The following is a 55733-nucleotide window of genomic DNA, read 5'->3' as shown; positions in this document are numbered from 1 at the left end:
CGATCGATGGAGACCAATACACTGGCAAAAATGTGACCGTTGAACCCGAACAGGCCGATGATCTCCTGGTCACGCTTACCGTGTCCGATCAAACCGGAAACAATGTTACCACAGAACGACGGTACGATGTCGAGTCGGCTGCGTCTGTTGAGTTGTACACGAGTCAGCAACTCGGTGGTCGAATACTCCAGGGAGACACCGAATTGAATGAATTCCCGTACGACCAAACGGAGATTACTTGGGACCTCAACGGAGATGGCCAGTACGAGTCTTTCGGTGGATTCAGGGCATCGGTCCCAGTGAATCAAACCGGAAGCTACGAGATCGGTGTCAGGGCTGAAGGACCAAATGGGACGGTTGATACCGATCGAAAAACTGTCGAAATAGATGATATTCGGACGGATATCGGATTCGAATGGGTGACAGAGCGGAGCGAAAACGGTACAGAGTCATCTGGCCCATCAACTGATGGAGAGCGGGTATACACTGCATTTAGTGCTGAAGAAGAAGACCCACAGAACGCAACCGGTGTCGTTGAGGCTCGATCGGCTGAAAACGGTTCGACGGTATGGCGTGTCGAAACCCAGGGGCCTGTATACGAGACGGAATTGATCGACGATGTGTTGTATGCGTCTGGTCAGGGTGTTGTTGCGATCGATCCTTCAAGTGGCGATGTCTTGTGGACTTTGCCAAGAGAAGAGTATAGCACGATCGAGCATGCAGGCGATGCTCTCGTGATTGAATCGTCTGAGACGATGATGGCGGTCGACCTCAAAACAGGAGAACGTCACTGGAACGTTTCAACGCCAGGCTATGTTAGCGAGGTGGATACAGTCGATGAGAGAGTGGTCTACCAGGTGTACAACGAATCGAGCAGACAGGACGAAATTGTCGCCCGTGACAGCGTGACTGGCGATCGCCTCTGGATCAAAAACGATTCTCGAAACACAGAGATTCACGACGTATCTGAGACTGCGATTGTCTACGAGAGGAACAGCTATTTGACTGATGGCGACGTGATCGCTATTGAACCTGAGTCTGGGCAGGAACGCTGGAATGCATCTTCCTCAGCACTCAGTCCCGCTGAAGACGGCAGAATCGACGCCGCAGTGGTGAGCGATGAGTACACGTATTTCGTAGGTACCGACGTTAATGGCACGTTCGTCACGTCAGTCGACGACAATGGCTCCGAACGATGGAGTATATGGCCTGAGTGGAACCAACAAACCTCATCGCAGGAGATTGTCATCCGTGGAAAAGCGGTCTATGTCGCCAGTGAAGAATACCTCTCGCGTCTCAATGCGACCACCGGTCTTTCGGTCTGGACATCAGAAACCTCGTCTGGATACGACCCCGATATCCGATTTGTCGAATCTGAAGTGGTTGTGGGTTCGTACGACGGCGCCAGTGTCGTCGATCCAGATACTGGTGATAAGCAGGGTAGCCTCTCGATGGACGAACTTGAGTCGGGGGTATACAACGACGGAACCGTGTTCGTCTCGTCTAACGGGCGAGTCTTTGCTATCGATATCTCGTCGTTCGGAAACACTGAGCCGTAGAACGAGGAGATCGTAGGGACTGATGAGTCCATGCTGAGGAGGTACTAGCAGTGGATGGGTTGGGCTTTACTCAGCCCACAATATCATACTACCCTGCGGATATCGGATACTCCAAACGCACCAGTCATCAATCCGAATGTCGTATATTTCTCTGTACGTGACCCCCAAATATTTAGCTGCTTTTTCGGAAATATTCCGTCATACAATTTATCTCGGGTTTTCTGATTTGTTTCACAAATTTTATTTTGTATTTGCATATTTCATTGACGGAAATTTATTGAGTTGTGATCAGAACACGTGGACGCACCGATCGTTCAAACCAGTTGTATTATCAGTCTCATATTGTATAATTTAACCTAATCTTCTTTTCATCAGCTTTGGACCTCAATTTCCCTGAATTAGGCCTGCAATCATTCACCAATATCTTATCTGATAACCGATGTAATTCTATTATTCATTTGAAAAACAACATTTTGACTGACAAACGGTGTTGATGTCTACTGTGCGATTTTCATAATAGAGAATTAACGACCTTCAGTGAACCAGTAAAAAACTTGTCAAAACTATAGATTTATATTAGTCCATGAATATATTCAAATCGAGAATGAGTGTGGCTAGTCTTGATGGGGACTCCTCTCAAAGAGTCGATCGTATTGCTGACGATGAGCTCTTTGACGTCCTTGCTAACCGGCGGCGGCGGTATACCCTTCACGCCCTTAAGCAACTCGATGGGCCAACTGAACTCGGTCCGCTAGCCGAGCAGATTGCCGCATGGGAGAATGATGTCTCTGTTCGAGAGATTACAGGCGCTCAGCGCAAGCGTGTGTACACTGCACTACAGCAGTCACACCTCCCGAAGATGGACGATGCTGGAATCGTGGAGTTCGACAAGAATCGCGGTGTGGTGGACCCCGAACCGATCGTCGACGATATCGACATTTATATTGACGTCGTTCGGGGCAACGAGATCCCCTGGAGCGTGTACTACCTTGGATTGGCCGGCGTCTTTACCGCGTTAACCCTCGCGGTGTGGGTCGAAGCCTGGCCATTTTCATTGATTCCCATGATTAGTTGGATGGCGTTCATGACTGTTGCGCTCGCAACGTCTGCGGGTGCGCACGTGTACCACGCAAAGGCAAACCAGCTCGGCCGGCAAGACGAGCCAGCCGAGGCACGACGGATTCGTGAGGCCAAGACCGCACGGAGTGATAGCGAGCCAGCGGCCGGGACCGACGCGATCGGTGCCGAGATGGATGCAACTGATAGCGATGATGGCGAGCCAATTCTCGCCGAGAAGTGATACCTATGGGACGAAAACGACGACGCGATCGGACGACCGCAAACCGACCAATGAGCCGTCGCGCCCTTTTGAGCACGGCAGGAATGGTCGGGTTTGGCAGTGTCGCTGCAATGACCGGGACCGGCGCGTTTTCGTCCGCGAGGGCCGATCGAGGACTGGAAGTGAGTGTTGCCGATGATGCGAATGCGTATATAAAAATCGAAGCGCCTGATACCTCGAAAGCGAATGTTGGCGAGAAAGTCGATCTGCTTGAGATCACAAATCATTGGAAAGCGGAACTTGAGATAGATCGCGTAGAATTTGTCGGAGAACAATCGACTCTAGAAGACATAAGCGCCGAAAATACACCGCTTTCTGAGATTGATGATCGAACTGCGATTTGTGCGAAGTGTGCAGAAGTTGGCAACGCAGAAGGAGAGCTCGAATTTATCGTTTCTACAAATAACGCAACAGCTTCGATTGTCAGGCCTTTTTCAGTGACTTGTCATCCAGTTATTGATCCAGTTATTGATTTCCGCGGAAACCCCAACGATCAATCGGCGCAAGTTTTCCTCTGTGCCGACAGTGATCGGGAGATTGAGGTAATCGTACGTGGGGAGTCAGACGCGAGCGATAACAGCGAGGATGACGAGAAGACTGTTAACGTTACTCCGTCTGATGGGGTGAATCTCAACAAAGAAGCTGGAGTTAATATTATAACAGAAATAGAAATAAACAACGAAATATACACAGAGTCAACTGGCGAATGTAAGGGGGCTAGCGGCAACAAATCATCCAATAATTGACGTATTCCGCTCAATTACCAGTCGATTTTTGCTCGTTGCTATTTTACGTTGGTATACAGGTATGAGTGACAGTTACACGATCGACCACCGCCTCTCAGCAGCAGACACAAACATTCACAGCGCGTGGGACAACAGCCTCGAACCAGCGCTCACGATCGACCCCGGAGAGGTCGTCCGGTTCGACTGTCGAGACGCCCTCGACGGCCAACTCGACATTGACTCGACCGCTGAGGACCTCGCAAATGCAAGCTTCGACCCTGTTCACCCGCTAACTGGCCCAGTCTATGTCGAGGGGGTCGAACCCGGTGACGTACTTGAAATCGAATTACTCGACTTCCAACACAAAGGCTGGGGATACACCGGGTTCATGCCCGGCGAGATGGGACTGGGACTGCTCCCGGAGGATTTCGAGGAGGCCGGCCTGCACATCTGGGATCTCGACGGCGACGTCGGACAGTTCGTCGACGGGATCGAGATCCCGCTGGACCCGTTCCCGGGGACGATCGGCGTCGCCCCTGCCGCCGAGGGCGCACACGACACCCTTCCGCCGCGGGATGTTGGCGGTAACATGGACGTCAAACACATGACCGAGGGATCGACAGTCTACCTCCCAGTCGAGGTCGAGGGCGGCCTGTTTTCGACTGGCGACTGCCACGCTGCACAGGGTGACGGCGAGGTCTGTGTGACGGGTATCGAGTGTCCGATGTTCGTGACCGCTCGGATCGACGTCCGCAAAGACATGGACATCCACCAGCCACAACTGGAGACCACGGGGCCGTTCACCCCCACTGGTCAGGACGAGCCGATGTACGGTACCACTGGCATCTCCGACGATCTGATGGATGCAACAAAAAAGGCCGTCAGGCACATGATCGATCATCTGGAAGCCGAACGGGGGTTGACCCGTGGGGAGGCGTACATCCTCTGCTCTGCGATCGTCGATCTCAAAGTGAGCGAGGTCGTTGACGCCCCGAACTGGATCGTCACCGCCTATCTTCCTGAGAGCATCTTCCCGGAGGAAACGTAGTTGCGACCGAACTGAACGCGACACCAACCGTCACACCGCGGCGTCGGGCGAGACGCCTTTGCTGACCCAAAACAGCGACCCGACGAGCAACAGCACGGCGATCGGCAGCAACCACTGAAATAGCGCCATGAGCCCAGCAGTTGCCTGAATACCGACGATCAACAGCAACACGGGGCCACAACAGACCGTCCCAGACAACAGCGCAGGCAGGCTGGCCAACAGCCCAGCTGAAGAGGATCGCCCGCGATCGATCCCACACGCCTTCGGCGCCCGCCAGGAGACGTACGCGATTGCGAGGTTCGCCGCAACGAGGGCGGCCAATCCGAGGCCGATCGCCGCAGTCACTGGCGCGAAGAGATAATCAACCGCGTAGAGCTGGAAAAACGCGATCGGCTCGTACTGAAACGGTCCTGTCGACCGAAATGCCAACGCGAGTGGATCGTCGACGACGTTGATCCCAACCGTGCCGGGATCGATCGCCCGAGCGAGGTTCTGGACCGCGGCCTCGTAGACGAGAAAGTAGCCGATGAGCCCCACAACGAAGGCAATGCGGCCGTCCCGACGTCTGAGTGTCCCGCGGAGGGCGATCGAGAGGCGCGAGAGGTGTGTGCGGACGACGTCAGGCTCTTCAGTTGTTTCAGTTGACATATGTAGCGTCTGGGTAGTAGCCGTACCACGCGAAGAACATCGCGTCGTAGGCGATCGTTCGATCGAGCGGAAGCGATTCTGGCTGTACCGTTTCGCCGTCAACGAGGTAGCCGTCGCCGTCAGGTTCGATCGTCGCGCCGTCTGGATCGTGGTACACGTAGCCCGTCTGCAAGCCGGGGTCGGCGACCGCAACGTAGCGCTCGTTCCCGATTGTTCCCGAGAGAATTCGCTCCTCGAGCAGCCGTTCTTTGTCGACGGCGATCGCCCCTGTGGGTGTCCGAGCCCCGATCACGACAGACTTTGGATGGGCCGCATCGGACTCAGCCAGTGGTTCGAACATCGTTCGGTCTGTCTCATAATACCCAGATTGGGGCGTATACCCACCGTAGGGATCGTCGCCATATCGCCGCTGGTAGCCCGTGTCGTTGGTAATGATCTCACTGTCGGGGTAGCGATCACGCCAACGGCCGACTGTCGTCCACACGAGCCGAAACTCCGAGAGCTGTTTGCCGAGCAGGGGTCCCTCAATTCCCTGTGCGAGCATCTGCGGCCACAGCGTTCCGGTGCCGCGGTCGAACATGAGGAGGTTGCTATTGATGAGTTGCCCGGAGACACCGAAGGTGGTCTCACCCCGATCGAACCCCTGTGCGGTCCCGGTGAGCGGGCAGTACGTCACTGTGATCGGATCGCCGGCGATCTCATCGTTAACGATCTCGTGCCAGACGAGCACCTGCTGGGAGTACGCCTTCGCTTCCCCGTCGCGGACGACCCCAAAAACTGGTTTGTCGGCCCCGAGATTGGAGTCCGCGATCGGCTCAAACTGTGGGTTATCCACCGCTGGTATTCCGTCGACGCCCGGGCCACCGCTCAAGGCGGCCTCCCTGAGATCGTCGACTGCGTGTGCCATGTGGAGGGCCTCACCGGTCACGATGGGCGCATCGCCGTTTGGATCCTTCGTGATCCCATTAATATCCAACTCAGTGGTATCCGACGGTGGCCCAGACTCGGGCTCGTCCGCCTGCGCAGAATTGTCGGCACCGGACGCGTTGTCTGGCCGTACAGCCTCCTCAGCGCGTCCGAGACAGCCGGCCAACGAGAGTGCACCGATCGCCGCGAGCGCGCGTCTTCGATCGATAGGTTGTGAACTGTTCATACCTAATTATTATCCGCAGCGGTATAAACGGTATCACGGTCGTGCGTACCGACCGCACATGATACGGTGCCGTCACAGGACCCTTCGAAAGCTGGGCCTCAAACCCGATCAGGAGGTCCGGTTGTCAGCGCCCTCGGCCAACCGATCGGCGATCGCTTGGCCAACCGTCCGTGGATCCGCCTCAACGATTTCCACCCGACCGCCAACCGCGATCGGTCCGGGCTCAATCACGTCGGCACAGATGCCGCCACGCCCCTCACTGAGCGCCCGGGCAACGCCATCCTCGTTTGCAACCGACTCGACGTGTGCACACGGCGGCCGTGGCCGTGTCCCACGAAAGACTGCGTCGCCGATCCGGAACGTCGTCTCTAAAAGCTCCTTGAGGTCGACTTCCGAGACGACGATGTTCCGACGGTGGCGGCCGTCCGAGAGGTCGATATCATACCGCGTGCGGACCGTTTCAATCGCCCCCTGTGAAATGAACGTCACCTCACAGATGTCGAACGGGCTGTAGTGTCCGGTACCGCGCTGGTACCGATCGCCCGCCAGGCCGCCCTCGACGACGCCGATCGATTCGTGGCGGTTCATCGGTTCGCTCGCAGCTTCGGCGGTGAATATCGCCTTGACGCGTGTCATGTAGTTGCGTATGAGCTACAGACGAATTAACGTGCGTCAGAAGCACAAAATGGAAGATCTCAGGCGCTAGCGATCGATCGAACGACGAGGTAGTAGCGGTGGCCAAGGTACGCAATCGAAATCGGGGCAAACACGAGCGAAGCGATCGCGTAGAGCCAGATCGATCGGCCGATCTCAATTTCGTCCACTGCCAGCGCGCGGCTGTCTTGTAACAGCGCCGCAGCGACGAGCGGCGCACAGATCAGGGTGTAGCCGATCCGAACCGTCGCCCAGAGGAACGTTCCTTCGACGAGCAAGGTCCTGTCGAGTGCGACGAGGAGTATCCACCCACAGAGCGCTATGGCGAGTATCGAGAGCCACGGGCCATCCTCGTCGGGTTCGGGTCGATCGTCTGGATGGAGCACTGGATCGCGATCGAACACGTCGTACCCTACGGTGTGGGCGGTAAAAAGTTCGCTGACGAGAACGCAGCGATAGCTCTCTCTGCTGTTCGGTGAGTACTTGTACGACCGCCCGGCAATCGTCACTATGACCAGAGTAACAGTTTGGAACGAGTATCGACACGAACGCGAGAGCGACGTGGTCGCGGACGTCTACCCCGATGGCATTCATGCGGTCCTCGCAGACGTCTTCGAGGAAGCCGGCTTCGAGGTCGAAACTGCGACACTCGATGAGCCAGAACACGGGCTGAGCGAGGACGTGCTCGATCGTACGGACGTCCTCACGTGGTGGGGCCACGCGGCCCACGGTGAGGTCGACGACCGGATCGTCGATCGCGTCCAAGAACGTGTTCTTGACGGCATGGGCCTGTTGGTCTTGCACTCAGCGCACTACTCGAAGATCTTCAAACGACTCATGGGAACGACGTGTTCGTTGAAATGGCGCGAAGCCGCAGAAACCGAGCGGCTGTGGGTCGTCGAACCGGGTCACCCGATCGCCGATGGGGTCGACGAGTACATCGAACTCGACGAAGCCGAAATGTACGGCGAGCGCTTCGACATTCCCGCGCCGGAGACGCTCGTTTTCACATCGTGGTTCGAGGGTGGGGAAGTATTCCGGTCGGGCTGTTGCTATCGCCGCGGCAACGGGCGCGTGTTCTACTTCCGACCAGGTCACGAGACGTATCCCGTCTACCATGACGAGGCGGTTCAGCAGGTGCTCGTCAACGGTGTTCGATGGGCCGCAGCAGACGACGGCCCGACGCCAACGTTTGGGAACGCCGACCCGATCGAGCCGATCGACATGAGTGACGATCGGACTGTCCACTGAGTGACGTAGACGACGAGTAGACGGACTCCCCGAGCGGGTCTGAACGATCGGTAGGTGCGTTCACCGCGAGGTCTTTGTCGATCGATCACGTACCAGTGATATGCCTGATGAGGTGGACGCGAGTCAGTCGGCCGGATTGGGATTGATGGTCGTGCTGTTCGGGGTTGCAATTTTCATCTTCTTGCTTGGAATTGCGGTCATTTGGATGCTGAGCACGGGAATGTAATTGTGACGAGACGACCGCGGAGATCAATGGTGACGCCAAGCGTCACCAATTAACCGATCGAGACCCTCGGTTTGCGTATGTGTGGCCGTTACTCACTTTTTACACCCGAATCAGCACTCGTCGATCGATTCGGCGCAACTCCAGAAACGCCGCTGTCGGCGCGCTATAACTGTGCCCCCGGCCAGTCGCTACCCGTGATCAAAAACGAGGATCCCGAGATGATGCACCGTCTCACGTGGGGACTCACACCGAGTTGGGCTGACGAGTCTTTCGATCTAATCAACGCCCGGGCAGAGTCGATCCGCCAAAAACGAAGCTTCTCTGATGCCTACGAGTCTCGGCGATGTCTGGTCCTCGCAGACGGATTCTACGAGTGGGTCGATCGCGACGGGAGCAAACAGCCCTACCGGGTCGCCTTCGAGGACGATCGGCCCTTCGCGATGGCCGGCATTTATGAGCGGTGGCGACCACCGACCACCCAGACTGGGCTCGGCGATTTTACTGACGGAAGCGCAGAGACCGACGACGTGGTCGAATCGTTTGCCATTGTGACGACTGAACCGAACGACCTCATCGTGGACCTCCACCACCGGATGGCGGTTATCCTCGATCCGGATGAAGAAGACGAGTGGCTCCACGCAGACCCTAACGCTGCGGCGTCGATTCTTGACCCATATCCCGACGACGAACTCCGCGCGTACCCAGTTTCGACTCGCGTCAACAGTCCGGCCAACGATGATCCGACCCTGATTGACCCAGTTTGCGAATGACTCTCACGATCTCTTGATTTTATTGGAAAAAAGCGGTATTTTGAAGCCATATGAGGCGAATATCTGACTATGCCCCAGCTACAAGCCCGCGGTCGGGATCTGCTCACCTGTCGAAATTGCGGCGCAACGTTCCCTGAAGGACAGGCGACCCGCGACGGATGGCACTACGAGTGTCCCAAAGATGGCTGTACCGCCAGCGGGATCGGCGAGGGACTCCGACGCCTCGATTAACGCGGTCGACTGTTGGCACGTTGTCAACGACAACAACACATCTCCATCCTTTTTACTCTCCCACGCCGCAGGAATGAACAATGAGTACGTCCGAGCACGATTACGAGTCGCTCGGTTTGGTCGCGGGGCTCGAGATCCACCAGCAACTCGACACTGAGACCAAGCTGTTTTGCGATTCGCCGACAACGCTCCGTGAGCCAGACGAAGCCGAGCGAACGCTGCGGCGATTCCTTCACCCAACAAAGAGTGAGCTTGGAGAGCTCGATGAGGCTGCGCTCGAAGAGAGCCGGGTCGATCGCGAGTTCGAGTACCTGGCGTACGACACAACCTGTCTCGTCGAAGAAGACGACGAACCACCGACTGAGGTCGACGCCGAAGCCCTTGCGGTCGCAATGCAGATCGCCGCCCTGCTGGATATGCGCGTCGTTGATCAGGTCCACGTTATGCGAAAGCTCGTGATCGACGGCTCGAACACCTCGGGATTCCAGCGGACGATGCTGCTCGGCCAAGAGGGCGAGATCGAAACGAGCGACGGACCTGTCTCGATCGTCGACCTCATGCTCGAAGAAGAAAGCGCCCAGCGCGTCGAAGAGCGCGAAGACGGCGTGTTGTACAGCCTCGATCGTCTCGGCATCCCGCTGGTCGAGATTGGGACCGGCCCGGACATCCGAAGCCCACAACAGGCCAAGGAGGCTGCCCAGCGAATCGGGATGTTACTCCGATCGACCGGCAAAGTCAAACGCGGGCTCGGTACCATCCGCCAAGACGTGAACGTCTCTATCGCGGAGGGCGCGCGCGTCGAGATCAAAGGCGTGCAGGATCTCGCGACGATCGACGAACTCGTCGAATACGAAGTCGGTCGGCAGGCAGAATTAGTCGAAATCGCCGAAGAACTCCGCGATCGCGACGCGTCAGTCGGCGAGACGACCGATGTGACCGCCGTGTTCGAGGAAACTGACTCCGGCGTGATCGGCGGTGCGCTCGCTTCGGGCGGACGGGTGACGGCGGTTCCACTTTACGGTTTCGACGGCCTCGTCGGCCGGGAACTCCAGCCCGATCGCCGTCTCGGAACCGAACTCTCCGATCACGCAAAGCGCCACGGCGCGGGTGGAATCTTCCACACCGACGAGCTACCGGCCTACGGGGTGACCGACGAGGAGGTAGCTGCACTGCGCGATACGGTTGATGCAGGTGAGAACGACGCGGTTGCGATCGTCGCCGCTGCTCCCGAGACAGCCGAACTGGCGATCGACGCGGTCGCCGGCCGGGCCGAGACGGCGATCGAGGGCGTCCCGGAAGAAACTCGCGGCGCGAACGAGGACGGGACGACCCGGTACCTCCGGCCGCTGCCGGGCGCAGCGCGAATGTATCCCGAAACCGACGTCCCGCCTGTCGAGCCGGATCCAAGCGAGGTCGAGACGCCGGAGCTTTTGACCGAGAAGGTCGATCGCTACGAGGCGGAACTAGGCCTTGACGCCGGGCTGGCCGAGCAGGTCGCCTACGGCCGTCGGATGCCGCTGTTTGAGGAGGCGATCGCTGCCGGAATCGATCCCACGCTGGCGGCAACGACGCTCGAAAGCACGCTCACGGAGCTGCGCCGCGATGATATCCCTGTCGAGAATCTGTCTGAGGAGCAGCTCCTGTCTGTGTTGTTCCTCGTCGACGGTGGCGACCTCGCCCGGGAAGGACTCACCGAGGTACTCTCCGAACTTGCCGAGAATCCGTCGTTGAGCGCTGAGGAGGCGATCGAGGCAGCAGGACTGGGTGGCGTCGACGAAAGCGAGGTTCGAGAAATTATCGCCGGCGTGGTCGAACGCAATGCCGATCAGGTCGCCGAGGAGGGAATGGCCGCCTTCTCGGGGCTCATGGGCGAGTGTATGGCCGAACTTCGCGGAAAGGCCGACGGCGAGACGGTGAGTTCGATTCTCCGCGAGGAGATCGGCAAGCGATCGTGAGCGATTGTCACCGAGCGTGAGTGCACGGTAAACGAACCCAGGGGCTTTTTTTGCGAGGGATCGATCGGATCAGTATGGTTCGATATTTTTCTGATCTCACTGAGGGTGAGACAGCGTCCTACGGCCACTACGACGTGACCGAATCCGAGATACGATCCTTTGCCGAACGGTACGACCCGCAGTGGTTTCACACCGATCGAGAGCGCGCAACCGAGGAGTCCATATATGGCGGCCTCATCGCGAGCGGCTGGCATACCGCCGCAATGACCATGCGACTGCTCGTCGAGGGTGTCCTCGACGAGATCGCGTCGGTCGGTGCAAAGGGCGTCGACGAACTCCGGTGGCGACGTCCCGTCAGGCCGGGTGACACGCTGTCGATTCGAAACGAGATCCAAATGAAAACCGTCGAAACCGATACACGCGGACTTGTCCGATCAAAAACAGAGACGATCAATCAAGACAACGAGGTCGTCTTCTCAATGGTCGGACTCGTCATGGTCGCACGGCGGACGGGCGACAGTCCTGCTGACGGAGGCGGAGACGAAACCGCCCAATAGCGCCGTGGTGACGGCTCACACACCCCCGTCGGTTTGAAAGCGCTTTTATGGGGTCACGCCGAACGTCGGTGTACAGCCTGTTCGGGGTTGATGATGCTTCGCGTCACAAGGGACCGAACCATTGGCGCGAACGTGCGAGCCCACGAACGGGAGTAGGTGAACAACCATGCCAGTTTACGTAGATTACGACATCCCAGCCGACCTCGCAGAGCGAGCCCTCGAGGCCCTCGAGGTCGCTCGAGACACAGGTAGTGTAAAGAAAGGAACCAACGAGACGACGAAAGCCGTCGAGCGCGGCAACGCGCAGCTCGTCTTCGTCGCCGAAGACGTCTCACCCGAAGAGATCGTGATGCACCTTCCAGAAATTTCCGAAGAGAAGGGCATCCCAGTTGTCTTCGTCGAGACCCAAGACGATGTCGGCCACGCCGCCGGCCTCGAGGTCGGCAGTGCGGCTGCGGCGATCGTCGACGCCGGCGAGGCCTCCTCGGACGTCGAGGACATCGCCGCGAAGGTCGAGGAACTCCGGTAACCACCTATGAGCGCCGAGGACAACAACGGCGATTCGACGGCCGCAGAGGTCATCGAGATCGTCGGCAAGACCGGGATGCACGGCGAGGCCATGCAGGTCAAATGCCGCATCCGCGAGGGCTCAAACCAGGGCCGGATCATCACACGAAACGTGCTTGGGCCTGTCCGAGAGGGAGACGTGCTCCAGCTCAGAGAGACCCAACGAGACGCCGATTCGATCGGAGGCCGATAATCCATGGTCAACACGCGAACCTGCGATTACACGGGCGAAGAGATCGAGCCCGGTACGGGCACGATGTACGTCAGAACGGACGGAACAATCCTGCACTTCAAAGACTCGAAAGCCGAAAAGAACTACCTACTCGGCCGTGAGGCGCGAGATCTTGAGTGGACCGAGGCGGGCCGCCGCCAGCGCGGAAAGGGTGAGGACGAATGAGCCACCACGACGAGCGAACCTTCGTGATGGTCAAACCCGACGGCGTTCAGCGCGGCCTCATCGGCGACATCGTCTCTCGCTTCGAGGACCGTGGCCTGAAGCTCGTCGGTGCGAAGTTCATGCAGATCGACGAGGATCTCGCCCACGAACACTACGGCGAGCACAAGGACAAGCCGTTCTTCGACGGCCTCGTCGAGTTCATCACCTCCGGACCCGTCTTCGCGATGGTCTGGGAGGGTGCGGACGCGACGCGGCAGGTCCGCAAGATGATGGGCGAGACCGATCCCGCCGACTCTGCGCCGGGGACGATCCGCGGCGACTTCGGCCTCGATCTGGGCCACAACGTCATCCACGGCTCCGATCACGAGGATGAGGGCGCAAACGAGCGCGAGATCGAGCTCTTCTTCGACGAGGAGGAGCTCATCGACTACGATCACACGGCCGCGACGTGGATCTACGAAGAAGAAGACCACTAACCGGACGCGATCGCCATCGGACCACCCCCAGATGACCACTCGCGGGGTGTTTCCCCGCGTTTATTCTGTCGTCATTTATTGTACTCCCAACCGAGCGTCTGCTATGGATCGTGAGTCGACACGGCGGGCACTGCTTGCGTCGATCGTCGGTGGCGTCGCCGCTGGCGGGGTGCTCTCTCCGGTACGGACGTACCTCGAGGGATTCGCGCCGTTATCAGGCGGAGTGTGGGACGGCGCGCGGCCCGATCGAACAACGCGTTCGAGTCCCTACGGGGAGGCGATTGTCAGACAGGACGAGTACGGCGTCCCGCACGTCGAGGCCGAAACTGAGGACGCGGCGTACTACGCGATCGGGTACCTCCAGGCGGCCGATCGACTCTTTCAGCTTGATCTGCAGCGCCGGCAGATGCGCGGGCAGCTCTCAGCGGTCGTCGGTGCGGCCACGCTCGACTCTGATGAGTTTCATATCAGGATGGCTTTCGACGACGCGGCCGAGGCCACGTGGGAACGGGTGCAGGGAACGCCGGCCGGCGATCGAATCGAAGCGTACGCAGACGGCGTGAACGCCCGAATTTCGGCGGGAACGCTCCCACTGGAGTTCGATCTCCTTGGATTTGAACCGGATCCGTGGACGCCTGCTGACACGCTATTGACCGAAAAACAGATCTCGTGGACGCTGACAGGGTCATTTCGGACACTACGAAAGAACGCGATCGCCGACGAACTCGGTGCAGACGCGACCGACGAACTGTATCCAGATCGCTACGATCATGACAGCCCGATCCTGCGTGAGGGAACTGACGGGCCGGCGGGTGATCGTGCCGCAATCAAACAGTCCTCAGAGCAGGGTCGTCCAGGCGATGCTACCCGATCGATCGACCCGGGGTTCGTCGATCATCTCTCACAGTTCGAGTCTCCTCCGGGAATCGGCTCGAATAGCTGGATCGTCTCTGGAGAACACACAGATAGCGGCGAGCCGATCCTTGCGAACGATCCGCATCTCTTGTTGCAGGCACCCGCGATCTGGTACGAACAGCGCGTCGAGACACCGGCTGCTGACGTGCGGGGAGTGACGTTCCCCGGCGTTCCGTTCGTGATTATTGGCAGGAGCGATCGTGCCTCATGGGGGTTTACAAACGCCGGTGCGGACGTGATCGACTTCTATACGTACGAGACTGACGAATCAGGCGATCGGTACCGATATGAGGGCGAATGGCATGAGTACGAAACCGAGGAACGTCAGATTCGAGTCACAGGCGATGAGGACCGGACGATCGTCCGTCGGCGGACGGTCCACGGGCCTATCATCCAACGACACGGCAGCGAAGTGGCGGTCGCGTGGACGGGACACGGCGGCACCCGAACGACAGAAGCGATCTATCAGTATCCACGGACGGCGGATTTCGACGAATTTCTCGAGGCAACCCAACTGTTTGACCTCCCAACGCAGTGTCTTGTCTACGCAGACGACGACGGCCGGATCGCACACTACGTCACCGGTCAAGTCCCCATCCGTCGAACAGACGGCCAGGCTGTCCCGGGCAATCAGGTCTTCGACGGCTCCGCCGGTGAGGGCGAGTGGGCCGGATTCGAACCGTTCGGCGAGCCCGAGTGGGACGGCGACGGCTTTATTTCGTTCGAGGAAATGCCCCACGCAATCGACCCAGACGCCCTCGGAACCGCGAACCAGCGAATCATCGACGACGATCGCTACCCGTATTACTTTGCGGAGTCGTACGGAGCGCCGTATCGTGGCCAACGGCTGTACGATCTCCTCGACGATCGCCTCGCATCCACAGAACCCGTTACGCCAGAGTTCGTCCGTAAGATGCAGCGCGATACCCTCGACGGGCGGGCCGAACAGTTCGTTCCGTTGTTTGCCGCGGCGGTTCGTGAGGAGTCGTCTAATCGTACGCTTGCAGATGCGATCGCCACGCTCGAATCGTGGGACGGCGGCATGGATCGAGAGAGCGAGGCAGCACTCATCTTTGTGCATGCGCTTCAAACGTATCGCGAGTTGGTGTTCGACGATCTGCTCGATGAGATTGGCTTTGCCGGCCAGTATCCAAGTGACTGGGTCCTCGCGGATCTCGACCCGGAGAGCCGATGGTTCGGTGATCGCGATCGGGATGCGCTGCTCCGGGAAGCGCTCACGAGCGCGCTCGAAGAAATCGACGACGCCGGGTTCGACGTGTACGGCGACGAGAACACTACGGGTGCGATTACCCATCCGTTCGGACTCGAGTTTCTGAACTTTCCATCGTATCCGACCGACGGCTCCCCGACGACACTCAGGAACTACCGAGTCAACGGCGTCGCGGGAAGCAGTTGGCGGATGCTCTGGTCACCTGACGGCACGAGCGAGGCGATTCTGCCCGGTGGAAACTCTGGGCGGTACTTTTCGCCGAACTACGTCGATCAGCTCCGCCTGTGGGCTGACGGAGAGTACAAGCCGCTGTCGCTGTCGCATCCAGATACGGTTCGCTACGAGTTCGGAGGGAGCCAATGAGCCTGAGGAAATCGGACCGGCTTGATCGAGCAATCGCTGCCGGACTCCTCATTGTCGCCGGATTGGGGATGGCCGCAGCCCACTGGCTCGGCGTACTCGTCGGGGCAGCGCTGCTTTCGCAGTTGGCCCGAAGCGTCCGCGGTGGAATCGCATATGGTGCGACGTTTGGCCTGCTCACAGTCGGCGTATTTTTCATAGAGATTGTCGCGTACGGACAGCTCGATCGAACGATCGCAATGGGTGAATTAGCCGTCTTGCCGATCGCAATCGGGGTTGGACTTGGGATTGTCGGGGGGCTCACGCGCGGGCTTCGGTGATCGATCGACCAACGATCGGTGCTCACCAGATCGGGCTCCCTGTTTTATATATCCGGGCTTCGAAAAGCATGGGCATGACGGGAATCACCTACGAGGACTTTCTCGACCTGTCGTACGACCCCGCAGAGACCGATCTCGTCTGTTGGTTCGCAATCGAACCAGCCGCTGACATGGCCATGGAGTCTGCAGCGAGTCGGGTCGCCTCCGAGAGTTCGAACGGCACATGGGCCGCGTTGACTGTCGGCGACGATTTTACCGACCTCGCGGCCACGGCCTTCTCGATCGACGACAACGAGATCGGCGTTGCCTATCCCGCAGGGCTCTTCGAGCCGGGGAATATGCCCCAGATCCTCTCGTGTATCGCAGGCAACATCATGGGGATGAAAGCCGTCGAGACAATTCGACTCCTCGACTGTGAGTGGCCAGAATCGATCGTCTCGACGTTCGAAGGCCCGACGTTCGGCACCGCGGTCCGCGAAGAGATATTTGATGCCGGCGATCGGCCGATCACCGCAACCGTCCCAAAGCCGAAAGTCGGACTCTCGACGAAACGACACGCCGAAGTCGGCTACGAGGCATGGACCGGCGGGATCGACCTGCTAAAAGACGACGAAAACCTCACCGATCAGGCGTTCAATCCCTTCGAGGACCGCTTGACCGAGAGCTTTGCCGCTCGCGATCGCGCCGAAGATGAGACCGGCGAGACGAAGTCGTATCTTATCAACGTCACCGCAGACACGAACACGATGCTCGAACGGGTCGACGCGATCGCCGAGCAGGGCGGCGAGTACGTGATGATCGACGTGATCACGACCGGCTGGGGAGCCGTCCAGACGGTGAGCGATCGCTGTCAGGAACTCGGGCTGGCGATTCACGCCCATCGCGCGATGCACGCCGCCTTCGATCGGCTCCCAAACCACGGCGTGTCGATGCGCGTCCTCGCACAAATCAGCCGGCTCTGTGGGGTCGATCAACTCCATACCGGCACCGCCGATTTGGGCAAACTCGCAAACGAGGACACTGTCGGCATCAACGAGTGGCTGTACTCGGATCTCTACGGACTCAACGATGTCCTGCCGATGGCCTCCGGCGGCCTGCATCCGGGATTGGTCCCGGAGCTGATCGATCGCATTGGCACCAACATCGGAATCCAGGCCGGCGGCGGCATCCACGGTCACCCAGATGGAACCCACGCCGGCGCAAAAGCACTCAGACAGGCCGTCGACGCGTCGGTTGGGGGTATTGGTCTGGAGACGTATGCCGAGGATCATCCAGAACTGGGGGTTGCGATCGACAAGTGGGGAACCGAAACGCCACGGTGAGGTCATTGCGATCTCAGCGTCTGGGTCCGGTAGAGACGTTTTTATCTAATTGATCCGTACGCTAGTGTATGCGCTGTACAACTATTCCCAGCGGGTTACCGGAAGGAGGACGGTCAACTCGTTACAGCGATGCCGATCGTGCCTGAGAACCAGACTGCGCACGACATCTTTGCTGGACCGTGGTCGGAACTGAACGTAACAACGTTGCTGGAAACACTGCCGATTGGCGTTGTGGTTCTTGACGCAGACGGTTCGATCGTCGACGCAAATCCTCGGGCGGAAACAGTACTCGGACTCACTCACTCCGAAATTACGACTCGAGTGTATGATGATCCAACCTGGAAAATCGTTGACGCCGACGGCGACCCAATCGCTGCGACTGGGCTTCCGTTCGCCCGCGTCACTGCGACCGGCGAAGCGATTTTCGAGTGCGAACACGGGATACAGTGGCCAGACGGCTCCGAGCGGTGGCTATCTATCAACGCTGCACCGTTTCGCTCTGAGAACATCGATGGCGTGGTGGCGATTATTACGGATCTCACTGATCGGCAGGCACACGCCGAGGCGATCGAACGACAAAACGAACAGTTGGCCGCGTTCGCCTCGATCGTCAGCCACGACCTTCGGAACCCGCTTTCGGTCGCGAGCGGTCACCTCGAACTCCTCCGTGCGGAGAGTCAATCCGAGCGGATCGACCCGATCTCCCGCGCACTCGAACGGATGGATGCACTGATCAGTGATTTGCTTTCGCTGGCTCGAAGCGGCGCTGCGATCGGCGAACTTGAGGCCGTTGACCTCACAACACTCGTTACCACGTGTTGGTCTGTCGTCTCGACAGTCGATGCAACGCTTGAGATACAGACGACGCGATCGGTTCACGCGGATCGAACCAGACTCGAACAACTCGTTGAGAACCTCTTTCGGAATGCGATCGAACACGGCGGCAACGACGTATCGGTGATCGTTGAGGAACTCCCAGATGGATTTGCTATCTCCGACGATGGCCCCGGGATACCCGAACAGCAGCGTGAGACGCTGTTCGATCTACGGGACTCGATCGATGAGGATGATGTTCGATTTGGGCTTCGTATCGTCAAACAAATCGCTGATGCTCATAGATGGGACGTATCTGTGACCAACAGCGATCGCGGCGGTGCCCGGTTCGAACTTACTGGCGTCACGTTCGGTGCAACGCAGTAGTTGTGACAGATGCACCTAATCTGTGATCTGCCACAATCAGACTACTACTGGGAGGATTCGATCGGCGAAATCCCCGACAACGCCTCGATCGACGCTGGCGATAGCGGAACCCGTGCGGTCGATTCGGTTGCGGTGAGCGCGCCGCAGGCGTTGGCGACGATCAGTGCTCGCTCGTATTTATCGGGGCGATTGCGAATCATCTCGCCTGAGGACAGAACCGTCGCGAGAAACCCTGCGGCAAAGCCGTCACCCGAGCCAGTCGTGTCGACGACATCGACACTGAATCCCGAGTGTGAGACTTCGCCGCTCGAGGTCCGGACCACTGCGCCGTCTCCGCCGCGTTTGACGACCAGAACCGTCTCCGGCGTGTCGCGATCGGCGTGCGTTCTCCCAATGGCCGCGGCCTCATGACGGTTGAGGAATAGAATGTCGGTCGCATCGATTGCGGCTGAGAAGTCTCGATCGCCGACCCGCCGCCCCGGATCAAAGCTCACGGTGACGCCAGCCTCGTGAGCCAGTTCTGCGAGCGATTGGGCCGTCTCGGGGTGCTGGCTCGTGAGGTGGAGATGCTCAATCTGTTCGAACATCGACGGATCGATCGCGCTGGCGGAGAAGCCCTCGTTCGCGCCCTCGTTGGCCAATACCATGACCTGTCCCGTCTCATCGACAATGAGATATTTGACAGAGGTCTGTTGTTCGGGATCGATCAGCACACAGCCAGTCTCGACACCAGCGCGATCGAGCGCTCTCAGCGCCATTGCACCGGCCTCGTCGCCGCCAACGCTGCCATAGACAGCCGCAGGGGTCTGTAGGCTAACGAGTCCGACCGCGACGTTTGCGGCGCTGCCGCCGCCAGACTGTATCAACTGATCAATGTGAACTTCCCCGTCAGGATCCGGCAGTGACTGCACGTGCATCGTCACGTCCCAGTTGATGTGACCCGCACAGAGCACTCGCGGGTTCGATCGTGGCGTCTCGTTCATGGCTCCTCGCGGTGGCCATCTGAGGCAGTGTCCGAATCGTGGACTGTACGATCGCCATTGAGGCCAGGGTCGTCGTCTGCCCACGGCTCCGCAACGCCGTCACCGAACAGCTCACGCATAAGAACAACGATGCTCTCTGGCGGAAACTGGCCGCGTTCGGTGACAATCGCGTCGACGTACCGCGGCGGGGTCACATCAAATGCCGGATTCCGAACCTCGATGTCGCCGATCGACTGGCGAGTCTCTGTCTCAATCAGCTCTGTCTCCTCGCGCTGTTCAATCTCGACGGTGTGGCCGGTCATCGTTGCGGGATGTAGCTTCAGGGTTTGAGCGGCGACCATGATCGGCGTGCCGCGATCGCGCGCAGAGACAGCGAGTCCGCTCGTGCCGATTTTGTTGATAACACTGCCGTCGGCCGCAATGCTGTCTGCGCCCACGAGGACGTGATCAACGTCATTGAGGTATCGACGAGCCGCACTATCCACAATGAGCGTCACGTCGACACCGATCTCGACGAGTTCTCGGGCGGTGATGTGGCCCTGATTCCGCGGACGAGTCTCTTTGACGATCGCTGAAAGTGTCTTGCCCTGCTCGACGGCGGTCTGGATACAGGCGATCGCGTCCGTTGAGTGACAATGTGTCATTACTGTGTCGCCATCTCGCAGGCGGTTCGCACCGACTGCCCCGAGATCCGCCTGTGCCCGATCGAGCCGTGTAGTAAACGACTCAACGCTGTCGAGGACGCTCGATCGAAGCGTCTCAACGCGATTGCCCTCCATCCGCCGGAGGACGTATCGCAGCGCGTTCGGCAGGCTCACGGCTGTCGGTCTGGTCTCATAGAGGTGGCGAGCAGCCGTCCGCATGGCAGCTTCGAAGGCCGCAGGATCGGCTGCGTCGGTCCGTCGGGCCTGCTCGCCGAGCGCACGGGCAGCGGCTGCGGCGATCGTCGCAGCCCCACGAATCTCCATCGAAGAAATATCCGAGGCCGTCTCGCGGACGGGCTCACAGGGCGACACCGATGTCATACCCCGTCGATACTCCCTCAAACTACAAGCCCCTTGGGGTCGAGGCGGTGTCGGGGCAGTGTCTGTGCCGCCTCTTGGCTGTGATATAGATCTTAGTCCGCCAGTGGAACGGGCTCGTCCAGATCGATCTCACCGGCGTCGAGTTCGGCTTCGATCTCGCGGGCGGCAGTCACCATGTTCTGCATCTTTTCGTAGGCGACCTCCCGCGGCAGCAGCTTCACGCCACAGTCCGGCGAGACCGTCAATCGCTCTGGCGGAACAATGCGAAGCCCCTGTCGAATGTTCGCTTTGATTTCCTCGACAGATTCGACCTCGGCGGTGTGAACATCAACGACGCCCAGCGCGAGATCGGGAACGAACTCGGGATCGGCGAAGACGTCGATCTGTTCGTAGCCATCGTTGCACAGTTCGACATCGAACTCGTCGATCGGATAGTCGTTGATCTCGGGGTAGATCCGCGAGTAGTCGCCATAACAGACGTGCAGGCCGATGCGAACGTCCTCGTCGATGTTCTCAACAATCCGGTCGAGACACGCGCCGACGATCGCGTGGTCGTCGGGTGTTGTAGCGAGCGCGGGCTCGTCGATCTGGATGTACTTCGCGCCAGCCTCGACCAGCCGTTCGATCTCGATGTTGACCAGATCAGCCAGGTCGTATGCGAGTTCCTCCTCTGTGTCGTAGGCCTCGTTGAACGCCCAGTTCGCCAGGGTGTACGGCCCGGTAATTGGCACTTTCACGGGCTTTTCGGCGACGTTACTCGTGAACTCGAACTCGTCGACGAGCCACGGCTCGTCGTATGTGACAGGCTCGGTCACCGAGGGCTTGTCGAAGTAGTTGTGACCCCACACCTTGACCGGCCCGTTGAACTCGTAGCCGTCGATTCGCTCGGCGAAGAACTCGACCATCTCGTTGCGGCGCATCTCTCCGTCAACGACGGTGTCCAGTCCGGCGCGTTCGTGTTCCCGGGTGATCACCCGACACGCGTCGTCATGGGCCTCTTCGAGATGCTCGTGGGTGAACTTCGATTCCTCGTCGTCCGCAAGATCGTTGACCCGGTTGAGCCACTTCGGTTTCGGATAGCTCCCTACGACTGTGGTCAAAAGGAAGTGATCGGTCTCGTGATCCCGCGGACGGAACTGCTCGCGGTTGTCGGCGGGTCGGCTCATGCTGTCACCTCCTCGGTTTCAATATCGGCTGCCTCGGCGATCGCCGACAGCTTTGCCTCGTGTTTGTTCACCGGTAGATAGAACGGCTCGGTGTTCGTCGAGAGGTAGAGGCGATCGAACTCCTGGGTCGGCAGCTTTGCGTCGACCCACGTCACCCGCTCGTCCAGCGTTTCGGGGGATTCGACGAGCGTGTTCTGCCCGTCGGAGATCCCGAGCGCCGCGCTGTCTTTCGTGCCGTACTCGCTGATGTTGTACAACGTCTGATCGCGATCGCCGGCGACAATGTCGAACCCAAGCGCCGAAACGTCAGCGTCCATCAGGTGTGCGTACACCTTCTCTTCGAGCGCACCGAAATAGGTGTGGACGACGACGTCGGCGTCGGTTGCGGCGGCAACTGTATCGATCGCCTCGCTCGCCCGTGCGTCCTCTCCGTCAGCGGGCGGATTCTCGACGAGCGAGGGCTCTAACAAAAAGAGCGTCTCGTGTTCGGGGAACGCGTCAACTTCGCCGGCGAGAAAGTCGCCGATCGCGTCGAGAAACGCCGCGTCGTCGCCGTAGTGCTCGTCAGTCGCGAGATCGAAAAGCGAGTACGGTCCGGGGAGCGTCGCCTGCAGCCCGGCGTCGGCGTCACGATCCTCGAGAATCTCGGTCGCAGCCTCAAGTTCGGAGGCGACATCGCCAGAGAACGTCAATTCGTCGGTGACTTGTGGATCGCGGTAGAAATTATTGTTGTCGTAGTAGCGCACGATCCCGCCGGTCTCGACGTTTTCGTGCACTGCAAGCGGGTGCGCGAGCATGTCGTCCCACCGGAGCTGGCCCTCGACGATCCGATCGAGGCCGGCTGCGAGCTGTTCGTCAATTACGTCTGCACGGTACGTTTCATAGGAGGAGGCGATCTGTTCGGACTCGCTACCAGAGATCAGATCGCCTTTCTGGTGGCCCTTGAGGTCCGAAAGCTGCTGTTTTGCCGGATCGGGAAGGGGGAACAATCCCGGCGTTGTCGCGACTCGTTCTGTCATCGTATGCGCGTTAGCGATGACGGCCTTTAATATTTGCTAATGTAAAATATGTCCTGTGGTAATTAGCCGTATTCACTCACCGTTCGTCGTTGGTGGGCATCTCGGTGGGCGTCAGTTCGAGAACAAACAGCGTCTCGAAGGGATAAGACTCCTCACGGACGGGTTCAGTTTGCAGTCCGGCTTCGGCGGCGATCGAGACAACCTCCTCGTAGCCGGTGAAACTGCTGATGAGGAGATACCCCCGGCCGTTCGCCGCAAGGACGCGGCGGAGATTTGAGAGAAACGGGACGATGAGTCGCCGCCCGTCCGGTCCGCCTGACAGGGCGTGTTCCATCCAGTCGTCCCACTCCTCGTCGGGATCCGTCGGCAGGTATGGCGGATTAAAACAGACGACGTCGAACGATCGTCTGGCGAAGGGATCGAGCATGTTTGCCCGGACTGCCGTCACGCCCCGGTCACGCGCGGCTGTACACGCGAACGGATTGATGTCGCTCGCGTACACCGAGGCTTTGGTTTCGCGTTCCAGCCGTTCGGCGACCCATCCCGATCCAGTCCCGACTTCGAGCACGCGATCGCCGGACTCAACCACGTCGACAACAACGTCGGCCAATAGCGCCGAGTCTTCGGCTGGCTGGTAGACACGAGTCTCTTGGCCGCGACGATCGGCTAACCGTCGCTTGCTGTCGTTGGTCATTCGTCAGCTGCAGCGATCATTCATTTCCCCCATCCGTTGACACATCGGCACCAGCCGTCTGCTGTCGGCTGTCAGCCTCACGAGGGCTGCGCTCGTCGAGTCGGAAGCCGCCGGTTTCTGCTCTGGCCATGAGTTCGCGCTGCGGGAACGGGATCTTGATTTCCTCGGCCTCGAAGGCCGAGACGACGGCTTCGATCACCGCGGTCTGGGTCTTCCACCGCCGCCGAGCCGATGGATTGTCGATCCAAAAGCGAACGCCAAGCACGATCGCCGAATCGCCGACACGCTTGTGAACAACCTTTGGCTCAGGGCGATCGAGAACCTGATCGACGCGCTCGACCGCCTGCTGGGCGACTGCCGCGGCCGACTCGAGATCGCTTCCGTAGTCGACACCAACCTCGACTTCGATCCGGAGTCGCCCGTTTTCGGTTCGGTTCGTGACTGCCGTCCCGCTGACCGTGTCGTTTGGGATTACCACGAGTTCGCCGTCGAAGGTCCGGATTCGGGTATTCATGATCGTGATCTCCGTGACGCGACCCTCGTTTTCGCCAACGACGATCCAATCGCCGACGGTGAATGGTCGTGAGAACATGATGACGAACCCCGCGAGAACCGCGCCAAGCGTCTGTCGGGCCGCCATCCCAACGACAAGTCCCAGAAAGCCTGCCCCAACAAAAAGCCCTTCCACGTTGTCGGTGAACAGCCCCAGTACGACCAAAATCGCAACTGCGTAGATTCCAACCTGCGTCGATCGGTACAACACCTCTTTTTCGTGGTCACCGATCGCATCCTGGTCTGCAGCAAGTGTCTTGAGCACTTGTCCGATGAAGTCACTGAGGCCATAAGCCCCGCCGAGAATGATAATCGAGAGCATCACGTTCGGCAGCTGTGCACCCAGATCTAAGCTCTGATAGGCGTCGACGAGTGCGCCCGAAAGCCCCCAGATAGCAATAATTGCAAATGCTCCACTGGCAGTCAGGGCTGCGATCACCGTCGAGATTGCGAGGTTCGTCAGCGGAGCAATCTCGCCCGCTCGATGACGACGGAATCGCCCGAGCAGATGTGTCCCGACGATGATCACAAAGAGGACACCAAGCGTGACCGCGACCCGTTCGGGCGTCACCGTAATATCTCCGGGCGACGATTGACCGAGGAGACGAGACAGGATCGCGTCGACGCTCACAAAGTCAGCCATTGGCTCATCCTCCGTCACCATCCTGGCGGCCCTCGTCGAACCCGTGCGCCGCGGCGATCGCTGTCAGCTCCGCGAACGTCTTCGGGGCCAGTGCGCCAGCCCGTTTGCGGAGTAGCTCATCGTCCGCGGCTTCGATCACTGCCGCTGGTCGATCGATGCCAGAGATGTGAGTCGTGTTCCGAATTCCGTTTCTGATCGTCTTCCGTCGCTGGGTAAACAACGCCTTGACGAAGTCAAAAAAGAATGCTTCGTCGTCGACGGTGTAATCGGGCTTGCGCGGGATACAGCGGACGATCGCGCTCTGGACCGCCGGCGGCGGATCGAACGCCTCCCGTGGCACGTGCTCTGCAATCGAGACATCTGCGTAGTGCTGTGCGCCGACCGACAGGCGGCCGTACTCAGATGTGCCGGCCTCGGCGACCATTCGCTCGGCAAACTCACGCTGGAAGGTCAATACCATCGGAATCGACAGGGGAAACAGGCGAAACGAGATCTCACTGGAGACGCCGTACGGGAGGTTCGACACACAGGCGGTGACGCCTTCAGGGAAGGCCACTTCGAGAGCATCGCCGGCAACGACCTGGAGTCGGTCCTCCGCAATCGCCGTTGCAAACTCGGTACGGAGATGCGCAACGAACGTGTCGTCGCGCTCGACGACTGTCAACCGATCGGCAACCGTGAGCAGCCGATCCGTTAACACGCCGGGACCGCCCCCGATTTCGAGGATATGGCTCCGATCGGCGTCTTCGGGGAGGTACGTCGGGATTCGATCAACGACACGATCGTCGACGAGAAAGTGCTGGTCGAACTCGGGGTTACCCGACGCACCCGCTCGGCGGATGAGTGCATCCGGATCTCTCGACCCGTCGGGTTGGTCACCGCCCGCCGAGGCCGGCGATCGACTGCCAGCGGACGGTGCGCGTTGATCGCTCATTGCCGGTCGATAATCAGGGCAGCGGTGTAAACGTCTCGTTTCGCCTAGGGCCAAGAGATTGCTCTTATTCGGTTGCCCGCCCCACTATGAGCGCGGTTCTCCCGGCCGAACGAAGGCGCGGTACTTGAGATCATCCTCACGGAGTTCTTCGAGAATGCGCTCTTTGATCGTCTCTTTCGGACTGTGCAGTCCCGAAATTCGATCGGTGAGGTCCTCGAAACTCTCGAAGGGCCCGCGCTTGCGCTCGTCGAGGATGCCGTTTCTGAGCTTTTTGCCGATCCCCGGGAGGAGGTTCAACTGATGAAGCCGAAGCGTGATCGGCTGGGCGTCGTTGTAGAAATCGACGAAGCGGCGCTCGTCGTCATCGATGATATCGGCGACCGCGTATTCCAGTTCTGATTTGGCCCCACCGGAGAGATCGTCGTACTCGACGAGACGGTACCGATCGACAATCTCCGGGTCTGGCTCCGGGTCGATCTGGAGTTCGTCGCCAATAGACAGGTCCGCATCGTCGGTCAGCGAGAGTTCATACAGGCCGAACGACTCGATATCCATTGCGTAGGCGATCGACGATTTCTGGTACTGTGGACGGTCGTCGTCGGCGCGACCGTGAGGGAGATAATCCAGAACGAGGGCGGCGCTCGTCTCGTCGGACTCAGTGTCGCCAGCGTCCGTGGGTGAAGACATACTGATACGTACGCGAAGCTGATACTTAAAAACAGGCCCGTCTAGCGATCGCCGTCGACCTCAGGCGTATTTCGCGACGATGTTGAGGATCTCGTCGAGTTCCTCGCCGTCGAGGGCGAATCGCTCTTTCGCGAAGACTGACCGAAGTTCGGTTCGATCCTGCGGCAGCAGGTCGGCAATCTTGTGGGCGATCGCGTTGTCGACCTTCTCGATCGCCTGCAGCTCTTCGACGAGCTCGCGGGATTCTTCTGGATCGAGTTCCGCAAACCGGTTGACGTGTTCGATCGCGCGGGCAAGCTCATATCGGAGTTCGCGTTCTTCGTCCTCGGCTCGTTCGGCCTCAACCGCAGCGAGTTCGGCTTTCACCTCCGAGATGGTCATGTACTCCTCGTCGATTTTTTCTTTGAATATCGTCATAACGTTGCGTATCTCCTCAGAGTTCCAACTTACGCCTGTGCGCGGAGGTGTGCCGGCCGAGCGATGACGGTCTTTTCTTTGCCGCCGTCGGTGATCGACACGAGGAACGCCCGACCCTGCTTGCCGACGACCTCGCCGGTGTGGCCGTTGAACCGCGGGTGGAATCGCCCTTCCGGGACGCTTGGATCGAGTTTGAGGTGGACCTTCTGTCCGGTTTCGAACTCTTGGATCGCCCGCTGTGGCGGTGATGCGCCACGATCCCGTGGGTGGTTTTTGAGCTTTCCTCGTGTTCCTTGCATAGGGCCATTAGAGCTCGGCATAGTCGTGTACTCTGTTACTGCCGGTCGCTTTATAAATGGTGCGTTCCCGCGCCGCCGCGACAGGCACTCACACGATCGCGGTCATTGCTGCCTGCGCTACGCCTCGCGATCGCCAATCGCCCGCGGCAGCCGGATCGTAACCGCCGATCCTTCCGGATCAGTTTCAAAACTGCTGTCACCACCCAGAGCCGTCACGCCCCACCTGATAACCCACAGCCCGAGGCTACTGCCGTGTTCGAGCGCAGTTTCTGTCTCGCGTTCGATCGCTCCAAGCTCATGATCTGGAATCCCAGGTCCGTTATCACGAACCGTGATCTCAATCTCATCGTCGCTAGAGATCGACACTGCCTCGATCGTCACCCTCGGTTCAGTCGCGTTGTTGTGTTCAAATCCGTTCTCAATGAGATTCTCAAAGACGAGCTCAAACAGGGTCGCTGTTGTCTCAACGGTAAGCGTGTCAGGTATGTCCACGATCGCCTCCCACTCGGGCTCTCGATTGGCGATCGGTTCGGCGATCGAGCGGATTGACGACTCGATCTGGATCGATCGGGGGCGTTCATCGCTTTCGAGCGCAGTTGCGACCCGCTGGGCGGTCGTGCCGAGATCGATGAGCGCGGTCGCGTTTCGCTCGATCGTCTCGACATAGTGTCTGCTCTCGTCGTCGTCGCTGTGGCGATCGCCGAGCAACTGGGCCATCCCGACGACGACGTTGAGATCGTTTCGCAGATTGTGTCTGAGAATTCGGTTCAACACCTCAAGACGCTGTTTGCGCTGGCGTTGGTCGGTCACGTCCTGTAGAACGAGGGTATACCCGACGAGCGTGTCTGGGGCGGTTGAGAGGGGCTTCGAGGCGATCGTGAACTCCTGGCGCCGGCCGCGGGTCCGGATCGACACTGTCTGTCTATCTTGAGTGGGATCGATTGAATCGCCGTCGTAGCACGCAGACAGCGACTCGCCGAGTATCTGGCGCTTCGTGGTCGAAAACAGCGATTCAGCTGCCCCGTTGAGCGTGACGACACGCATCGACTCGTCAACGACGACAACGGGATTGGCGAGATCGTCGATCGCCGCGCGTTCGCCTGTTCTGCGGGTCGCCGGATGGAGGTCAAACATATCCGATCGGGTGAACGCGTATGCATCCAGCGCAACGTGGGGTAAAAACAGCGCGGGAACGAGATTCAACGCGGCGACCGGTCCGAGATCGAACGTCCACAGGACGTACCCAACCGCGGGCGGAACCGCACTCAGTCCGACTGCGATCGCCTCCGAGCGATACAGCCGGCCGTAACTGACGACGGTGTCGACGAGCAATGCTGTGCCAACCGCGATTTGGGTGGCGGAAACGGCGAACGCGACATATACGAGGGGGCCGCGTTCATACCTGACGCCACTCAATCCAGTCACAGATTCGACCGCAAACTCGCCAATTAACAGCCCGTGTAGCGGATCCGTGACGATCGCTACCGTGGTAGCACATGCGAACCCGACGACCGGTCCATACCATCGCGGGGTCAACCAGTTTGTTCGACCGGTGTAGCCGAGCGCGAACGCAAGATACAGCGTTCCCAGCCAAATTGCGGCGATCCACCCGAGCACCTCGATCCCGTAGCGGAACTGCAGATCGAAGATCACGTAGCCGAGCCCGTACCCAGAGAGGAGTGTAAACTGGATCAAAAACACACCGAGAAACCACCATGCGCCCGGACGGTCTCTAAGGTCCCACACCCACCGGAGCAAAAACAGGGTCCCGACGACGCCAGCAGCGATCACACCAAGGTGAAGCCAGCCGGCGATCGTTGGCATACGACCTCGTACTCACGACCGGGTCAGGAAGGTTTCGGTCCGACGTCTGTTGGGCGGAACGCAGCTTGGAGTCACCGTCCAATGAGATCCGAAAGTGTGCCGCGAATTCCGTTGTCTGTGCCCAACTTGAGGTAGTACGCGTCACCGCCGTCCTCGTAATAGTTGTCGATCCGCCGCTTGATGGAAAAGCCGAGATGTTCGTAAAAGCCAAGGGCGTTTTCGTTCGTTGCTCGGGCGTGACAGCTCACCGATCGATACTCTTCTGCGATCTCGGCGACCAGCTCTTCGGCGTACCCGCGCCCTCTCGCGTCGGGCGAAACGGCTAAAAAGAGGATGTAGCCGTCCCGACGAACACACGCAAACGCCACGAGGTCCGCGTTCTCGAAGATCAGGTGCGCCGTCGATCGGCGGTACGCGTCGGTGAAAAAGCCGCGGCGCTGCCTGAGGACGCCATCCTCCTCACGAATTCGCTCTTTGAGGTTCCAGGCGTCCAACACGTACGCCGCCTCACCAGGCGGCTCAACCCGTGTCTCGACGTTGATGCTCAATATCACACAGATAGACACACACGATATTAATTCCTCCGTCCGAACGAAATCTCACCGCCGGCTGGCAGCTGACATCAAAAGTGTCCCAGCTAGGGTCGACGGCTCATCCCCAAAAGCCGTTTGGAGGGCCCCGCGGTCCTGACGGTGACGGTGGTGTGGATTCGTTGCCAAGATGGACCTGTTCGGTCGGCGTTCGGGGATCGAGCTCTTCACCATTCTCGTATCGAACAAAGCTCAAGTAAAACCGCTCGCCACAGCCATCGCCGTCGATCGCGAGCCCGTCTTCACCACACTGAAACACAACCCCATCGGCGTCTTCAAAATCAGCGGTCGGTGGCTCGTATGACCAGCCCTCAAACGGAAACGGTGTGACCGCCTTATCAGCGAGGTACCCATCCCGTTCAATTTCGACGATCGTCTCACAGTGCGGACAGTAGTATCGGACTGGAAATCCCATGCATACCGTTCGCGATCCGTCGGTTTAGCGTTGTCTCCGTGGGCCAGTGGTGGGATGACTCACAGTCGTGAAAGCGCCCATGCAGCCCGATCGCGAGCCGCGTCGCTCGGATCCTGCGCTCGGACAGACCTGAGTTCGGAAGCTGCGTCGTCAGCCCGACAGTACCCAAGGGCCCAGCAGGCATGAATCCGCGAACGGGCCCACTCGTCCGACAGTAGCGCGGTCAGTGTCGGCACGTATTGCGCAATTCGATCCGGTTTTACGGAGGCGATTCGAGCGAGCGCGCCGACCGCGTTTGACCGGGTCGCCGCGTCCGGATCAGAAAGCAACGGAGCAATGTCGCCAGCGTATGGTGCGACGTCTGTTGGATACTCCTGCGCAATGTCTGCAAGGATACCAACAGCGTTGCCACGCAACTCAGGCTCTGCGGCATCAAGGAGGTCTAACACGAGCGGAACGATCGGAGTCGCTGCCGCCGGATACACAGACGTGACCCGCCCGAGTGCAGTCGTCCCGCTGATTTGATAGCGCGTATCCTCGGCGACGAGACTCTCACAGAGGGTCGGGACGATCGGGCGAACCGCGTCCGGATAGCGCTGTGCGATGGTTCCGATTGCTGCCAACGCCTGCTTGCCGGTCCGAGTCGGCTGCGTCGAGACGACCGATTCGAGCTTTGAGAGCCCTTCCAGCGCGGCGTAGGGCTCGTATTCGGAGATGTGAAGCAAGAAACGAGTTGCCGCAGCATCGATTAGCTCGTGACCACCTGCCAGTTCGTCGATCACCGCGTCGGTTAGGTGTTCTACAGCGTCTGGATACGCCTCGGCAAGACAGGCCAGCGATCGAAGCGCGTACAGCCGGGTTGGGTGCTGTTCGGAGCGAAGCAGCGTCCGCAACTCAGAAATAAAGCCGAGACCAGCAGTCGGATCGAACGCGACGACGGCAGCCAACGCCCGCGTCGCCCCGTAGCGAACCTCCGGATCGTCGTCTGTACAGAGTTCGTAAAGCGCCGATCGATCAACAATCCCCGGCGCAACGGCCGCAAACGTCCGGAGTCGATCGACGCGAGCGGGTTTCGAACCCACGCCGGTGAGATCTGGACGCTCCTCAGGACCGAGGACAACGATCGATCGCGTTGAGGCCGCGGTGAACCGACAGCGCTTGGGGAATTCAGTGACGGTAATCGCCTCCAGCGTCGGCGGTGCGGTCAGCCCGGCAGCTTCGGGATGCAGTTTCGAGGGGCCTGCGATCGCTACCGGATCACGATCGACACCAGCAAATCGATATATCGTTCGGGGAGCAAACCGATCAAAAAATCCGCGCAGTTCGGCGTAGGTTTCGGGTTCAGTTCTGATTTTGACCGCTTCGTCGGCTGCCCCGGGAGCGAACCACTGGATAGGTGTCCCCTTGGCAGTGTAATGGGACTCTCGAAAGGCCGTGAACGACCCGGCGTCGGTCGCGTCCCGCAGCGTGAGAACGGTATCACCATCGTTGATTTGCCAGCAGCGAATCCCGTCGATTGTCACAATCTGTGGCCGATCACTGGGAGGTACTTCGATCCGTGACACACAAGCGTGACAGACGACATTTGGATGCGACGCGTCGGCGTTGTGACTCGACAGCGTCGCGGCACAAATACTGCAGTGGGCGGCACCGAACCGTCCGAAACCCCTCATCAGATATCGTTGCGGACGACTCTCGAGAATATAAGCGTTATTGCGCAAATATCAGATCCTGAGAATCACCGCGAAAAAGCGCCCCGGAACGTCTATGCGCCAGCCCCGATATGTACGGATATGATCGACGAGACCGTCGCGGAGATCCAGGAGATGCAGACACACAGCTCGTCGGCAATCGCCGTTAACGCGACGCGTGCGCTCTCAGAGCTGCTCGGGCGCGAATATACCTCTTTGCAAGAGTTCGAGCGCGACATCCAGCAGAATATTGGCGTACTCAGACGCGCAAATACGTCACATGCGTCGTTATTCAACGCGATGCGCGAGGTCGAACGCTCTGTTGTCGACGAGGCAGCGAGTATTCCAGAGCTCAAAGAGCTGCTTGCGGCGACGATCGATCGTGTTGCCGAAGACATCGAGCGAGGGAAACGCGAAGCGGCCGCGAACGCCGCCGAACTGCTTTCGGACGGCGAGACGTTTTTGACCCACGACTTTTCGACGACAGTGCTCGAGGCGGTCGAAACGGCTGCGATGGACGGCGCGCACATGACCGCTCACGTTACCGAGGCCCGCCCGCGGTACATCGGTCGGAAAACCGCGCGGATGCTCGCGGCGATCGATCGGATCGAGACTCATCTCTGTGTCGACAGCGCTGCGGGCCACTACCTCGATCGCTGTGACCGGGTCCTCTTGGGTGTCGACTGCATCGTCGACGACACGCTGTACAACCGCGTTGGAACGTTCCCGATCGCCGTGACCGCGAACGAACTCGACGTGCCGATCGCAGTTATTGGCTCCGGAGCGAAACATATCGATAGCGGGTTTGTCTTCGAAAACACCTACCGACCGAGCTCGGAAGTCATGCTCGAGCCGATCGAGAACATCATTATCGACAATCCTGCCTACGACGCAACTCCCCTGGAGTTCGTTGACCACGTGATTACGGATCACGGCATCGAAGAGATCTGAATTCCTCACGCCTGCTACGCTTCCGCTTTCCGTGTTTGATACCAATCGGTGACTGCAAACGAGACAACCGTCATGATGACGAAGGCCGCGATCTCCGGGCCCGGATCGATCCAGCCGAGCGAGACAATCACGGCCGCTAAGAATACCAGTATCGCGGCAACGATCGACACACGAAGTAGATCAACCATACCACGTGATGAGTTCCGGGTCGCAAAATCATTTCGTTGATTGGCTCGGCAATCGCTGCTTCAGGCCGTTCGTCGACGGCGCAGACCAACACGGTCTCGCCGCGATCGCTCGCATCTTTTTTCTTGGAATTCAAAATATCAATAATATTAGAATCAAGAAACGTCAATAATCTCAGGCGTGAGTGTCATGTTTGAGGGCATAATCATTATCACGTTCCTTATCGTATCTTGATAGTTGAGGCAGGTGTACATGAATTACCGTCCCCGGGACACACCGTTTTGCGACATAGCGTACCTCACGCGGTCCGAGCATCGCGTTTCGACGTTGATAGCTCTAACAGAGCGCCCCCGGAGCCGCTCGGAACTGTGCGAGTTGGCTGGAGTTTCATCTTCCACGATGCGCCGTACGCTGGACGAGTTTGACGATCGGCTCTGGGTTCGCAAAGACGGATACCAGTACGTGACAACACGGTTGGGAGCAGTGATCGCCTCTGGGATGGAGGATCTGATCGATCGAGTTGAAACCGAGCGAAAGCTACGGGCTGTCTGGCACTGGCTCCCGGAAGCGATCAGTGAGCTTCCGTTCGAGACGTGGTCGGATCTAACAGTAACCACTGCCGAACCCAATGCACCGTATCGCCCGGTAAGCCGGTTCGAGTCACTTCTTCGGGAGGCGACCACCATCCGGTTTCTCCGCCCGGAAGTTGCACTGATGGATTTGTGTTTCGATCTGATTCACCAACTGGTCGGCGAGGGTGTAGAGATGACGTTGATCGATCGACCGGAATGCCACCAGTACTTTCTTTCGACGTACCCAAAGCGCAGTTCGGAGATGGTACAGCAAGACAATTTCACCATTTTAGAGCACGCGAATCTTCCTTCATACGGTGTCGGTCTACTTGACGAACGCGTTACGATCAGTTGTTACGAAGAAAACACCGGAACCGTCCACGCGTTGGTCGACAGCGACGCACCGGCGGTCCACGAGTGGGCCACAGCAGTTTATGAGCGCTATCGAGCCAGTGCACACCACGCTGAACCCCAACGGCGCGTTGAGTGAGATTTCTGCGGAAAGGTTTGAACGATTGTGTTTCCTTCAGTTGTTGACTGAAATACCTAGTATCTACAGGATCGCTTCAGACTCCGAGCGCACAGGATTGCAGCGGGTGGTGTTTTTGCAGTAGCTGGGAAAACCCCCGCCACTGCCGAATTTCCAAGAATTAGCTACATCATCTTTGGATATAAAATTATCTATGCCGAAAGAGGACAAACAATTCTCTTATCGGCAAGAGAGAAAACACCATGACCGAAGAACGACAACTATCACACGGTATCGACCTCGAAACACTCGAGGGGTTTGCTGCACACGCCGCAACGAATCCCGAAGCTGTCCAGCTTGGCCTAGGGGCGTCTGCAACCTACGAAGGGACAGCCGCACACAGCCTGGCAAAAATCGACAGCTACGAACTCGGTGGCGAGACGATCGCTCGTGAAACACGCGAATACACGGTTCCGTACGGTGCCTGGAAGGAAGTGTTAGACGCTGGCGGATGGGTTGGCGGGATCGACCGCATCGAACCAGTCGAAGCGGCACTGTCGGCGCTGGCTGCCTGTATCAACGTCGGAATCAGTATCAACGCCGCTGCCAATGGCGTGGCGATCGATCATCTCCAAACGCGCGTCCGGACGGATTTCGATCCGGCAGTGCTGTTCAGTCTCAAAGGACTCGAAGCAGCCGACTCCGTCTTCAAAAACCTTACCGCCGAGATTGAGGTTGACGGTGAGAATTTCGATCGGGACCAGATCGATGAATGGGCACGGCGAGCCCCTGTCTACACGTTCGTCTCTCTCGATCAGGATGTGGATATGACCATCAACACGCCAGCCGAGGTAGTGGGCGACGACTAGCTGGCGACCGTCGATGAGTGAATCCTTCAATACAGACACCAAATCTCTGACTTGGACATTCCTCTCTCGTTCTGAGTATTTAACCGATAACAAGCAGAAACTTACCGGCACCCGCCCCGTGGTAATTCGCTCAGAGTCAACCTACCTGATCGATCGGCATCCAACACACATCACAGTGTCTTTTATATCTTACGTGGCCCTTTGGCTACAGGGCAACCCGTTCACCACGTTCGTCGGACGCTTCGATCGCCGCAAGAACACACTGAACCGCGTACCCATCCTCGAAAGTGGGGAGTACGTCCGGTACATCTCCTGTCGACACAGCGTGTAAGAACTCGTAATTCTCGTGAACGAATGTATGTTCCCACCCGAGGACGTGTCCTGGCGGCCACCATGCCTCGACGTAGGGATCGCTTTCGTCGGTGACAAGCACCGTCTCGTACCCCCGGGCGTCGCCGGTCAGTACCTCGAGTTCGTTGAGCCGTTCGAGCGAGAATCGCAGGCTGCCCTTGGAGCCGTGGACTTCGATCGTGTGGTCGTTCTTGTGACCGCTCGCGAACCGAGAGGCTTCGAGCGTTCCGATCGCGCCGTTTGCAAACGTCAGCTGGGCCGTATAGGCGTCGTCCACCGTCACCTCGCGATGCGCTGTGACCTCGCCGTCATCGTCGTAGACTGGCCGCTCGTCGACGAACGTCTGAAGCTGTCCTGAAAGCCGATCGATTTCCCCAGTCACCTCTCCGACGAGGAACCTGACTAGATCGACAGTGTGAGCCCCAAGATCGCCGAGTGCACCCGATCCAGCCAGTTCCTTGTCGAGCCGCCAGGCCCACGGTGCGTCTGGGTCGACCAGCCAATCCTGGAGATATCGCCCGCGAACGTGTCTAATCTCCCCAATTTCGCCGTCCTCGATTAGCCCCTTCGCGTACTGAATCGCCGGGACGAACCGATAATTGAACGCACACCCGGCTGGAACAGCCGCGTCAGCGGCGGCGTCGCGCATCCGCTCGGCCGTCTTGAGCGTCGGAGCAAGCGGCTTCTCACAGAGCACTGGGACGCCGGCTTCCAGCGCCGCGATCGAGGGCTCCTCGTGGAGGTGATTCGGCCCGAGGTTGTAAAAGACGTCAACTGAATCGATCGCATCCTCCCAGTCGGTTGAGACCTGATCGAATCCAAACCGATCGGCCGCCTCCCGGAGTTCGGCTTCGTTGCGGCCGATCAGCGTATGGCGGTTGATTTCCGGCCCGTCCGGAAAGAACATCGCCTGCCGCGCCAGCGCGTTCGAGTGTGCTTTGCCTATAAACCGATACCCCAGCATGCCGATGTCGATCGTCTCAGTCATTGTATACGTGTCGTGGTGCTTTCAACTGCGTTACCCAGCAGCCGGTTACTCCGCCCAGTACGCTTCGCCCGGTTCTGTCGAAAATACCGCCCGTCCGAGCACGTCGATCGCCTTTTCCAGACCCTCCCGTGAGGATGTTAACGAGTCTTCGTGTTCGATCGATAGTGCCCCCTCGTAGCCGACCATTCGCAGCGTCGACACGACGTCCTTCCAGTGCTCCTCGCCATGACCGTAGCCGATCGAGCGGAACAGCCACGAGCGATCGGACTCGTCGGTGTACGGCGTCGTATCGAGCACACCTTTCTCGTGGGCGTTCGACTCGTAGATGCGGGTATCCTTGGCGTGAACGTGGTGAATCGCGTCATGCTCGCCGAGATAGCGTATCGCCTCGGATACGTCGATTCCCTGCCAGTAGAGATGCGAGGGATCGAAGTTCGCGCCGATCCGATCGTTTGTGACCTCTCGAAGCCGGACGAGTCCGTGTGGCTCGTACACTAACATGTTTGGGTGCATCTCGATCGCGATGTTGACGCTGTGGTTGTCGGCAAACGCCGCGAGATTGGCCCAGTACTCGGTTGCGACCTCCCACTGATATTCGTGAGCGTCGGCGTGGTCAGTCGGCCACGGCGCTGTCACCCAGTTTGGAACCTCGTCGTTCGGCCCACCGGCCGGGAGTCCAGAAAAGCACGTGACCGTGTCCACGTCCAGCGCGGCGGCGAGTTCGATCGCCTCGCGGAGTTCGGTGTCAGCCCGGTCAGCGCGATCCTCCTCGGGATGTAACGGGTTGTTGTGCGTTGCGAGCGCGCTGACCGCGAGGTCGTATTCGGCACATAGCGCTGCTAACTCGTCGCGACGAGATTTATTTTCGAGAAACTGCTGGCGATCGACGTGATCCTCGCCAGGCCAGCCGCCGACACCGAGTTCAACGGCATCGACGCCGAGTTCGGCGAGGTACGAAAACGCCTCCTCGATCGGTTGATCGCCCAGTGGAACAGTGAGTACGCCGATGTGCATACGTGGGTGTATTACTACCGAATGAATAAATCTACAGGACTGATTATGGGCTGGATAGCTGGATCGCTCGCCCCTCCTCGGACGACCGGTAGACCGCGTCGATCACTCGTTGGACGACCAGCGCTTGCTCGACCGTGTTGCGATCGGGTTGTTCTCCACGAGCAACGTGGTCAAAGAAGTACGCCTGTTCGGCCCGATGCGTGTTGAGACTGCGAGTTTCAATCTCAGTGGTTGCAAGATGCTGTTTGCCGATCGTGCTCGCCTCGTAGAGTGTGAGTGTCTGGTTTTTGCGATCGAACCGGGCACCGGCGTCGGTTCCACGGATGATGAACTCGTTGCTGTCGGGGCGGTTCGTTGCCCACGCAACCTCAAGCGAAATCGTTGGTCCGTCGTCGGTGCGGATGAACGCGCTGGCAGAGTCGTCGACATCGAACCCTTCTGGACCCGAATCTTTACCCCACTCGGCGATGGCCGCGTACTCGTCGCTGGCTCCAAACTGCGATCGAGTCGCCGCCGACACCTCTGTGACGGTCGGGAAATCGAGCACGTATAATGCGAGATCGATCGCGTGCACGCCAATATCGATGAGCGAGCCACCGCCGGAGACCTCCTTCGAGGTGAACCACGAACCTCGGCCGGGGATGCCGCGCTGGCGGACGTAGTTCGCTTCGATGTGTGTGAGGTCGCCGAAACGTCCTGTTTGTTGGTAGCCGTTGATAACCTCGACGGGATTCAAAAAGCGGTTGTTGAATCCAACCATGCAGAAGCCTTCGGCGTCGCTTGCTGCAGTGGCAATTCGCTCGGCGCTTTCGAGCGTGTGCGCGAGAGGCTTTTCTAACAAGACGTCGAGACCGGCCTCGAGTGCAGCGACGGCGTACTCCTCGTGGAAGCGGTTCGGGGTGGTGATAAGAACCGCGTCGACACGGTCGAACAGCGCATCGGCGTCTGCGTACGTCTTGACACTGAACTTTTCGGCGAAGTCCTCGCGAGCCGACTCGTTGATATCCATACCGCCGACGAGCGTCGAGTCGTGCGCCTCGAATTGTTCGGCGTGGTGGTGGCCGATTCCGCCAAGCCCGACGATGCCGACCGCGATCGATGAGTCCTCTGTCATTGTCTAAAATTTCACTACACCAGTTGTTAAACGTCTCGTTCCGAAGCGCCAGCAATAAAAACGGAGTCCAGATGTACGAATCGATCGGTTCAGTCGTCGCTGCCGACCTCAGCGTCTGCTCCGCCTGCGCCGGTGCTGTCGATCGGTGCGATCTGGTGGGTAATCGCGTTGCCGGTCGCTGTATCGAAGAGGTGCGTCTTGGCGCGATCGAGAACGACTTCGACCTCCTGTTCTTCCTCAATTGCTGTGTCGGGATCAACGCTAATCAACAACTGTCCCGGCATAATTCCCTTTTCCATATCTGATTCGGCTTCCTCGTCGAACTTCAGGTACGCGAAGATCTCGTTGCCCATCGGTTCGAGGACGTCTGTGTACGCCGTCAGTGGTGGTGTGGGATCTGCGGCCTCGCGGCTGTTCCGCGAGAGGAATACGTCCTCTGGGCGGACACCGAGCGTCACGTCTGCGCCCGTCGAGAGGTTGTACGCTGCGGGATTGAACGGGATGGTCACATCATCGGAGTTGAACCCGTTGTCTGTGATCCGTCCCTCGACGAAGTTCATCGACGGTGAGCCGATAAAGCCGGCGACAAAGAGGTTTTGCGGCTCATTGTAACAGACCAACGGTGGATCGATCTGCTGGAGCTGCCCCGCATTGATGACGGCGATCCGATCGCTCATCGTCATCGCCTCCGCCTGATCGTGGGTGACGTAGATGATCGTCGTGTCGAGTTCTTTGTGGAGTCGCTGGAGCTCCGTCCGCATGTGGACGCGAAGCTTCGCGTCGAGGTTCGCAAGCGGCTCGTCCATGAGGAACACGTCAGGATTGCGGACGATCGCCCGCGCGATCGCGACCCGCTGGCGCTGTCCGCCCGACATCTCGTCGGGCATCCGGTCCATCATGCCGCCGAGTTGGACGACCTCTGCAGCCTTTTCGACCCGACGATCGATCTCGTCTTTGTCGTACTTGCGGAGCCGCAGTCCGAAGCTGATGTTCTCGTAGACGTCCATGTGCGGGAACAACGCGATGTTCTGGAACACCATCGAGATCCCGCGATCTTTCGGCGGCAGGTTCGTGACGTCTCTCCCGCCGATGATCACCTTCCCCTCGGTTGGGGTGGTGAGTCCAGCGATCGTCTCCATCGTGGTCGACTTGCCACAGCCGGATGGACCGACGAAGGTGACGAACTCGCCGTGTTTGATGTCGAGATTCATATCATCGACTGCCGTTACATCTTCGTACCGTTTCGTGATGTTTTCGAGGGTTACGTCTGCCATAGTTTACTCCTTGAGTGCTCCTGCGGTGAGCCCGCTGACAATCTTTTCCTGTGCAACGACCACGAGGATCGCAACCGGTAGGACGCCGACGATACTCGCAGCAGCCATGAGATTAAATAGTGTCTCGTATTGGCCTTGGTAGCCGAGAATCCCGCGGACGATCGGGGCCCAGTTGTCTGCGCCCGGATCGGTCATCAGCCGCGAGAAGAAGTACTCGTTGTACACTGCGATGAACGTGAGTACCCCTGCGGTCGCAACGCCGGGTGCCGACAGCGGAACGATGACGCGGAACAACGCGCCGAGCCGTGTCGTCCCTTCGATCCGTGCGGCGTCTTCCAGTCCATCAGGAATTTGCGAGTAGAACGTCGTAAGGATGAAAATGGACAGCGGCATGAACAGCGCGCTGAACGGGATGATCATCGCATACGGCGTGTTGTAGAGGCTTCCGTCGCTGAGAATGGGTTCAAGAACCCCGATATTTCGGTTAAACAGTCGGTTGAGCGGCAGGAAGAACGCTGCTGGTGGGAAGAACGACACCAAAAGCACCAACAACATCAGCGGGCTTTTGCCCCGGAACCGAAGCCGTCCGAAGATGTACCCCGCGAGACTGGAGACGATCAACACAATAACGGTCGTGATCGTGGCGATCACGAAGCTGTTGAACATGTAGCGGTGGAACGGGAGTCGTTCGAAGATCTCGACGAATGCGCCTGGGTTCGTTCCCATCGTCAGGTCACCTTGTGCGAGCAACGTGGGGTCGAACGTCGACGGCGCGAGGATGATGTTCTGCAGGCTGCCCGACGGGGTCAACGCAACCATGAACAGCCAGTAGAATGGGAACAGCGTCGTGAACAGAAACGCGATCATCGCGGTGTAGAACAGCCCCTTGTATACGCGATCGGGGTTTTTGATCGATCGTGCGGCCCACGCTTCGATCGGGCCGCGATCGAGGTCTGGCTCTTCTTCGCCGCTTCGCCCGTATTCCGTGTCTGAGTGTGATTCGGCTGCCATTAGAAGTACCCTCCTTCTGAATCAGCGAAAAACAGCAGGTAAACACTGATGAACACGCCGATAATGACGGCAGTGAAGAACGCCGCAGCGGCCGCAAGACCGATCACGCCTGACTGCGGCAGGAAGATCGTGTCGACCACGACACAGGTCAATGACGGGACAGTCGAACACCCGGCAGTCGCGTCGATGACGCCGTAGATCCGCATCGCGTCCATCGTTCGGAACAACATGGCGACGATGAGTGCTGGCAGCACGAGTGGAAGCGTGATCATCTTGAAGCGTTGCCAGGTCGACGCCCCCGACACTTCTGCAACGTCGTAGAGACTGCGATCGACGCTCTGGAGCCCTGCGAGTATCAAAAGCGCCATGAACGCTGAGGTCTTCCACACGTCGGCCACCAAGACAATGATGAACGAATCGCGGCTCGTGTTCAGCGGTGTGGATCCGAATATTCCGAGCGCCTGCATCAGATCTGTTCCGAAGCCAACAGTCGGCTGGAAGAACAGGTAGAAGATCATCGCCTGGATGACGACTGGGATCGCCCATGGGATGATGATTGCCACGCGAACCCAGCGCCGACCACGGAATTCCTTATCCAGAATCAACGCCTGGCCAAATCCGATCAGCGTCTCCAACACGACACTGACGACGGCGAACGTAATCGTAACAAAAAGCGCCTGTCTAAAGAACGGTGCACCCATTTCGATGAACGGGAAGGAACTCGTAAACGCGATATCGAGTACTTGTCTTCGTATCAGTGCCTCACCGGTGAGCAGGTCGACGTAGTTTCCGATCCCGTAGAACGGCTCGGCGGTCCGACCCTCCTGGACCAGAAACGAGAGCCGAAGCGTATCGAGGAGCGGATAAAACGCAACGAGGAACAAAAAGAAAAACGCCGGAGCGAGAAGGAGGTACGCGTACGCCTCCTCACTGAGGTTTTCCATCCATGTGGTGATGGGCCGAAGGAGTCCCCCGGTTGCGGTGTCGCTGTCGACCGCAGCAGTGTCTTGATCTGTTGCCATGTCTACGTATACCAAAAGATAATGATTTTTTTATTACTTTACTGTTCGGACTGCTCGAGCTGGTTGGCGAGGTTCGACATCGCTTCGTCTGGAGCAGTCGTCTGTGAGTACGCGTCGTTAACCTCCTGGTAAATGAACGGCGCCTGGGTCGGCCACACCTCGGTGACCGGCCGCGGAACCGTCCGCTCGCCAGTGTACTGTAGTGAGTCGATATAGCGACCGATCGTCCCGAGTTCGTCGCGATCGGCGTCGTTCATTACGTCGAGAATCGGCGGAATGTTGCCGCCGAGTTCGAAGACCCGCTGCATGACACTCCGATCGGAGAACGCCTCGAGCACTGCAACCGAATCCTCGATGTCCTCGCTGTTGGGGTTGATTGCGAGGTGCCAGCCACCGAGGGCCGCGCGACTGCCGCCGAGGCCCTCGTAGTCGGATTCGCTCTCTTCGACGCCGTACGGCAGCGGCATCGTTCCCAGGTCCTCGCCGAATGCATCGTCCGCGCCGTTGATGATGACCGCGTACGGCCAGTTGCGGTGAAACACCGCATTGCCATCGGTAAAGGGGCCACGGGCGTCCTCTTCGGTCCACTGGAGGATCGCTTCCGGTGCGATCTGCTCATACCCTTCGAGGGCGTACTCGTCGTCTTGGCCGTGAATCATCGTCCGCATCGCGCGGAGCGTCTCGATCACTGGTTCTTCTTCGACGGTAATCGGCCGATCACCGATCGGGCCGAAGAGGTTCTCCCGGCCGCCGAAGAATGCCCCGCCAAAGCTCGACATTGTCTCGTTGAACGTACAGCACGCGAGTCCCTCGTATGGCGCTGCCTGCGTCGTGAACGCGTACTCGATCTCCTCGGAGTTCTGTTCTTGGACGTCAGCGGCAATCTGTGAGAACTCTTCCCAGGACACTGGGGTCGTCTGCCAGTCCTCAGTATCGTAGCCAGCGTCTTCGACCAGATCCTTGCGGTACTGCATGACCGGATAGTCTGGGAAAAACGGCAGTGCGTACAGGTCACCGCTATCTGGATCTACGGCCGTATCGACCGTTGACGGTAGGTAGTCGTTTTCGACGCGATCGAGCACGTCGCTCGAAAGGTTCTCTTGGAGGTTGAGTAGCTGATCCTGGACGATGAACGGGATCGTCCAGCCGCTGTCCATCATGAAGATGTCGGGGTCCGATCGGCCCGCATCGAGTGCAGACGTGTACGCGTCACGCCGGCTGTCGGTCTCGAAATCCCCTGCCTGTACCGTTATCTCGATGTCGTTGTCCAACCCGGCGTCCCACAGCGCCTCTTGGATCTCGTCTTCGATATCTTGGAAATTCTGATCGGCGGTGATGACAACCGCCTCGTCGTCGCCACCGTTTCCGTTGCCACCATTTCCGTTACCACCGTTTCCGTTGCCACCGTTTCCGTTGCCCCCGAGACAGCCGGCGAGTCCGACTGTAATGCCGGATGCGCCCGCTGCTTGGACAAATCGCCGTCGGGACACGCCAGTCCGTCGCCGTCTGTTAGGTGAGTCAGTATCGACCATTACAATTATCGTGTTAGTTCACACCACTATATAACTTTGGATGACTTACTACACCTGTTGTAGTTAATTTGAATACAAGATATTGACAGACAACAGAACGTACGAATATTCGTTATATGATTATCGACATGTTCGAGTAAGGTTCTTTACGCATGGTGGACAGACGATCAATTCACGTTCTACATTTGCCGAATGGACCGTACCCAATCGGTAAGGCTCAAACCGATCGGCATGATAGCGGGGTACATGTCAGTGCTCGATTCGATCGTCCGCCCTGAACACACAGGTGACAATCGGTGTTACCCGTGTACCGTGGTGAACGCAGTTGGCGTTGCACTTGTTTCTTTCCTCGTGGCTCGACGATCTCGCTTTGGGGCAGTCGCGGTGGCGTTAGTTGCTGGAGCACTCATCTGGCTCCGCGGCTACGTCATTCCGTACACCCCACAGTTTGGGCCACAGATCGCCGATCGCCTGCCAATCGCGTTCGGTCACGGTCCTAACGACGCCGACCCATCTGACTCGATCGGCGGCGACACCGACCCCGAGGCAGTACTCACCGCGCTGTTCGAGGCGGGTGTACTCGTCGAGGACGGCGATCTCTTCTTGGCCGAGGCGTTCGAGACGGCGTGGAACGATCGGATGGCCGATCTTCGTGACCTCGACGATGCAGCGTTGGCAGCCAATGCGGCGGCTGCGGTTCCATTCGACGCAGAAAGCGGTGTGCAGGGTAATCGGCTACTGGTCGCCGGCCCACACGATCTGTGGCTAACACGACCAGTGGCGATCGCCGAGACTGCCGCGCTGGAGGCACTCGTCAAGTGGGGTGTCGATCGGGAGACCGCAGCAAAAGCAACGCATCCGCTGCGAACCTTTCTGTACCAGTGTCCCTCGTGTGCGGGCCCGCTCGCAGAGACAACATATCAAAACTGTTGTGGTGGGACACGAGGCGTGTACGGTCATCCAGAACGGAGTGTTCTCGCCTGTCAAGCATGTGGTGCGCTGTTGTTCGAATTCGACGAATGATCGTCGGTATAGTCGATCTCAGTTATCGATCTGTCCTGGCGGCTCGTTGCGCCCGATCCGTATCTCGCGGCTTTCGATGTCTTCGAGGGCGGCAACCAGTCCACCGATCTCAACTGGACCGTCGGGTGTTTCCACCGTGAACGAGGCAACTTCCTCTGTATCTTCGAACGCCACGTCGACGACCTTACCCTGAATGACGATCGAGTTGCCGGTCTCGATATTACGCCCCTCGACGGTCGCGTAGAACTCTCCGCCTAACTCACGGATGTCTTTTACCGCCCGCCGGATCGACGCGTATCGCCGCGGGAACGGACGATCTCTGCCGTCTGCGGCAAGCGTTTCGGCGGTGGTCCAGAGGACTGTTCCGAAGAACCCGGAGACGAGAAAGCCAAGCGCCGATCGGTTGAAGATCACGCCGTATCGATCCTGATCATCTCGCAGCGCGTCCTGCGTTGCGTAGATCGAGTACTCGCCGTCGGCAACCGCAAGCACAGGGGTCGTGATACCGCGACGTGCACGGGCGATTGTCGCGACCGACAGATAGTCGAACTCCGCTGGATCGGGCGCGCGACTCGCCGGCGTGACCAATAGCTCGATCGTGACGCCATCGGCGGTCTTCTCACGGAGCTGCGGAGCGAACCGGCGCAAGAGATCGGGGGTCAACGAGAGTGCAATCTCATACTCGGCAGTCGTAATAATCTCCTCAATGTACCGGAGAATTGTTGAGCGGGATTTAACGAGCGACACCGCCTCTGTGTCGCGGGTTGGCGCGGTATAGCGCGCTTCAAGTTCGCTTACCATCTCGGCGAATGACGCTTGGATATCACCAAATGAATCTTCTGGGTTCACTGCGACGATCTTCATCGGGCGAGATTCCCGAAGCTCAACCAACCCGCGATCCGCGAGGCTTCGGACTGTGTCGTACACGCGAGGCTGCGGGATATCTGTCGAGTCCGCAATCTCGCTGGCCGTCAGTTCCCCATGTTCGAGGACCGCGAGATACGCGTCGATCTCGTACTCGCCAAGATTGAACCGTTCGCCGACGTGTTCGAGGGTCTGTCGGAGTTCGTCTACCATACCGAGCGTTCGATCGCCCCGGATAATAAATTTACTACCTCTCGAGTAGCACAAAATTATAGAATAAAGTTATGTAAGGTGGCTAGATGTTCACTCAGCGAGTACAGTCTCCAGCCGATTACATGTACATTCGATCTTCGGGAACGTCGATTTCTCGCTCTTCGATCCGTTGTGCGAGTTCGTTGTAATACTGGGTCACCTCGTCGGCAAACGCACGAAGCGGCGTGGCATCGACATCGAGATCGTACACCGTCGTGATCGTCTCGACGAGCCGAATGGCGGCTTCGACATCCGGGGCCATCGCGTGTACTGGCGTCACGAACAATCCGACGCCGAGTGAAGTGTCCATACCCCGCTCGATCAGTGCGGCGTTCGTTCCATCGAGGAAGCCGCTGCCCATTGGCTGGACCGAACCCGCTGGGAGCCGGCGTTCACGGAAATCCTCGGTGGCCACGTAGTACGTCTGATGGCCGTCTGGGCCGTGTGGAACGGGAATTCCCGCAGCGATCGCAATCTCCTTGACCCCTTCTTCGGTCGTCCACGAGAGAATATCGGTCGCGAACTGTTCGCCGAGTGAAACAGGAACGAACAACTCACCAACAAGTACAGTAATATCAAGGTCATTTCGAGAAAACAATCGAATCGGATGTCTCGGCTTCCCAGCCTCGAAGGGCGTGATCGACGGCAGTCCCTCAGCACGGATGTAGCCGTACTCTTCGAGATCGAGATGATCGACGAGGTAGTCGACTGCTGTCAATCCCGCGAGGCCGTACGCCGAGAATCCACAAAGGAGGATAGTACTCGGGCCATCTTGGTGGTTGACAGTGAAATCTGTCGGTGGTCGACGGCGAGTCCCAAACATACGACTGGCTACTCACCCGAAATATATAGCAATACTGCCACTGCGGATCGGTTGGAGGTGCCGTGGCGTCGAACGGTCTCACCGACAGCAACGCTTTTTCACCGGGACCGAGACAGGTCTGTATGGTTGGTGTCGGCTGGCAGTTTGTCCTCGTGATTGGTGCCGGTGAAGCCACAACACGAACGGTCGAGTCGGTGTTTGGCGAACTGCTTGATATCACCGGATTCCGGCTGCTTCTTGCGATCGCAATTGTTGTCCTCGGTGTATGGATCTCGAAGCTTTTGGTCCGGCTCTTGGGGCGACCGATCGCCCAACGGTTCGTCCGCCAGAGTGTTGCCCAGACGATCATCGGCGGGATTCGTGGTGCAACGATCGCGCTGTCGGTGCTTTTGGCCGGTTCGATTCTTGGGCTCGGATTCGGCGATATTCTGTTGAACTTAGCGGTGTTTTCGGCCGTCGTGGGTATCATTCTCGCGCCGATCGTCGGGAACGTCATTAACGGCGTGTTTGTTCTCGCGGATCAGCCCTTCGAGATTGGTGACATGATCGAACTCGACGACGGGACTCGGGGCTTCGTTGACGACATCACGATCAGGTACACAAAGATACTCACACTGGACAACACGTTTCTCGTCGTCCCGAACGGAAACATCCGCGAGCGAGACGTGACGAACTTCTCCGCAGAGGATGAACGAACCCGAATCTCGCTCGACGTACTCGTTACCTACGAATCAGATCTCCAGACTGCCAGAAGCCTCGCCGAACGGGCCGCGCGTGATATCGATCCGGTAATTAAAGGCGGTCCAGACATCAGGGTCGGAACCGCTCGGTATCCGGCTGGACCGTCGTGTCTAATCCAGAGTCACGCGGACAACGGAGTCTTACTTCGGCTTCGGTACTGGATCAAACAGCCGTACAAGGTTGGAACGATCCAGTCGAACGTCCGCGCCAGGATCAGCGAACTGTACGCCGATGCCCCCGTCGAGATGGCGTACCCACATCAACACCACGTCTTCGACGACACGAGCGGTCAGGCGCAAATCTGCATCGATACCAATCGATCAGACCACGCGGAGGCAATTACTGATACCAATACTGACGAGACGACAGACACGTAGCTGGTTACAATTTCGACCTCCGCTCGACCAGTCGGCGATCGGTTCACGGATACGGGTGATATGGTCCGTCGAGCCGCGGCTCGAATCCCATCGATTCGGGAACGCTGCGGGCCCGATCGCCGAAGAACGGCTCGCCGGTGAAAAGCGGCTGGGCGGTCGGGACGATCGCCCTCGCTGCCTCGAATCCGAGCGCCTCGACATCCCGGGTCGTCGTCCGGGCAGCGTACGCGTCGAGACCGACCGCACCCAGCCGTTCGACGACTGCGGTAAGTTCCGCCGTGCCATCCAGGGAGGCCTCACCGATCGAGTCCGCGGGGACCGTGGTGTCGACGTCGACAAAGTGCTGGGCAGCCGGTGGAAACGAGGCGTACTCGCCGATCGCTGCGCCCTGCTTTGCTGCCTCCGCGTTGCCCATCGCTCGCAGCTCCATCCAGTTTTGCAGCGCTTCCGATAGCGCCGAGACAGCCGCCTCGTTCGGATCGAGTGATGCGCCCGACCCCATCGCGAACGCTGGCCACTCGCCACCGTCGCGGTGAACTGCGACGGAGACGACGGGGACGTCGATATCCTGTGTCGAAAGGAGCGCGGTAACCTCGAGTGATTCTGCTCGGGCCCGCTTGCGGAGCTCGGCGAAGCGGTCGTCCGAGACGGCGAGCCCAACGGGGTCTGCGGTCGAATACCAGCCGATCATCGTTGCATCGCGTTCGATGACTTCATAAAGCCCTGACAAAATTGCCTCGGCTGCGGTGTTTCCAAGCCCGAGTCCGGTCGTGATTGCCGGCTTGTAGCGCCGTTCTGGCGGTGGATACACGACGAATTCAGCGGGCAACGACACCCGATCACCGCTCGCAAGATCGGTTCCTGGAACCCACCTGATCGGCGTCTCTGGATTCGGCGTTTCGAACAAGTCGTGAGAGTCTGGGCGGACAAACCGTGCGGGCGATACCGCATTTGAACGGTTTGACACCGGCGCACGTGTAAACGCCAACTCGCGATAGACTCCTGCGGCATATCGTTCGAGCCCTTCGCCGAGGGCTTTCATGTAAGCACGATCCCAGTCGAGGTCTGCGCCCGCAGCGTATTCGGCCGCACGGGCGTCGCTGAAGCCTGTCGTATCTCGCGTCGTCGTAATATAATACGGGACGGGGAATGACTCTCGTTCGCCGACCTCTCCGAGGAGCCCAACCCGTGTGTCGACGGCTCGTTCTGCGCGGGCAATCGAATCATCGAGTGTTCGCACGCTGTTTTCGTCTTCATCGAGAGCAAATCGATCGCGATCGTCAGACTGCGAACAGGCACACCCCGGCACCGGGAGAAACAATCGGTCGGGACCGTCGATCTCCGTGACCCGCCCGCCGTCGCGGTCTCCGGTCAACAGTGCCACAAGGTTTCGACCGGCTACCGCACCGGCAAACCGAACCGCTGATCGGTCCCCACGAGCGTTGCCAGATCCCACCGTACCCTCTGTGGCTGCAGCGACTCGTGCCGACAGACAGCGATAACACCCTGATTTGGCGGTGTATGTGCTCACGCTGGCGTCGAGTGCATCAAATGCGATTCCACCGATCCCACCAACCTCGACGGCGACCCACCGGACGAACGCGTCGCTTCCAGCGAGAAAAGAACGGTGCCCGGCCGGCTGGACGATGACTCCCACGGGTGGGACGTCTGCGGCGTCCGTGCTCTCGGTAAGAGCCTCTGACGACAGCGATACGGTCGAAACGTCGAGATCCCCGATCGCCGCTTCGACTGCCGCCATCGCTGGCCCGCCCCCAATCAGCCCAATCTGCATCGTCACAACGATTCCGCAACCGCTGTGACGAGTGCACTGTCGTCGAGAGAGTCATACTCCTCCGGGAGCGTGAGCCGCAGTCGGGGCCGCCCAACGTCGATCGGTACTTTCTCTGTGCGGATCAGTTCGGCATTTTCGAGGCGGCTTTTCGCCCGCGAGAAGGTCGCTTTGCTCGCAACACCGACATCCTCGCCCCACCGCGAGATGTCATACAGCAGTACGTCGTTTCGTGCGGCGGCGAGAAGCGACGTGACAACCTCGTCGACCTTGTCCATCGCGCCAATTGATTCGGCCGCTGTGAGAATTGAAATAAAGTCGTCGTGACACTGCTCGCTGATATCCTCAATGAGCGCCTCTTCGACGGCCGAAAGGGGTGGCGTCCGCAGTGAGACGGCTGCAGTCCCCTCCAGCGTCGTCCGGTAGGTCGTATTAATCGCGTTAATGAACGATTCGTCATCCGCTGCAAGCGCAGCCACCTGATCACCGGCCGAGACGATCGCGTAGACGCCATCCGGCCAGACGAGAAGTGAGTTGTCCGCGGGCACAGACAGCGATGACAGCGAGAGCGCCCCGTCGTCGACCAAATCGGCCATGCGGCTCGCGGCGAGAAAGTCGTCGGTAACTAATTTGAGCACTCGCTCAGAAACGAGCACAGCCACCGGCGGTAGGGTCCGATCGGCTGTTGTGACTACATCGACAATTGCTCGAAGCATCTGTTCGGATGGCGCGACTGCGATCACGTCTGTCTCAGCAGTTGCGAGTGCCGACTGCATCACCGCCTGCACCGAGTCGTCAAGTAAATTCGCACACATTATATGTTGAAACAAGAGACAATGTATACTTAATTTTTCTCATCTCACAATAAATATAGTCTGGGAGACGACTCAATGCCGAAACACGACGATTTCGGTAGGCTGTCGGAGGATACAAAACCGTGACCCGTCGTTTTCCGGAAACTGTACCGCTTGGTTCGCCGTCATGAGGAGCCGACGAAACGCCGTTCCACAGACCGGACAGGACAGCCCATCGCGGTTTTCAAACAGCTTTGTGTCGCCGCTGTCGCGGAGCTGTTTGAGTTCGTGTCTGTGATCGTGGATCTCGAACGTGTCGGTCATACACATATTGATGAATCCGGAGACAAAAGCGTTGCAAACGCGACTCCAGGCGATCGCTCAGCTCAGTTCGTCGAGGCGATCACGAGCATCTATGAGCCGTTTGTCACTCTCCTGTTGTCCTTCACGGGCGGCCGCTCCGAGCGACCGGGCAACAGCGACCAGTGCTTTCGCTTCGTCGCTTTCGATCGCTCCGTTGAGTGCTTCGGCACGCTTGACTCGATCACGAAGCGCCGAGAGCGTGCGCTCTGCTTCGGGGTAGGGATATTCGTCGAACCACGATCGGAGGTCACGGTGGTACGCGCCGACCGCATCGGCGACGCCTGCCCCGCGAGCTCCGAGGAGCGCCTCCGGCGGCTCTGTATCGGCGAGTCGGTCGCCGGTAGCGACCGTGCGGAGTAGATCGAGAATGTACAACCGCTCACGGTCGGATGGATCTCGTTGTCGTGTGAAGATGTCGACCGCGTGTAGGAGCTCTCGCGCGCCAAGGTACTGCTCGTCAAGCTCTTGGAGCTCGCCGCCGCGAATGAACCCACGCTTTCTGGTGTACTCGCGCAGGCGATCTGACAGCTCCTCGTGACACTCTTTAATCTGGACATCGTCCTCGGCAAGCTGTGCGACGATCGGCGTCAGATCGAGTGTGGCAGGCGTGTCGGTGTGCAGCGTTCGAGTGTCGTCTGTGCCCACACTTTTGAGACTCCCACACCCCGGACAGGCGACGCTGCCGGTGTCGTAATATGACCACGACTCTCCGCAGGATTGACACTCGCGCTTGCCACGGATTTTCATGTGTCTCTCTTGTTCACGCTAATAAAAGGCTTCACTGGAACTGTTTTACAGCCTCGAGATCCCGCTCAGTCCGCATGAATTCTGTCAATCGTCGCGTTGCGTGACACGCTGGACAGGAGAAGTTCTTCCGAACCGCTGGCAGCTCAGTCGGGGTTTCCTGCCACTCTTTCCCACATTCAGGGCACAACAGCCGTACAAACGCTTCAACCATACGCCGTGAGTGAGAACCCCCGTGGAGTAAAATCTTGTGTAGTGATGACACACTACAGATTTCCGTCCTAGTTGAACACGCCGGTGTGATCGATCTCGAGCAGTTCTTTGTATCGGTTCCGGATCGTCACCTCAGAGATGTCGGCGACGTCGCCGACCTGGCTTTGGGTGACCTTCTCGTTAGACAAAAGCGCTGCAGCATAGACCGCCGCAGCCGCAAGTCCAACCGGAGACTTCCCGCTCGTGAGTCCGGTGTCTTTTGCCCCGCGGAGGAGCTTTCGGGCTTCTCGTTCGACCTCGTCGGACAGCTCGAGTCGCGAAACGAATCGTGGGACGTAGCTCTCTGGGTCGGCCGGCTGAATCTCCAGTTTCAGCTCTCGAACGATGTAGCGATACGTCCGAGTAAGTTCCATCTTGTCGACGCGCGACACGGCGGTGAACTCATCGAGGCTGCGCGGATTGCCTGCCTGACGGGCTGCTGCGTACAGCGCCGCGGTGGCAACGCCCTCGATCGATCGGCCGGGCAAGAGGTTCTCACCCAGCGCGCGACGGTAGATCACCGACGCGGTCTCACGGACTGTCTTGGGGAGCCCCAGTGCGGAGGCCATGCGATCGATCTCGCCGAGGGCCTGTTTGAGGTTGCGCTCTTTCGAATCGCGGGTGCGGAACCGCTCGTTCCACGTGCGAAGTCGCTGCATCTGCTGGCGCTGTCTCGACGAGAGTGACTTGCCGTAGGCGTCTTTGTTCTGCCAGCCGATGTTGGTCGACAGGCCCTTGTCGTGCATCATCTTCGTCGTCGGTGCACCGACCCGTGACTTCGAGTCTCGCTCGGCGCTGTCGAACGCACGCCACTCGGGGCCGCGATCGACGGCGTCGTCTTCGACGACGAGTCCACAGTCACTGCAGACGGTCTCGCCGTGTTCTTCGTCGGTCAACAGCTGGCCGCTGCATTCGGGGCAGACGGTACTCGATTCTCGTTGCGATCGCGAGGTCTCCGATTCGTCCTCGCGGGTGTACGTTCGTATGGTGGATTCGCTTTCGCTCATAGTTGTCTTTTGGACATCCCACGGAGAGGAGAAAACAGACGATCGCGGGGATTTGTCCTTACAATAAGTAATGCGCCTAAACTATTTAAATCTACTTACTGTTAGGAATCACAAAACACACATACGTCGTCGGTATTGCTGAATTTGATACCCAGACCGAACCGCAACGTTCGACACATCGTTCGATAATAAACGTGACGGTTAGAACCGACCCACACTGCGTGCGCTATTGGATCAAAATTGGGCCCATGGTCGTGTCGATCGCCGCGGGGGAAAGAAAATTGTACTCTCCGACGAAAGTACGGGCAATGCGCGACTGGCTGACCCACCGCGCTCGATCGACGCCCGACGCGAGCGCGATCGTGGCCGCAGATGGCGATAAAGCGTGGACGTACGCTGGGCTCGATCGGGCGGTTGAGGAGGCTGCAGGACGGCTCCGGGCGCTGGGCGTTCGTTCCGGCGATCACGTCGCGTTGCTCCTCGAACCGTCGGTCACCATGGTCGGATTATTTCACGCGAGTATGCGAATCGGCGCGGTTGTTGTCCCGCTCGGTACGCGGCTTACTCCTCGTGAATTACACGAACGTCTCGAGCGGAGCGATGCGATGATCCTCATCTGCAGTGAGGAAACCGAATCGGTGGCGATCGAAGCAGCTGGAGACATTCCTGTGACAACGACCGGGGACCCACAGTGGGAGAGTGTTGCATGTCTGCCCGAGATCGATCCCGAAGCGGGTGACGATTACGAGTGGTCCCGAAAAGACACCCAGCTCTTGTTGTCGACATCTGGATCAACGGGAGCGCCGAAGCTCGTTCCAATCACGATGGGAAACCTCCTTGCCAGCGCAGTAGCTTCGGGGTTCAAACTCGGCATTGATCCCGATGACCGTTGGCTCGTCACGCTCCCGCTTTCGCACATGGGTGGTATCGCACCGCTGTTTAGATCGGTCCTGTACGGAACAACGGTAGTTATCCGACCGTCCTTCGATCCAGGTGGTGCGGCCGACGATATCGATCGCTACGGGATCACTGTTGTGTCACTTGTTCCGACGATGTTGACTGAAATGCTTGACAGCCGTGGTACGCTCTCTGAATCCCTGCGAGCGGTGTTACTCGGCGGTGCGCCCGCCTCGGCGAAGCTCATCGATCGCTGTCGGAACTACTCGATTCCAGTCTATCCGACATACGGCATGACCGAAACATCCTCACAGATCGCAACTGCAACCCCTGAACAGGCGTTTGAGCGGCCTGACACTGTCGGGCAACCACTCATGTGGACAGACGTGACAATTGTCAGTGACGATGGCACAGTCGCCGAGCCCGGAACGCCCGGAGAAATCCACGTTTCTGGCCCGACTGTTACGCCCGGATACTACGGCGAAGCTGTCCCCGGAGCATTTTCCGATTATGGCCTCCGAACTGGTGATATCGGCTACGTCGATGACACGGGCTACTTATTCGTCTCAAACCGGATCGACGATCGGATCATTACCGGCGGGGAAAACGTCGATCCCGGCGAAGTAGCCGAAGTACTGTGCGCTGAACCGAAAATCGAGGACGCAGCAGTTGTCGGCATCGACGACGAAACGTGGGGCCAACGGGTCGCCGCCCTTGTTGTGAGAAACGACGACTCGTTGACTGCCGAAGCGGTGGATTCCTACTGTCGCGAGCGGCTCGCCGGCTACAAGATCCCGCGATTTCTGGTGTTTGCCACCGAAATTCCACGGACCGTGTCAGGAACGATCGACCGGGAGGCGGTCCGCGATCGACTTGCAGCATTCGCCGATCGTGCCCGTGAGGCACACGGCATTCCCGACGCCGAAACCGAGGACGTACTCGTGCCCGAAGATCTCATTGCCGGGGACGAACACCCTGAGTCGAGAGACCAGGAAACCAATCCGCAATCTCAGCCAGATGACAAAAAAGCGTCGTAAATAAATCGTAAACTGGTTGTTTGTGATTCCATCGATGTTTTGCCTCCTGCCTCCTGAAATGAGGTATGGAGCTACTTGATGACAGCATCGTCCCGGAACACGCACGAGCGATCAAGGCGGACGCACGCACGTTCGCGAACGAGCATATCGCCCCGAACGCTGAAGCGTACTACGACAACGGCGAGTATCCCTGGGAAGTGCTTGAGGCGGGGATGGACGCCGGGTTGATCGCTCAAGATATCGGTGAGGAGTACGGCGGCAAAGGGCTCGATTTGACCCAAATTTTGGCGATCGCCGAGGAGTTCTACCGCGCAGACGCCGGGATCGCCCTGACGCTGCAGCTCGCCAGCTTCGGCTGTGAGCTGGTCGAAACGTACGGCAGCGACGAACAGAAAGAACAGTACCTCCGGCCGGTTGCCGAGAACGAACAAATCTCGGGACTTGCGGTATCAGAGCCAGAGACTGGATCGGACCTGGCCGGCATGGACACGACCGCCGAGAAAGTCGAGGGAGGCTACGAGATTACGGGCGAGAAGTACTGGGTTGGCAACGCGGTCGAGGCCGACTGGCTCACCCTCTACGCGAAGACCGGCGACAGCGAGGATCGCTACAGCAACTATTCGATGTTTATTGTCGAAACCGACTCCGAAGGATACGAGGCCGAACACATCCCCGAGAAGATCGGCATGCGCGCCTCGAAACAGGGCCACATTGTCCTAGACGAGTGTTTTGTCCCCGAGGAGAACTTGGTCGGCACGGAGGGTGGGGGCTTCTACATGCTTGCGGACTTTTTCAACCACGGGCGGATAATCGTCGGCGGCCACGGGCTCGGACTCGCCGCTGCGGCGATCGAAGAGGCCGAGGCGTTTGTCGCCGAGCGCGAGGCGTTTGGCCGATCGATCTCTGAGTTTCAGGCAGTGCAACACTCGATCGCCGACATGCGATTGGAGTTCGAATCTGCTCGTGCGCTCACCTGGCGTGCGGCCGAGAAGGTTGCAAACGGTGAGAACGCCGGCTACTGGGCCGCGCTGGCGAAGACGAAGGCCACCGAGGTGGCAACTGACTGCGCCGAGCGTGGGATGCAACTGCACGGCGGCCGATCGATCCTCAACGAGCGCCGGATCTCACGAGTGTACCGCGACGTGCGGATCCCGGTGATCTACGAGGGCGCAAACGAGGTCCAGCGAAACCTAATCTACCGGCAGAGTCGGTAAAAAAATCCATCGGCGGTATTCATCGCCCAGCCGCACCAGCAGCGGCCGTCTGGCGGAATCGAACTATGAGCACGATCAGAAAACTCGCGCTCATGACAACCAACACGGTGACCACGCTGTCGCTCAGCGCTGGGTAGACACCGAAGCGCGTCGTCGGTTCAATTGCTAACGCAACACTGATCGTCAAGAGCACGGCAACGGCGTAGGTCAACACAGAGTCCATGACGGTGCCTCGAGCGGCCGTCGTGACGCGGACATAGTAGGCGAAGGACACGCCGTAGCTGGCGAAGGCAATGGCACCGATGACCTGCACGAAGTCTGTAACCCACACGAATCCAGTGCTGACGAGCACGGCAAGTT

General features: G+C 58.8%; 60 protein-coding genes (2 of these 60 cut by a window edge). 25 read left to right on the top strand and 35 right to left on the bottom strand.

Features of this window, described 5'->3' with window-relative positions; all coding sequences use genetic code 11:
- The 4 genes from E5K03_RS09835 to E5K03_RS09820 form a co-directional block, all read left to right on the top strand.
- A protein-coding gene (locus E5K03_RS09835; protein ID WP_138006676.1) for a PKD domain-containing protein crosses the window boundary here: on the top strand, nt 1-1559 show its 3' end. It extends 5671 nt beyond the left edge of the window; only the last 1559 of its 7230 coding nucleotides appear in the window; its start codon lies beyond the left edge, outside the window; it ends in the stop codon at nt 1557-1559.
- Between the two features lie 604 nt (nt 1560-2163).
- Nucleotides 2164-2859 (top strand): DUF7344 domain-containing protein, encoded by a 696-nt coding sequence (locus E5K03_RS09830; RefSeq protein WP_321167627.1) that lies wholly within the window; start codon nt 2164-2166, stop codon nt 2857-2859.
- 50 nt (nt 2860-2909) lie between these two features.
- The gene (locus E5K03_RS09825; protein WP_138006675.1) at nt 2910-3644 is read left to right on the top strand and encodes a hypothetical protein; all 735 of its coding nucleotides are present in this window, start codon (nt 2910-2912) and stop codon (nt 3642-3644) included.
- Between the two features lie 61 nt (nt 3645-3705).
- Nucleotides 3706-4671, top strand: coding sequence for an acetamidase/formamidase family protein (locus tag E5K03_RS09820; protein WP_138006674.1), 966 nt, complete (start codon nt 3706-3708; stop codon nt 4669-4671).
- 30 nt (nt 4672-4701) lie between these two features.
- Here the strand turns inward: E5K03_RS09820 and E5K03_RS09815 are convergent, their stop codons facing one another.
- From E5K03_RS09815 to E5K03_RS09800, 4 genes are all read right to left on the bottom strand, one after another.
- Nucleotides 4702-5319: a hypothetical protein gene (locus E5K03_RS09815; RefSeq protein WP_138006673.1), complete on the bottom strand. Its 618-nt coding sequence runs from the start codon at nt 5317-5319 to the stop codon at nt 4702-4704.
- Complete coding sequence (locus E5K03_RS09810; protein WP_138006672.1) at nt 5309-6472, bottom strand: DUF3179 domain-containing protein; 1164 nt, start codon at nt 6470-6472, stop codon at nt 5309-5311. The genes E5K03_RS09815 and E5K03_RS09810 overlap by 11 nt, the downstream gene beginning before the upstream one ends.
- Nucleotides 6473-6580: 108 nt before the next feature.
- The gene (locus tag E5K03_RS09805) at nt 6581-7108 is read right to left on the bottom strand and encodes an MOSC domain-containing protein (protein WP_138006671.1); all 528 of its coding nucleotides are present in this window, start codon (nt 7106-7108) and stop codon (nt 6581-6583) included.
- A gap of 59 nt (nt 7109-7167) precedes the next feature.
- Nucleotides 7168-7635, bottom strand: a complete 468-nt coding sequence (locus E5K03_RS09800; protein WP_171006665.1) for a hypothetical protein — start codon at nt 7633-7635, stop codon at nt 7168-7170.
- Between the two features lies 1 nt (nt 7636).
- On the opposite strand from E5K03_RS09800, the gene E5K03_RS09795 reads away from it, so the two are divergent.
- From E5K03_RS09795 to E5K03_RS09740, 14 genes are all read left to right on the top strand, one after another.
- Nucleotides 7637-8377 (top strand): ThuA domain-containing protein, encoded by a 741-nt coding sequence (locus E5K03_RS09795; RefSeq protein WP_138006669.1) that lies wholly within the window; start codon nt 7637-7639, stop codon nt 8375-8377.
- A 100-nt stretch (nt 8378-8477) separates the two neighbouring features.
- The gene (locus tag E5K03_RS17715) at nt 8478-8603 is read left to right on the top strand and encodes a hypothetical protein (RefSeq protein WP_265338726.1); all 126 of its coding nucleotides are present in this window, start codon (nt 8478-8480) and stop codon (nt 8601-8603) included.
- Between the two features lie 77 nt (nt 8604-8680).
- On the top strand, nt 8681-9373 hold the full coding sequence (locus tag E5K03_RS09790) for an SOS response-associated peptidase (protein WP_138006668.1): 693 nt from the start codon (nt 8681-8683) through the stop codon (nt 9371-9373).
- 69 nt (nt 9374-9442) lie between these two features.
- Complete coding sequence (locus E5K03_RS17220; protein ID WP_171006664.1) at nt 9443-9604, top strand: HVO_2901 family zinc finger protein; 162 nt, start codon at nt 9443-9445, stop codon at nt 9602-9604.
- 80 nt (nt 9605-9684) lie between these two features.
- Nucleotides 9685-11559 (top strand): Glu-tRNA(Gln) amidotransferase subunit GatE, encoded by a 1875-nt coding sequence (gene gatE / locus E5K03_RS09785; protein WP_138006667.1) that lies wholly within the window; start codon nt 9685-9687, stop codon nt 11557-11559.
- Nucleotides 11560-11633: 74 nt separating this feature from the next.
- Nucleotides 11634-12116, top strand: a complete 483-nt coding sequence (locus tag E5K03_RS09780; protein WP_138006666.1) for a MaoC family dehydratase — start codon at nt 11634-11636, stop codon at nt 12114-12116.
- Between the two features lie 166 nt (nt 12117-12282).
- Nucleotides 12283-12645 (top strand): 50S ribosomal protein L7Ae, encoded by a 363-nt coding sequence (rpl7ae, locus tag E5K03_RS09775; RefSeq protein ID WP_138006665.1) that lies wholly within the window; start codon nt 12283-12285, stop codon nt 12643-12645.
- A 6-nt stretch (nt 12646-12651) separates the two neighbouring features.
- Nucleotides 12652-12876, top strand: a complete 225-nt coding sequence (locus tag E5K03_RS09770) for a 30S ribosomal protein S28e (RefSeq protein ID WP_137198426.1) — start codon at nt 12652-12654, stop codon at nt 12874-12876.
- A 3-nt stretch (nt 12877-12879) separates the two neighbouring features.
- Nucleotides 12880-13080: a 50S ribosomal protein L24e gene (locus E5K03_RS09765; RefSeq protein WP_138006664.1), complete on the top strand. Its 201-nt coding sequence runs from the start codon at nt 12880-12882 to the stop codon at nt 13078-13080.
- Nucleotides 13077-13556, top strand: coding sequence for a nucleoside-diphosphate kinase (ndk, locus tag E5K03_RS09760; protein ID WP_138006663.1), 480 nt, complete (start codon nt 13077-13079; stop codon nt 13554-13556). Before E5K03_RS09765 ends, ndk begins: the two co-directional genes overlap by 4 nt.
- A 103-nt stretch (nt 13557-13659) precedes the next feature.
- On the top strand, nt 13660-16065 hold the full coding sequence (locus tag E5K03_RS09755) for a penicillin acylase family protein (RefSeq protein ID WP_138006662.1): 2406 nt from the start codon (nt 13660-13662) through the stop codon (nt 16063-16065).
- Nucleotides 16062-16382: a hypothetical protein gene (locus tag E5K03_RS09750; RefSeq protein WP_138006661.1), complete on the top strand. Its 321-nt coding sequence runs from the start codon at nt 16062-16064 to the stop codon at nt 16380-16382. The genes E5K03_RS09755 and E5K03_RS09750 overlap by 4 nt, the downstream gene beginning before the upstream one ends.
- A gap of 74 nt (nt 16383-16456) precedes the next feature.
- A complete protein-coding gene (gene rbcL / locus E5K03_RS09745; RefSeq protein ID WP_138006660.1) occupies nt 16457-17704 on the top strand; it encodes a type III ribulose-bisphosphate carboxylase in 1248 nt (415 codons plus the stop codon).
- A gap of 129 nt (nt 17705-17833) precedes the next feature.
- Nucleotides 17834-18904, top strand: a complete 1071-nt coding sequence (locus E5K03_RS09740; RefSeq protein ID WP_138006659.1) for an ATP-binding protein — start codon at nt 17834-17836, stop codon at nt 18902-18904.
- 44 nt (nt 18905-18948) lie between these two features.
- Here E5K03_RS09740 and E5K03_RS09735 read toward each other — a convergent pair whose 3' ends face one another.
- The 14 genes from E5K03_RS09735 to E5K03_RS09670 form a co-directional block, all read right to left on the bottom strand.
- Nucleotides 18949-19887 carry a carbohydrate kinase family protein gene (locus E5K03_RS09735; protein WP_138006658.1) on the bottom strand — a complete coding sequence of 313 codons (939 nt, stop codon included), beginning with the start codon at nt 19885-19887 and terminating at the stop codon, nt 18949-18951.
- On the bottom strand, nt 19884-20912 hold the full coding sequence (locus E5K03_RS09730; protein WP_138006657.1) for a ribose 1,5-bisphosphate isomerase: 1029 nt from the start codon (nt 20910-20912) through the stop codon (nt 19884-19886). The genes E5K03_RS09735 and E5K03_RS09730 overlap by 4 nt, the downstream gene beginning before the upstream one ends.
- A 92-nt stretch (nt 20913-21004) precedes the next feature.
- Entirely contained in the window at nt 21005-22078 is a 1074-nt protein-coding gene (locus tag E5K03_RS09725; RefSeq protein ID WP_138006656.1) for a methionine synthase, read from the bottom strand.
- On the bottom strand, nt 22075-23097 hold the full coding sequence (locus E5K03_RS09720; protein WP_138006655.1) for a 5-methyltetrahydropteroyltriglutamate--homocysteine methyltransferase: 1023 nt from the start codon (nt 23095-23097) through the stop codon (nt 22075-22077). The genes E5K03_RS09725 and E5K03_RS09720 overlap by 4 nt, the downstream gene beginning before the upstream one ends.
- Nucleotides 23098-23173: 76 nt before the next feature.
- Entirely contained in the window at nt 23174-23791 is a 618-nt protein-coding gene (locus E5K03_RS09715; RefSeq protein WP_138006654.1) for a HemK2/MTQ2 family protein methyltransferase, read from the bottom strand.
- A 16-nt stretch (nt 23792-23807) separates the two neighbouring features.
- On the bottom strand, nt 23808-24986 hold the full coding sequence (locus E5K03_RS09710) for a mechanosensitive ion channel family protein (RefSeq protein WP_171006662.1): 1179 nt from the start codon (nt 24984-24986) through the stop codon (nt 23808-23810).
- A 4-nt stretch (nt 24987-24990) separates the two neighbouring features.
- Nucleotides 24991-25920 carry a 16S ribosomal RNA methyltransferase A gene (locus E5K03_RS09705; RefSeq protein WP_138006652.1) on the bottom strand — a complete coding sequence of 310 codons (930 nt, stop codon included), beginning with the start codon at nt 25918-25920 and terminating at the stop codon, nt 24991-24993.
- An 84-nt stretch (nt 25921-26004) separates the two neighbouring features.
- Nucleotides 26005-26607, bottom strand: coding sequence for a DUF655 domain-containing protein (locus E5K03_RS09700; RefSeq protein WP_138006651.1), 603 nt, complete (start codon nt 26605-26607; stop codon nt 26005-26007).
- Nucleotides 26608-26667: 60 nt separating this feature from the next.
- Nucleotides 26668-27024, bottom strand: a complete 357-nt coding sequence (locus tag E5K03_RS09695; protein ID WP_138006650.1) for an RNA polymerase Rpb4 family protein — start codon at nt 27022-27024, stop codon at nt 26668-26670.
- Nucleotides 27025-27053: 29 nt separating this feature from the next.
- The gene (locus E5K03_RS09690; protein ID WP_138006649.1) at nt 27054-27344 is read right to left on the bottom strand and encodes a 50S ribosomal protein L21e; all 291 of its coding nucleotides are present in this window, start codon (nt 27342-27344) and stop codon (nt 27054-27056) included.
- Between the two features lie 96 nt (nt 27345-27440).
- On the bottom strand, nt 27441-29147 hold the full coding sequence (locus E5K03_RS09685; protein ID WP_138006648.1) for a histidine kinase N-terminal 7TM domain-containing protein: 1707 nt from the start codon (nt 29145-29147) through the stop codon (nt 27441-27443).
- Nucleotides 29148-29218: 71 nt separating this feature from the next.
- Nucleotides 29219-29695, bottom strand: a complete 477-nt coding sequence (locus E5K03_RS09680) for a GNAT family N-acetyltransferase (protein ID WP_138006647.1) — start codon at nt 29693-29695, stop codon at nt 29219-29221.
- 103 nt (nt 29696-29798) lie between these two features.
- Nucleotides 29799-30152 (bottom strand): hypothetical protein, encoded by a 354-nt coding sequence (locus E5K03_RS09675; protein WP_138006646.1) that lies wholly within the window; start codon nt 30150-30152, stop codon nt 29799-29801.
- A 59-nt stretch (nt 30153-30211) separates the two neighbouring features.
- On the bottom strand, nt 30212-31825 hold the full coding sequence (locus E5K03_RS09670; RefSeq protein ID WP_138006645.1) for a HEAT repeat domain-containing protein: 1614 nt from the start codon (nt 31823-31825) through the stop codon (nt 30212-30214).
- A 120-nt stretch (nt 31826-31945) separates the two neighbouring features.
- Between E5K03_RS09670 and E5K03_RS09665 the strand changes: the two genes are divergently transcribed.
- Entirely contained in the window at nt 31946-32794 is an 849-nt protein-coding gene (locus E5K03_RS09665; protein ID WP_138006644.1) for a translation initiation factor eIF-2B, read from the top strand.
- 14 nt (nt 32795-32808) lie between these two features.
- Here the strand turns inward: E5K03_RS09665 and E5K03_RS17215 are convergent, their stop codons facing one another.
- A complete protein-coding gene (locus tag E5K03_RS17215; RefSeq protein WP_171006661.1) occupies nt 32809-32982 on the bottom strand; it encodes a hypothetical protein in 174 nt (57 codons plus the stop codon).
- A gap of 250 nt (nt 32983-33232) precedes the next feature.
- Between E5K03_RS17215 and E5K03_RS09660 the strand changes: the two genes are divergently transcribed.
- Together E5K03_RS09660 and E5K03_RS09655 are read left to right on the top strand one after the other, a co-directional pair.
- Nucleotides 33233-34042: a transcriptional regulator FilR1 domain-containing protein gene (locus E5K03_RS09660; RefSeq protein WP_138006643.1), complete on the top strand. Its 810-nt coding sequence runs from the start codon at nt 33233-33235 to the stop codon at nt 34040-34042.
- Between the two features lie 242 nt (nt 34043-34284).
- Entirely contained in the window at nt 34285-34890 is a 606-nt protein-coding gene (locus tag E5K03_RS09655) for an OsmC family protein (RefSeq protein WP_138006642.1), read from the top strand.
- Nucleotides 34891-35095: 205 nt separating this feature from the next.
- On the opposite strand, the gene E5K03_RS09650 is transcribed toward E5K03_RS09655, so the two are convergent.
- The 7 genes from E5K03_RS09650 to E5K03_RS09620 all read right to left on the bottom strand — a co-directional run bounded on the left by E5K03_RS09650 (nt 35096) and on the right by E5K03_RS09620 (nt 43196).
- Nucleotides 35096-36229, bottom strand: coding sequence for a Gfo/Idh/MocA family protein (locus E5K03_RS09650; protein ID WP_138006641.1), 1134 nt, complete (start codon nt 36227-36229; stop codon nt 35096-35098).
- A 45-nt stretch (nt 36230-36274) separates the two neighbouring features.
- Entirely contained in the window at nt 36275-37243 is a 969-nt protein-coding gene (locus E5K03_RS09645; RefSeq protein ID WP_138006640.1) for a sugar phosphate isomerase/epimerase family protein, read from the bottom strand.
- Between the two features lie 43 nt (nt 37244-37286).
- Complete coding sequence (locus tag E5K03_RS09640) at nt 37287-38357, bottom strand: Gfo/Idh/MocA family protein (RefSeq protein ID WP_138006639.1); 1071 nt, start codon at nt 38355-38357, stop codon at nt 37287-37289.
- An 89-nt stretch (nt 38358-38446) separates the two neighbouring features.
- Nucleotides 38447-39631, bottom strand: a complete 1185-nt coding sequence (locus E5K03_RS09635) for an ABC transporter ATP-binding protein (RefSeq protein ID WP_138006638.1) — start codon at nt 39629-39631, stop codon at nt 38447-38449.
- Nucleotides 39632-39634: 3 nt separating this feature from the next.
- The gene (locus tag E5K03_RS09630; RefSeq protein WP_138006637.1) at nt 39635-40642 is read right to left on the bottom strand and encodes a carbohydrate ABC transporter permease; all 1008 of its coding nucleotides are present in this window, start codon (nt 40640-40642) and stop codon (nt 39635-39637) included.
- Nucleotides 40642-41664 (bottom strand): carbohydrate ABC transporter permease, encoded by a 1023-nt coding sequence (locus E5K03_RS09625; protein ID WP_138006636.1) that lies wholly within the window; start codon nt 41662-41664, stop codon nt 40642-40644. Before E5K03_RS09625 ends, E5K03_RS09630 begins: the two co-directional genes overlap by 1 nt.
- A 38-nt stretch (nt 41665-41702) precedes the next feature.
- Nucleotides 41703-43196, bottom strand: coding sequence for an extracellular solute-binding protein (locus tag E5K03_RS09620; protein ID WP_138006635.1), 1494 nt, complete (start codon nt 43194-43196; stop codon nt 41703-41705).
- A 246-nt stretch (nt 43197-43442) separates the two neighbouring features.
- Between E5K03_RS09620 and E5K03_RS09615 the strand changes: the two genes are divergently transcribed.
- Nucleotides 43443-44219, top strand: coding sequence for a hypothetical protein (locus E5K03_RS09615; protein WP_240729997.1), 777 nt, complete (start codon nt 43443-43445; stop codon nt 44217-44219).
- An 18-nt stretch (nt 44220-44237) separates the two neighbouring features.
- On the opposite strand, the gene trmB is transcribed toward E5K03_RS09615, so the two are convergent.
- Both trmB and E5K03_RS09605 read right to left on the bottom strand, forming a co-directional pair.
- A complete protein-coding gene (gene trmB / locus E5K03_RS09610; protein WP_138006634.1) occupies nt 44238-45296 on the bottom strand; it encodes an HTH-type sugar sensing transcriptional regulator TrmB in 1059 nt (352 codons plus the stop codon).
- A 118-nt stretch (nt 45297-45414) separates the two neighbouring features.
- Entirely contained in the window at nt 45415-46158 is a 744-nt protein-coding gene (locus tag E5K03_RS09605) for a proteasome assembly chaperone family protein (RefSeq protein ID WP_138006633.1), read from the bottom strand.
- A 122-nt stretch (nt 46159-46280) separates the two neighbouring features.
- Here E5K03_RS09605 and E5K03_RS09600 point away from each other — a divergent pair, with 122 nt between their 5' ends.
- A complete protein-coding gene (locus E5K03_RS09600) occupies nt 46281-47276 on the top strand; it encodes a mechanosensitive ion channel family protein (RefSeq protein WP_138006632.1) in 996 nt (331 codons plus the stop codon).
- A 43-nt stretch (nt 47277-47319) separates the two neighbouring features.
- On the opposite strand, the gene E5K03_RS09595 is transcribed toward E5K03_RS09600, so the two are convergent.
- The 6 genes from E5K03_RS09595 to E5K03_RS09570 form a co-directional block, all read right to left on the bottom strand.
- The gene (locus E5K03_RS09595; protein WP_138006631.1) at nt 47320-49068 is read right to left on the bottom strand and encodes a YcaO-like family protein; all 1749 of its coding nucleotides are present in this window, start codon (nt 49066-49068) and stop codon (nt 47320-47322) included.
- Nucleotides 49069-49070: 2 nt separating this feature from the next.
- The gene (locus tag E5K03_RS09590) at nt 49071-49880 is read right to left on the bottom strand and encodes a transcriptional regulator TbsP domain-containing protein (RefSeq protein ID WP_138006630.1); all 810 of its coding nucleotides are present in this window, start codon (nt 49878-49880) and stop codon (nt 49071-49073) included.
- Nucleotides 49881-49952: 72 nt separating this feature from the next.
- On the bottom strand, nt 49953-50183 hold the full coding sequence (locus E5K03_RS09585; RefSeq protein ID WP_138006629.1) for a DUF7385 family protein: 231 nt from the start codon (nt 50181-50183) through the stop codon (nt 49953-49955).
- 57 nt (nt 50184-50240) lie between these two features.
- Nucleotides 50241-50969: a DUF7117 family protein gene (locus E5K03_RS09580; RefSeq protein ID WP_138006628.1), complete on the bottom strand. Its 729-nt coding sequence runs from the start codon at nt 50967-50969 to the stop codon at nt 50241-50243.
- A gap of 31 nt (nt 50970-51000) precedes the next feature.
- Nucleotides 51001-51180: a DUF7836 family putative zinc-binding protein gene (locus E5K03_RS09575; protein ID WP_138006627.1), complete on the bottom strand. Its 180-nt coding sequence runs from the start codon at nt 51178-51180 to the stop codon at nt 51001-51003.
- Nucleotides 51181-51247: 67 nt separating this feature from the next.
- The gene (locus E5K03_RS09570) at nt 51248-52225 is read right to left on the bottom strand and encodes a transcription initiation factor IIB (protein ID WP_138006626.1); all 978 of its coding nucleotides are present in this window, start codon (nt 52223-52225) and stop codon (nt 51248-51250) included.
- 308 nt (nt 52226-52533) lie between these two features.
- Between E5K03_RS09570 and menE the strand changes: the two genes are divergently transcribed.
- Entirely contained in the window at nt 52534-54159 is a 1626-nt protein-coding gene (gene menE, locus E5K03_RS09565; protein WP_138006625.1) for an o-succinylbenzoate--CoA ligase, read from the top strand.
- 65 nt (nt 54160-54224) lie between these two features.
- Nucleotides 54225-55373 (top strand): acyl-CoA dehydrogenase family protein, encoded by a 1149-nt coding sequence (locus E5K03_RS09560; RefSeq protein WP_138006624.1) that lies wholly within the window; start codon nt 54225-54227, stop codon nt 55371-55373.
- 19 nt (nt 55374-55392) lie between these two features.
- On the opposite strand, the gene E5K03_RS09555 is transcribed toward E5K03_RS09560, so the two are convergent.
- A protein-coding gene (locus E5K03_RS09555) for a hypothetical protein (protein WP_138006623.1) crosses the window boundary here: on the bottom strand, nt 55393-55733 show its end. 385 nt of this gene lie beyond the right edge of the window; 341 of the gene's 726 nt are visible here — the last part of the coding sequence; its start codon lies off the right edge, out of view; it ends in the stop codon at nt 55393-55395.

The sequence above is a fragment of the Halalkalirubrum salinum genome (assembly GCF_005543295.1).
GTDB lineage: Archaea > Halobacteriota > Halobacteria > Halobacteriales > Haloferacaceae > Halalkalirubrum > Halalkalirubrum salinum.
This window is presented reverse-complemented; position numbering and strand designations above follow the sequence as displayed.

Excerpts from the sequence above, each read along its gene's own strand:
- E5K03_RS09830 (WP_321167627.1), top strand. The coding sequence starts at position 2,164 with ATGAGTGTGGCTAGTCTTGATGGGGACTCCTCTCAAAGAGTCGATCGT.
- E5K03_RS09825 (WP_138006675.1), top strand. The coding sequence starts at position 2,910 with ATGAGCCGTCGCGCCCTTTTGAGCACGGCAGGAATGGTCGGGTTTGGC.
- E5K03_RS09820 (WP_138006674.1), top strand. The coding sequence starts at position 3,706 with ATGAGTGACAGTTACACGATCGACCACCGCCTCTCAGCAGCAGACACA.
- E5K03_RS09815 (WP_138006673.1), bottom strand. The coding sequence starts at position 5,319 with ATGTCAACTGAAACAACTGAAGAGCCTGACGTCGTCCGCACACACCTC.
- E5K03_RS09810 (WP_138006672.1), bottom strand. The coding sequence starts at position 6,472 with ATGAACAGTTCACAACCTATCGATCGAAGACGCGCGCTCGCGGCGATC.
- E5K03_RS09805 (WP_138006671.1), bottom strand. The coding sequence starts at position 7,108 with ATGACACGCGTCAAGGCGATATTCACCGCCGAAGCTGCGAGCGAACCG.
- E5K03_RS09795 (WP_138006669.1), top strand. The coding sequence starts at position 7,637 with ATGACCAGAGTAACAGTTTGGAACGAGTATCGACACGAACGCGAGAGC.
- E5K03_RS17715 (WP_265338726.1), top strand. The coding sequence starts at position 8,478 with ATGCCTGATGAGGTGGACGCGAGTCAGTCGGCCGGATTGGGATTGATG.
- E5K03_RS09790 (WP_138006668.1), top strand. The coding sequence starts at position 8,681 with ATGTGTGGCCGTTACTCACTTTTTACACCCGAATCAGCACTCGTCGAT.
- E5K03_RS17220 (WP_171006664.1), top strand. The coding sequence starts at position 9,443 with ATGCCCCAGCTACAAGCCCGCGGTCGGGATCTGCTCACCTGTCGAAAT.
- gatE (WP_138006667.1), top strand. The coding sequence starts at position 9,685 with ATGAGTACGTCCGAGCACGATTACGAGTCGCTCGGTTTGGTCGCGGGG.
- E5K03_RS09780 (WP_138006666.1), top strand. The coding sequence starts at position 11,634 with ATGGTTCGATATTTTTCTGATCTCACTGAGGGTGAGACAGCGTCCTAC.
- rpl7ae (WP_138006665.1), top strand. The coding sequence starts at position 12,283 with ATGCCAGTTTACGTAGATTACGACATCCCAGCCGACCTCGCAGAGCGA.
- E5K03_RS09770 (WP_137198426.1), top strand. The coding sequence starts at position 12,652 with ATGAGCGCCGAGGACAACAACGGCGATTCGACGGCCGCAGAGGTCATC.
- E5K03_RS09765 (WP_138006664.1), top strand. The coding sequence starts at position 12,880 with ATGGTCAACACGCGAACCTGCGATTACACGGGCGAAGAGATCGAGCCC.
- ndk (WP_138006663.1), top strand. The coding sequence starts at position 13,077 with ATGAGCCACCACGACGAGCGAACCTTCGTGATGGTCAAACCCGACGGC.
- E5K03_RS09755 (WP_138006662.1), top strand. The coding sequence starts at position 13,660 with ATGGATCGTGAGTCGACACGGCGGGCACTGCTTGCGTCGATCGTCGGT.
- E5K03_RS09750 (WP_138006661.1), top strand. The coding sequence starts at position 16,062 with ATGAGCCTGAGGAAATCGGACCGGCTTGATCGAGCAATCGCTGCCGGA.
- rbcL (WP_138006660.1), top strand. The coding sequence starts at position 16,457 with ATGACGGGAATCACCTACGAGGACTTTCTCGACCTGTCGTACGACCCC.
- E5K03_RS09740 (WP_138006659.1), top strand. The coding sequence starts at position 17,834 with ATGCCGATCGTGCCTGAGAACCAGACTGCGCACGACATCTTTGCTGGA.
- E5K03_RS09735 (WP_138006658.1), bottom strand. The coding sequence starts at position 19,887 with ATGAACGAGACGCCACGATCGAACCCGCGAGTGCTCTGTGCGGGTCAC.
- E5K03_RS09730 (WP_138006657.1), bottom strand. The coding sequence starts at position 20,912 with ATGACATCGGTGTCGCCCTGTGAGCCCGTCCGCGAGACGGCCTCGGAT.
- E5K03_RS09725 (WP_138006656.1), bottom strand. The coding sequence starts at position 22,078 with ATGAGCCGACCCGCCGACAACCGCGAGCAGTTCCGTCCGCGGGATCAC.
- E5K03_RS09720 (WP_138006655.1), bottom strand. The coding sequence starts at position 23,097 with ATGACAGAACGAGTCGCGACAACGCCGGGATTGTTCCCCCTTCCCGAT.
- E5K03_RS09715 (WP_138006654.1), bottom strand. The coding sequence starts at position 23,791 with ATGACCAACGACAGCAAGCGACGGTTAGCCGATCGTCGCGGCCAAGAG.
- E5K03_RS09710 (WP_171006662.1), bottom strand. The coding sequence starts at position 24,986 with ATGGCTGACTTTGTGAGCGTCGACGCGATCCTGTCTCGTCTCCTCGGT.
- E5K03_RS09705 (WP_138006652.1), bottom strand. The coding sequence starts at position 25,920 with ATGAGCGATCAACGCGCACCGTCCGCTGGCAGTCGATCGCCGGCCTCG.
- E5K03_RS09700 (WP_138006651.1), bottom strand. The coding sequence starts at position 26,607 with ATGTCTTCACCCACGGACGCTGGCGACACTGAGTCCGACGAGACGAGC.
- E5K03_RS09695 (WP_138006650.1), bottom strand. The coding sequence starts at position 27,024 with ATGACGATATTCAAAGAAAAAATCGACGAGGAGTACATGACCATCTCG.
- E5K03_RS09690 (WP_138006649.1), bottom strand. The coding sequence starts at position 27,344 with ATGCCGAGCTCTAATGGCCCTATGCAAGGAACACGAGGAAAGCTCAAA.
- E5K03_RS09685 (WP_138006648.1), bottom strand. The coding sequence starts at position 29,147 with ATGCCAACGATCGCCGGCTGGCTTCACCTTGGTGTGATCGCTGCTGGC.
- E5K03_RS09675 (WP_138006646.1), bottom strand. The coding sequence starts at position 30,152 with ATGGGATTTCCAGTCCGATACTACTGTCCGCACTGTGAGACGATCGTC.
- E5K03_RS09670 (WP_138006645.1), bottom strand. The coding sequence starts at position 31,825 with ATGAGGGGTTTCGGACGGTTCGGTGCCGCCCACTGCAGTATTTGTGCC.
- E5K03_RS09665 (WP_138006644.1), top strand. The coding sequence starts at position 31,946 with ATGATCGACGAGACCGTCGCGGAGATCCAGGAGATGCAGACACACAGC.
- E5K03_RS17215 (WP_171006661.1), bottom strand. The coding sequence starts at position 32,982 with ATGGTTGATCTACTTCGTGTGTCGATCGTTGCCGCGATACTGGTATTC.
- E5K03_RS09660 (WP_138006643.1), top strand. The coding sequence starts at position 33,233 with ATGAATTACCGTCCCCGGGACACACCGTTTTGCGACATAGCGTACCTC.
- E5K03_RS09655 (WP_138006642.1), top strand. The coding sequence starts at position 34,285 with ATGACCGAAGAACGACAACTATCACACGGTATCGACCTCGAAACACTC.
- E5K03_RS09650 (WP_138006641.1), bottom strand. The coding sequence starts at position 36,229 with ATGACTGAGACGATCGACATCGGCATGCTGGGGTATCGGTTTATAGGC.
- E5K03_RS09645 (WP_138006640.1), bottom strand. The coding sequence starts at position 37,243 with ATGCACATCGGCGTACTCACTGTTCCACTGGGCGATCAACCGATCGAG.
- E5K03_RS09640 (WP_138006639.1), bottom strand. The coding sequence starts at position 38,357 with ATGACAGAGGACTCATCGATCGCGGTCGGCATCGTCGGGCTTGGCGGA.
- E5K03_RS09635 (WP_138006638.1), bottom strand. The coding sequence starts at position 39,631 with ATGGCAGACGTAACCCTCGAAAACATCACGAAACGGTACGAAGATGTA.
- E5K03_RS09630 (WP_138006637.1), bottom strand. The coding sequence starts at position 40,642 with ATGGCAGCCGAATCACACTCAGACACGGAATACGGGCGAAGCGGCGAA.
- E5K03_RS09625 (WP_138006636.1), bottom strand. The coding sequence starts at position 41,664 with ATGGCAACAGATCAAGACACTGCTGCGGTCGACAGCGACACCGCAACC.
- E5K03_RS09620 (WP_138006635.1), bottom strand. The coding sequence starts at position 43,196 with ATGGTCGATACTGACTCACCTAACAGACGGCGACGGACTGGCGTGTCC.
- E5K03_RS09615 (WP_240729997.1), top strand. The coding sequence starts at position 43,443 with ATGTCAGTGCTCGATTCGATCGTCCGCCCTGAACACACAGGTGACAAT.
- trmB (WP_138006634.1), bottom strand. The coding sequence starts at position 45,296 with ATGGTAGACGAACTCCGACAGACCCTCGAACACGTCGGCGAACGGTTC.
- E5K03_RS09605 (WP_138006633.1), bottom strand. The coding sequence starts at position 46,158 with ATGTTTGGGACTCGCCGTCGACCACCGACAGATTTCACTGTCAACCAC.
- E5K03_RS09600 (WP_138006632.1), top strand. The coding sequence starts at position 46,281 with ATGGTTGGTGTCGGCTGGCAGTTTGTCCTCGTGATTGGTGCCGGTGAA.
- E5K03_RS09595 (WP_138006631.1), bottom strand. The coding sequence starts at position 49,068 with ATGCAGATTGGGCTGATTGGGGGCGGGCCAGCGATGGCGGCAGTCGAA.
- E5K03_RS09590 (WP_138006630.1), bottom strand. The coding sequence starts at position 49,880 with ATGTGTGCGAATTTACTTGACGACTCGGTGCAGGCGGTGATGCAGTCG.
- E5K03_RS09585 (WP_138006629.1), bottom strand. The coding sequence starts at position 50,183 with ATGACCGACACGTTCGAGATCCACGATCACAGACACGAACTCAAACAG.
- E5K03_RS09580 (WP_138006628.1), bottom strand. The coding sequence starts at position 50,969 with ATGAAAATCCGTGGCAAGCGCGAGTGTCAATCCTGCGGAGAGTCGTGG.
- E5K03_RS09575 (WP_138006627.1), bottom strand. The coding sequence starts at position 51,180 with ATGGTTGAAGCGTTTGTACGGCTGTTGTGCCCTGAATGTGGGAAAGAG.
- E5K03_RS09570 (WP_138006626.1), bottom strand. The coding sequence starts at position 52,225 with ATGAGCGAAAGCGAATCCACCATACGAACGTACACCCGCGAGGACGAA.
- menE (WP_138006625.1), top strand. The coding sequence starts at position 52,534 with ATGCGCGACTGGCTGACCCACCGCGCTCGATCGACGCCCGACGCGAGC.
- E5K03_RS09560 (WP_138006624.1), top strand. The coding sequence starts at position 54,225 with ATGGAGCTACTTGATGACAGCATCGTCCCGGAACACGCACGAGCGATC.